Annotated in this window: 52 protein-coding genes and 2 riboswitches (2 of these 54 cut by a window edge); of the genes, 28 read left to right on the forward strand and 24 right to left on the reverse strand. The window is 62.0% G+C overall.

Annotated features, from left to right (window positions below; translation table 11 throughout):
• Positions 1-81: the 3' end of a DUF2845 domain-containing protein gene (locus OKC29_RS11835; RefSeq protein WP_162275635.1), read on the forward strand. It extends 246 nt beyond the left edge of the window; only the last 81 of its 327 coding nucleotides appear in the window; its start codon lies beyond the left edge, outside the window; the stop codon is at positions 79-81.
• Between the two features lie 56 nt (positions 82-137).
• On the opposite strand, the gene OKC29_RS11840 is transcribed toward OKC29_RS11835, so the two are convergent.
• Complete coding sequence (locus OKC29_RS11840; RefSeq protein WP_016349931.1) at positions 138-353, reverse strand: DUF1107 domain-containing protein; 216 nt, start codon at positions 351-353, stop codon at positions 138-140.
• Positions 354-541: 188 nt separating this feature from the next.
• Between OKC29_RS11840 and yfcD the strand changes: the two genes are divergently transcribed.
• Complete coding sequence (gene yfcD / locus OKC29_RS11845) at positions 542-1,045, forward strand: NUDIX hydrolase YfcD (RefSeq protein WP_073349306.1); 504 nt, start codon at positions 542-544, stop codon at positions 1,043-1,045.
• A gap of 63 nt (positions 1,046-1,108) precedes the next feature.
• Here yfcD and OKC29_RS11850 read toward each other — a convergent pair whose 3' ends face one another.
• The gene (locus tag OKC29_RS11850) at positions 1,109-2,035 is read right to left on the reverse strand and encodes a phenylacetate--CoA ligase family protein (RefSeq protein ID WP_041218244.1); all 927 of its coding nucleotides are present in this window, start codon (positions 2,033-2,035) and stop codon (positions 1,109-1,111) included.
• 126 nt (positions 2,036-2,161) lie between these two features.
• Here OKC29_RS11850 and OKC29_RS11855 point away from each other — a divergent pair, with 126 nt between their 5' ends.
• Complete coding sequence (locus tag OKC29_RS11855) at positions 2,162-2,635, forward strand: peroxiredoxin (protein ID WP_024944732.1); 474 nt, start codon at positions 2,162-2,164, stop codon at positions 2,633-2,635.
• Between the two features lie 124 nt (positions 2,636-2,759).
• On the forward strand, positions 2,760-3,728 hold the full coding sequence (locus OKC29_RS11860) for a calcium/sodium antiporter (protein WP_073349309.1): 969 nt from the start codon (positions 2,760-2,762) through the stop codon (positions 3,726-3,728).
• A gap of 69 nt (positions 3,729-3,797) precedes the next feature.
• On the opposite strand, the gene OKC29_RS11865 is transcribed toward OKC29_RS11860, so the two are convergent.
• Positions 3,798-4,949: a type III PLP-dependent enzyme gene (locus tag OKC29_RS11865; protein WP_011705184.1), complete on the reverse strand. Its 1,152-nt coding sequence runs from the start codon at positions 4,947-4,949 to the stop codon at positions 3,798-3,800.
• Between the two features lie 497 nt (positions 4,950-5,446).
• Positions 5,447-5,557, forward strand: a riboswitch (glycine riboswitch).
• A 250-nt stretch (positions 5,558-5,807) separates the two neighbouring features.
• On the opposite strand from OKC29_RS11865, the gene OKC29_RS11870 reads away from it, so the two are divergent.
• Positions 5,808-7,184, forward strand: coding sequence for an alanine/glycine:cation symporter family protein (locus OKC29_RS11870; protein WP_073349311.1), 1,377 nt, complete (start codon positions 5,808-5,810; stop codon positions 7,182-7,184).
• Positions 7,185-7,292: 108 nt separating this feature from the next.
• Here the strand turns inward: OKC29_RS11870 and OKC29_RS11875 are convergent, their stop codons facing one another.
• A complete protein-coding gene (locus tag OKC29_RS11875; RefSeq protein ID WP_073349313.1) occupies positions 7,293-7,994 on the reverse strand; it encodes a lipoyl protein ligase domain-containing protein in 702 nt (233 codons plus the stop codon).
• A 99-nt stretch (positions 7,995-8,093) separates the two neighbouring features.
• Positions 8,094-9,491, reverse strand: a complete 1,398-nt coding sequence (locus tag OKC29_RS11880; RefSeq protein ID WP_073349315.1) for a nucleobase:cation symporter-2 family protein — start codon at positions 9,489-9,491, stop codon at positions 8,094-8,096.
• A gap of 246 nt (positions 9,492-9,737) precedes the next feature.
• Here OKC29_RS11880 and OKC29_RS11885 point away from each other — a divergent pair, with 246 nt between their 5' ends.
• On the forward strand, positions 9,738-10,877 hold the full coding sequence (locus OKC29_RS11885; RefSeq protein ID WP_073349317.1) for a GGDEF domain-containing protein: 1,140 nt from the start codon (positions 9,738-9,740) through the stop codon (positions 10,875-10,877).
• 34 nt (positions 10,878-10,911) lie between these two features.
• Here OKC29_RS11885 and OKC29_RS11890 read toward each other — a convergent pair whose 3' ends face one another.
• Both OKC29_RS11890 and OKC29_RS11895 read right to left on the reverse strand, forming a co-directional pair.
• Positions 10,912-11,160, reverse strand: a complete 249-nt coding sequence (locus tag OKC29_RS11890; protein WP_005298586.1) for a YciN family protein — start codon at positions 11,158-11,160, stop codon at positions 10,912-10,914.
• Between the two features lie 150 nt (positions 11,161-11,310).
• A complete protein-coding gene (locus OKC29_RS11895) occupies positions 11,311-12,690 on the reverse strand; it encodes an MATE family efflux transporter (RefSeq protein WP_073349318.1) in 1,380 nt (459 codons plus the stop codon).
• Between the two features lie 120 nt (positions 12,691-12,810).
• Here OKC29_RS11895 and OKC29_RS11900 point away from each other — a divergent pair, with 120 nt between their 5' ends.
• Positions 12,811-13,668, forward strand: coding sequence for a helix-turn-helix transcriptional regulator (locus OKC29_RS11900; protein WP_162275636.1), 858 nt, complete (start codon positions 12,811-12,813; stop codon positions 13,666-13,668).
• Positions 13,669-13,736: 68 nt separating this feature from the next.
• Positions 13,737-15,431: an NAD-dependent malic enzyme gene (locus OKC29_RS11905; RefSeq protein ID WP_011705191.1), complete on the forward strand. Its 1,695-nt coding sequence runs from the start codon at positions 13,737-13,739 to the stop codon at positions 15,429-15,431.
• A 140-nt stretch (positions 15,432-15,571) separates the two neighbouring features.
• Here OKC29_RS11905 and OKC29_RS11910 read toward each other — a convergent pair whose 3' ends face one another.
• The 4 genes from OKC29_RS11910 to OKC29_RS11925 all read right to left on the reverse strand — a co-directional run bounded on the left by OKC29_RS11910 (position 15,572) and on the right by OKC29_RS11925 (position 20,211).
• Positions 15,572-16,627, reverse strand: coding sequence for an OmpA family protein (locus OKC29_RS11910; RefSeq protein WP_073349320.1), 1,056 nt, complete (start codon positions 16,625-16,627; stop codon positions 15,572-15,574).
• Positions 16,628-16,838: 211 nt separating this feature from the next.
• Positions 16,839-17,840 carry a porin OmpA gene (gene ompA / locus OKC29_RS11915; protein WP_016349943.1) on the reverse strand — a complete coding sequence of 334 codons (1,002 nt, stop codon included), beginning with the start codon at positions 17,838-17,840 and terminating at the stop codon, positions 16,839-16,841.
• 431 nt (positions 17,841-18,271) lie between these two features.
• Positions 18,272-19,306 carry an OmpA family protein gene (locus OKC29_RS11920; protein WP_011705194.1) on the reverse strand — a complete coding sequence of 345 codons (1,035 nt, stop codon included), beginning with the start codon at positions 19,304-19,306 and terminating at the stop codon, positions 18,272-18,274.
• A gap of 308 nt (positions 19,307-19,614) precedes the next feature.
• Positions 19,615-20,211, reverse strand: a complete 597-nt coding sequence (locus OKC29_RS11925; RefSeq protein ID WP_073349322.1) for a hypothetical protein — start codon at positions 20,209-20,211, stop codon at positions 19,615-19,617.
• A 258-nt stretch (positions 20,212-20,469) separates the two neighbouring features.
• On the opposite strand from OKC29_RS11925, the gene OKC29_RS11930 reads away from it, so the two are divergent.
• Positions 20,470-20,736 carry a helix-turn-helix domain-containing protein gene (locus OKC29_RS11930; protein ID WP_005298604.1) on the forward strand — a complete coding sequence of 89 codons (267 nt, stop codon included), beginning with the start codon at positions 20,470-20,472 and terminating at the stop codon, positions 20,734-20,736.
• 205 nt (positions 20,737-20,941) lie between these two features.
• Complete coding sequence (locus OKC29_RS11935; RefSeq protein ID WP_011705197.1) at positions 20,942-22,303, forward strand: sodium-dependent transporter; 1,362 nt, start codon at positions 20,942-20,944, stop codon at positions 22,301-22,303.
• Between the two features lie 86 nt (positions 22,304-22,389).
• Here the strand turns inward: OKC29_RS11935 and OKC29_RS11940 are convergent, their stop codons facing one another.
• Complete coding sequence (locus tag OKC29_RS11940; protein WP_011705198.1) at positions 22,390-23,256, reverse strand: patatin-like phospholipase family protein; 867 nt, start codon at positions 23,254-23,256, stop codon at positions 22,390-22,392.
• Between the two features lie 33 nt (positions 23,257-23,289).
• Positions 23,290-24,843 (reverse strand): sensor domain-containing diguanylate cyclase, encoded by a 1,554-nt coding sequence (locus OKC29_RS11945; RefSeq protein ID WP_073349324.1) that lies wholly within the window; start codon positions 24,841-24,843, stop codon positions 23,290-23,292.
• A 208-nt stretch (positions 24,844-25,051) separates the two neighbouring features.
• Between OKC29_RS11945 and OKC29_RS11950 the strand changes: the two genes are divergently transcribed.
• The 4 genes from OKC29_RS11950 (at position 25,052) to OKC29_RS11965 (ending at position 32,141) form a co-directional block, all read left to right on the forward strand.
• Positions 25,052-26,101, forward strand: a complete 1,050-nt coding sequence (locus OKC29_RS11950) for an efflux RND transporter periplasmic adaptor subunit (RefSeq protein ID WP_164470736.1) — start codon at positions 25,052-25,054, stop codon at positions 26,099-26,101.
• On the forward strand, positions 26,101-29,220 hold the full coding sequence (locus OKC29_RS11955; RefSeq protein ID WP_029301518.1) for an efflux RND transporter permease subunit: 3,120 nt from the start codon (positions 26,101-26,103) through the stop codon (positions 29,218-29,220). The genes OKC29_RS11950 and OKC29_RS11955 overlap by 1 nt, the downstream gene beginning before the upstream one ends.
• Before the next feature lie 93 nt (positions 29,221-29,313).
• Entirely contained in the window at positions 29,314-29,682 is a 369-nt protein-coding gene (locus OKC29_RS11960; protein WP_011705202.1) for a hypothetical protein, read from the forward strand.
• Between the two features lie 137 nt (positions 29,683-29,819).
• Positions 29,820-32,141: a YgiQ family radical SAM protein gene (locus OKC29_RS11965; RefSeq protein WP_073349328.1), complete on the forward strand. Its 2,322-nt coding sequence runs from the start codon at positions 29,820-29,822 to the stop codon at positions 32,139-32,141.
• A gap of 194 nt (positions 32,142-32,335) precedes the next feature.
• Here the strand turns inward: OKC29_RS11965 and OKC29_RS11970 are convergent, their stop codons facing one another.
• Complete coding sequence (locus OKC29_RS11970; protein ID WP_073349330.1) at positions 32,336-34,099, reverse strand: hypothetical protein; 1,764 nt, start codon at positions 34,097-34,099, stop codon at positions 32,336-32,338.
• Between the two features lie 503 nt (positions 34,100-34,602).
• Here OKC29_RS11970 and OKC29_RS11975 point away from each other — a divergent pair.
• A complete protein-coding gene (locus OKC29_RS11975; protein ID WP_073349332.1) occupies positions 34,603-34,830 on the forward strand; it encodes a hypothetical protein in 228 nt (75 codons plus the stop codon).
• 1 nt (position 34,831) lies between these two features.
• On the opposite strand, the gene OKC29_RS11980 is transcribed toward OKC29_RS11975, so the two are convergent.
• Positions 34,832-35,872 carry a helix-turn-helix transcriptional regulator gene (locus tag OKC29_RS11980; RefSeq protein ID WP_073349334.1) on the reverse strand — a complete coding sequence of 347 codons (1,041 nt, stop codon included), beginning with the start codon at positions 35,870-35,872 and terminating at the stop codon, positions 34,832-34,834.
• 192 nt (positions 35,873-36,064) lie between these two features.
• Here OKC29_RS11980 and OKC29_RS11985 point away from each other — a divergent pair, with 192 nt between their 5' ends.
• Both OKC29_RS11985 and OKC29_RS11990 read left to right on the forward strand, forming a co-directional pair.
• Entirely contained in the window at positions 36,065-36,406 is a 342-nt protein-coding gene (locus OKC29_RS11985; RefSeq protein ID WP_073349336.1) for a DUF805 domain-containing protein, read from the forward strand.
• Positions 36,403-36,885 carry a hypothetical protein gene (locus OKC29_RS11990; RefSeq protein WP_073349338.1) on the forward strand — a complete coding sequence of 161 codons (483 nt, stop codon included), beginning with the start codon at positions 36,403-36,405 and terminating at the stop codon, positions 36,883-36,885. The genes OKC29_RS11985 and OKC29_RS11990 overlap by 4 nt, the downstream gene beginning before the upstream one ends.
• A gap of 60 nt (positions 36,886-36,945) precedes the next feature.
• Here OKC29_RS11990 and OKC29_RS11995 read toward each other — a convergent pair whose 3' ends face one another.
• Together OKC29_RS11995 and OKC29_RS12000 are read right to left on the reverse strand one after the other, a co-directional pair.
• Positions 36,946-37,377, reverse strand: coding sequence for a hypothetical protein (locus OKC29_RS11995; RefSeq protein ID WP_073349340.1), 432 nt, complete (start codon positions 37,375-37,377; stop codon positions 36,946-36,948).
• Positions 37,374-37,907, reverse strand: coding sequence for a DinB family protein (locus tag OKC29_RS12000; RefSeq protein WP_073349342.1), 534 nt, complete (start codon positions 37,905-37,907; stop codon positions 37,374-37,376). Before OKC29_RS12000 ends, OKC29_RS11995 begins: the two co-directional genes overlap by 4 nt.
• Before the next feature lie 186 nt (positions 37,908-38,093).
• Here OKC29_RS12000 and OKC29_RS12005 point away from each other — a divergent pair, with 186 nt between their 5' ends.
• The 3 genes from OKC29_RS12005 to aqpZ all read left to right on the forward strand — a co-directional run bounded on the left by OKC29_RS12005 (position 38,094) and on the right by aqpZ (position 40,827).
• Positions 38,094-39,020 carry a Gfo/Idh/MocA family protein gene (locus tag OKC29_RS12005; protein WP_073349344.1) on the forward strand — a complete coding sequence of 309 codons (927 nt, stop codon included), beginning with the start codon at positions 38,094-38,096 and terminating at the stop codon, positions 39,018-39,020.
• A 273-nt stretch (positions 39,021-39,293) separates the two neighbouring features.
• On the forward strand, positions 39,294-39,815 hold the full coding sequence (gene ruvC, locus OKC29_RS12010) for a crossover junction endodeoxyribonuclease RuvC (protein ID WP_005298649.1): 522 nt from the start codon (positions 39,294-39,296) through the stop codon (positions 39,813-39,815).
• 325 nt (positions 39,816-40,140) lie between these two features.
• Positions 40,141-40,827 (forward strand): aquaporin Z, encoded by a 687-nt coding sequence (aqpZ, locus tag OKC29_RS12015; protein WP_073349347.1) that lies wholly within the window; start codon positions 40,141-40,143, stop codon positions 40,825-40,827.
• A gap of 118 nt (positions 40,828-40,945) precedes the next feature.
• On the opposite strand, the gene OKC29_RS12020 is transcribed toward aqpZ, so the two are convergent.
• The 3 genes from OKC29_RS12020 to OKC29_RS12030 form a co-directional block, all read right to left on the reverse strand.
• Positions 40,946-41,695, reverse strand: a complete 750-nt coding sequence (locus OKC29_RS12020; RefSeq protein WP_162275815.1) for a lytic transglycosylase domain-containing protein — start codon at positions 41,693-41,695, stop codon at positions 40,946-40,948.
• A 172-nt stretch (positions 41,696-41,867) separates the two neighbouring features.
• A complete protein-coding gene (locus tag OKC29_RS12025) occupies positions 41,868-43,265 on the reverse strand; it encodes an alpha-amylase family protein (protein ID WP_162275637.1) in 1,398 nt (465 codons plus the stop codon).
• Between the two features lie 194 nt (positions 43,266-43,459).
• Positions 43,460-44,623 carry a M23 family metallopeptidase gene (locus OKC29_RS12030; protein ID WP_073349351.1) on the reverse strand — a complete coding sequence of 388 codons (1,164 nt, stop codon included), beginning with the start codon at positions 44,621-44,623 and terminating at the stop codon, positions 43,460-43,462.
• Between the two features lie 428 nt (positions 44,624-45,051).
• On the opposite strand from OKC29_RS12030, the gene OKC29_RS12035 reads away from it, so the two are divergent.
• Positions 45,052-45,531, forward strand: coding sequence for a GNAT family N-acetyltransferase (locus OKC29_RS12035; RefSeq protein WP_017408522.1), 480 nt, complete (start codon positions 45,052-45,054; stop codon positions 45,529-45,531).
• Positions 45,532-45,535: 4 nt separating this feature from the next.
• Here OKC29_RS12035 and OKC29_RS12040 read toward each other — a convergent pair whose 3' ends face one another.
• Positions 45,536-46,078: a DUF1439 domain-containing protein gene (locus OKC29_RS12040; RefSeq protein WP_026080151.1), complete on the reverse strand. Its 543-nt coding sequence runs from the start codon at positions 46,076-46,078 to the stop codon at positions 45,536-45,538.
• 97 nt (positions 46,079-46,175) lie between these two features.
• On the opposite strand from OKC29_RS12040, the gene cls reads away from it, so the two are divergent.
• Positions 46,176-47,657 carry a cardiolipin synthase gene (cls, locus tag OKC29_RS12045; RefSeq protein WP_011705220.1) on the forward strand — a complete coding sequence of 494 codons (1,482 nt, stop codon included), beginning with the start codon at positions 46,176-46,178 and terminating at the stop codon, positions 47,655-47,657.
• A 95-nt stretch (positions 47,658-47,752) separates the two neighbouring features.
• Complete coding sequence (locus OKC29_RS12050; protein WP_073349353.1) at positions 47,753-49,015, forward strand: DUF945 family protein; 1,263 nt, start codon at positions 47,753-47,755, stop codon at positions 49,013-49,015.
• Positions 49,016-49,084: 69 nt separating this feature from the next.
• Here the strand turns inward: OKC29_RS12050 and purU are convergent, their stop codons facing one another.
• Positions 49,085-49,921 (reverse strand): formyltetrahydrofolate deformylase, encoded by an 837-nt coding sequence (gene purU, locus OKC29_RS12055; RefSeq protein WP_011705222.1) that lies wholly within the window; start codon positions 49,919-49,921, stop codon positions 49,085-49,087.
• Between the two features lie 198 nt (positions 49,922-50,119).
• Positions 50,120-50,277, forward strand: a riboswitch (FMN riboswitch).
• Positions 50,278-50,379: 102 nt separating this feature from the next.
• Between purU and ribB the strand changes: the two genes are divergently transcribed.
• Positions 50,380-51,033 (forward strand): 3,4-dihydroxy-2-butanone-4-phosphate synthase, encoded by a 654-nt coding sequence (ribB, locus tag OKC29_RS12060; RefSeq protein ID WP_073349357.1) that lies wholly within the window; start codon positions 50,380-50,382, stop codon positions 51,031-51,033.
• 224 nt (positions 51,034-51,257) lie between these two features.
• A complete protein-coding gene (locus OKC29_RS12065) occupies positions 51,258-51,500 on the forward strand; it encodes an Lpp/OprI family alanine-zipper lipoprotein (protein ID WP_010634682.1) in 243 nt (80 codons plus the stop codon).
• A gap of 142 nt (positions 51,501-51,642) precedes the next feature.
• Here OKC29_RS12065 and OKC29_RS12070 read toward each other — a convergent pair whose 3' ends face one another.
• Both OKC29_RS12070 and OKC29_RS12075 read right to left on the reverse strand, forming a co-directional pair.
• Complete coding sequence (locus tag OKC29_RS12070) at positions 51,643-52,491, reverse strand: tetratricopeptide repeat protein (protein WP_073349359.1); 849 nt, start codon at positions 52,489-52,491, stop codon at positions 51,643-51,645.
• Positions 52,488-53,210 (reverse strand): 4'-phosphopantetheinyl transferase family protein, encoded by a 723-nt coding sequence (locus tag OKC29_RS12075; protein ID WP_073349361.1) that lies wholly within the window; start codon positions 53,208-53,210, stop codon positions 52,488-52,490. Before OKC29_RS12075 ends, OKC29_RS12070 begins: the two co-directional genes overlap by 4 nt.
• A gap of 275 nt (positions 53,211-53,485) precedes the next feature.
• Here OKC29_RS12075 and OKC29_RS12080 point away from each other — a divergent pair, with 275 nt between their 5' ends.
• From OKC29_RS12080 to OKC29_RS12090, 3 genes are all read left to right on the forward strand, one after another.
• Complete coding sequence (locus OKC29_RS12080; RefSeq protein ID WP_005298673.1) at positions 53,486-53,974, forward strand: C40 family peptidase; 489 nt, start codon at positions 53,486-53,488, stop codon at positions 53,972-53,974.
• A 149-nt stretch (positions 53,975-54,123) separates the two neighbouring features.
• Positions 54,124-55,080, forward strand: coding sequence for a 23S rRNA (adenine(1618)-N(6))-methyltransferase RlmF (gene rlmF, locus OKC29_RS12085; RefSeq protein ID WP_073349410.1), 957 nt, complete (start codon positions 54,124-54,126; stop codon positions 55,078-55,080).
• 270 nt (positions 55,081-55,350) lie between these two features.
• A protein-coding gene (locus OKC29_RS12090; protein WP_073349412.1) for a MaoC family dehydratase crosses the window boundary here: on the forward strand, positions 55,351-55,617 show its beginning. It continues 453 nt past the right edge of the window; only the first 267 of its 720 coding nucleotides appear in the window; it begins with the start codon at positions 55,351-55,353; its stop codon lies beyond the right edge, outside the window.

The raw sequence follows: 55,617 nt of genomic DNA on the forward strand, positions 1-55,617 counted from the left end.
GGCAAGAACGAGTTCATGCGCTTCGTCACCGTGCGCAACGGGGTGATCACCGACATCGAAAACGGCCCGCGCGGCGAGTAGCCGGCGGGCAAAGACGTGCATGGACGCAGACTACAAAACAGAAAGGACTATGGAAGTTACCCCAACAGCAGGGTGGTGTGACGCAGGCCGCGAACCTCCAGATTGATCTGCCGGGCCAGACTCAGGGTCTGACGGCAGGTCAGGCTCTCCAGATTGATCTCGCCACCGCTGAACTCGAACCGCCCGTGGGCCTCCACCATGAAGCTGCCGTGATGGAAGCTCTTGATGTAGCGGGCAATCTGGCGGGGAGACAAGTTCTTGAACACCTTCATCACAAAACACCTGTTGCGTGGACAGGGCACACTATGGCGTTGCCAGGTGACACGGATGTGACAGTTTGTGGAGGTTTGTATGAATCCAGTTTGTCCTCCGCCCACATTGGCTGTCCATGTGGGGCGGGAGTGAAAAAAGGCTGCCATGACAAGCCGTTGCCCCGATATACTGCGGGCAGTTTAACGCCATGAACAAGAAGGGTCTGCGTGTGGAATGGGTGGATGTGGTGGATGGAAACAATCGGGTGGTCGGGGTTGCCGAGCGTGCCAAGGTGCGGCGGGAGAACCTCTGCCACCGCGCCAGCTATATCCTGGTGCTCGACGAGGCTGACCGCATCCTGGTGCAGCGCCGCACCCTCAGCAAGGATTTCTGCCCCGGCATGCTGGATGCGTGCGCCGGTGGCGTGGTCACCACGGGCGAGCTGATGGAGCCCTCCGCCCGCCGCGAACTGGCCGAGGAGCTGGGGATCCGCGATGTGCCGCTGCAGGCATTCGGTGACTTCTATGCCGAAGGGGAGGGGTATCGGGTCTGGGGCGGTCTCTTCAGCTGCCGCTATCAGGGGCCGCTGCAACTGCAGGTCGAAGAGGTGAGCGAGGTGTGCTGGATGAGCCAGGCGGAGATCGCCGCGCGGGCCGCCGAATTTACCCCCGACTCTCTGCTCGCCATCGCCACCTGGCAGGCGCGGCGCTGACGCGCACCCAGCATGCAAAACGGGCAGCCACTGGCTGCCCGTTTTGTTTCGGGGCGGGGGATGTTAGACCAGCCTGAGCCGGCGGTTGGTGCGCCCGCACGGACTGGCACCGGCGAGCCAGTGGCCCTGCCACTCGGTGACCAGACGCAGCAGCGGGTATTCCAGATCGAGCCGGGTCACCACCAGCTGACCGACGCCATCGCCGATGACCGGCTCGCCGCTGGCCAGATCGATGATCTCGATGAGGCAGCTTTCGTTGACGATGAAGCCTTGGCCAGGCTGGCTCTCATAGGCGATCACCCCCGCATCCTGCAGCAACAGGCAGTTGAGCGCCCGGATGCCGTGCACCGCCTGCAACGGCCGGGTATCGGGGTGGGAGGATTCGCACAGCAGGGCGCAGCGCAGGCTGTCGCTCGGCACGTCGGCTCGCTCTGCCGCCTCCAGCAGATCCAGCAGCACCGCCAGCGGCCCGACGAACCCGGTCGGCTCATAGCGCTGCAGCGCCTCCAGCTGGCGCCCGGTATCGTGGGGGCCGCAGGGCACCACGGGCGCACCCAGCTGGCGGGCGCCGTTGTCGAAGATGAAGGCGGTGGGGCTGATGTGGTAGTCGTGGCCGTTGAGCAATACCTCCCCGGCCTTGAAACCGGCTGCGAACAGGGCGCGCGCCGCCCCCCACCAGTCGGCACCGGCGTACTCGGGAATGGCCAGCTGGCCTGGGCAGGCGAAGACCCGCAGCGCCTGGCTGGCGGGGCGGCCGGTGAGGCCGGCAAAGGGCGGGTGAGCCTGCTGGGCGGCGAACAGTTCGCTGGCATTGAGCAGGGGCAGGCTGGTCAGCTCGCCCAGATCCTGCAGGCGACGCTGGCGGTAGGCACTGGAATAACCGGCGCAATACTGGCCGACATGGGTAAGCAGGTGATTGAGTTGATCCAGTTGTTGCTGCTCTCGCAAGGCGGAGGGGCGAATTTCCAGTCCATCGTAATAGTGCTGCATGAGGCCTCCTTGGTCGGCTGATCCTGCTCAAGGTTAGTCCAAAAGGCGGACGGGATCGGGGTCTGTGTCACATGACGGGAGTGGGGTAGACTGGAGCCCCTGCCATCCAGTTGAGGACGAGAGATCATGATAGCGATTGGCCAAGCCCTGCCTGCGGGCGAATTCACCTTCATCACCGCCGAGGGCAAGCAGCAGCGGGATAGCCAAAGTCTGTTTGGCGGCAAGCGGGTGGTGCTGTTTGCGGTGCCCGGTGCCTTTACCCCCACCTGTTCCAACGCCCACCTGCCGGGTTACGTGGTGCTGGCCGACCAGTTGATGGCCAAAGGCGTCGATGCCATCTGCTGTCTGTCGGTCAACGACGCCTTCGTGATGAAGGCGTGGCAGGATGCCCAGAACGCCGAGGCCATCACCATGCTGGCCGACGGCGACGGCAGCTGGACCCGGGCACTGGGTCTGGCCAAGGAGACCGGGGCCTTTGGTGGCGTGCGTGCCCAGCGCTTTGCCCTCATCGCCAACGATGGCGTGGTCGAGCAGCTGTTTGTGGAGGCGCCCGGCAAGTTCGAGGTGTCGGATGCCCAGAGCCTGCTGGCGGCGCTGTAAAATATCAATCGTCGTTTGATTTCTTCTTGAAATGGAAAGTCGGCTCGCTACACTGGGCCCACTTCTGCAAAGAGCCGGGCCATCGCCTGGCTCTTGCGTTTGCTGGCGATGGAATGGAGATGTTATGACCCTGGCTTTTGTTGCCCTGATTGCCGGACTGGCGCTGCTGGTCTGGAGTGCGGACAAGTTTGTCGATGGCGCCGCCGCCACCGCCCGTTACGCCGGCATGCCGCCGCTGCTGATCGGTATGGTGATCATCGGCTTTGGCACCTCGGCCCCCGAGATGGTGGTCTCCGCACTGGCGGCCTCCCAGGGCAATCCCGGCCTCGCGCTTGGCAACGCCTATGGTTCCAACATCACCAATATCGCCCTGATCCTGGGGCTGACCGCCCTGATCAGCCCCATCGCGGTGGCCTCCCAGGTGGTGCGCAAGGAGATCCCCATCCTGCTCGGCATCACCCTGCTCTCCGGCGCCCTGCTGCTGGACGGTCATCTGGACCGCACGGATGCCGTCATCCTCGGCGTGGTGTTCGTCGGCCTGATGGGCTGGTCGATCCGGGCCGGCATGCGTGGCAAGGGGGATGCGCTGGATGCGGAAACCGAGGAGAGCATCGACAGCGAGGGGATGTCCCTCAAGGCGGCCATCGGCTGGCTTATCGTCGGGCTGGTGCTGCTGATTGCGGCCTCCCGCCTGCTGGTATGGGGGGCGGTGACCATCGCCCAGGCGCTTGGCATCAGCGATCTGGTGATTGGCCTCACCATCGTCGCCGTCGGCACCTCGCTGCCGGAGCTCGCCTCTTCGCTTATCGCCATTCGTAAGAACGAGCACGATCTGGCCCTTGGCAACGTGCTCGGCTCCAACCTGTTCAACACCCTGGCGGTGGTGGGGATCGCGGCGGGGATCCACCCGCTCGACGTGGCACCGGAAGTGCTCTCTCGCGACTGGAGCGTGATGATGGGGCTGACCCTGTTGCTGCTGGTGATGTGCCTGGGCCGCAAGGGGCTGGGGCGGATCAACCGGCTGGAGGGGGGCCTGCTGCTCGCCTGCTTCGTCGGCTACACCGGCTGGCTGCTGGCCAGCCAGTTCATCTAGCAGTTTGGGCTGGATGAAACGAAAAAGGGGAAGCCGCGGCTTCCCCTCTTTGCATTCTGTTGATGGCGCTTAAGCGACTGCCACCAGCTTCTGCCCTTTCTGGCTGCTGTCCAGAATCAGGATGCTCGCCTTGGGGAAGAAGTTGAAGGTGGAGGCCGAGGCCCAGGTGTAGGCCCCCATCACCCGGCCCACCACCAGCTCGCCGATGGCCAGATCCGGCAGCATGATGCCGTCACGGATCACGTCCACGCTGTCGCAGGTGGGGCCGGAGAGCACCGAGTTGTGCAGCTCGCCGCGCGCGAGCGGGGTACTCACCGGGTAGGTGACGTGGTCATAGAGCTGACCGTTGTAGCTGCCGTAGAGACCGTCATCCAGGTAGTACCAGATCTTGTCGCCGCGATGGGCCTTGCCCATCACGCTGGAGACCGAGGTCATGGCCGGCGCGCTGATGAAGCGGCCCGGCTCGGCAATCTTCTGCACGGTGGCCGGCAGCTTGGCCAGCGCCTCGCGGATCGGCGCGCAGAAGCCGTCGATGTCGAACTCGCCGCCCTCATAATCCACCGGGAAGCCGCCGCCGATATCCAGTACCCAGGGCTTGAGACCGAGTTCCCAGGCCTGCTCCATGATCTCGCGGCAGGCATCGATGGCCTGCACGTGGCGACGGGCGTGGGGCACCTGGGAGCCGACGTGGAACGACAGCCCCATCACCTTGATCCCCTTGGCGTGGGCCAGCTGCAGCAGCGGCAGCGCCTGCTCCGGGGTGCAGCCGAACTTCTTGGAAAGGTCGACCTTGGTCTCGGGGTTGGGGAAACTGACTCGCAGCAGCAGTTTCACTTCGTCCTTGTAGGGAATGAACTTCTCCAGCTCCAGCGGGTTGTCGTAGACAAACACGGTGCAGCCGTACTCCAGCGCATAGCGGATGTCGCTGTCGCGCTTGATGGGATGGGTATGAATGCAGCGTCCCGGGCGGACACCCTGACTGCGCACCAGATCCACTTCGCCATTGGTGGCCAGATCGAAACAGGCCCCCTCTTCCTTCAAGACAGAGACCACTGCCTCGTGGGGCAGGGGCTTGAGTGCATAGTGCAATCGTACATCGGGCAGGGCGGCCGCCAGGGCCCGATACTGTTTGCGGACGGCTGCCTTGTCGAGCAGCAGCAGGGGGGAGCCGAACTGTTCAACCAGCTGACGGTAATCTTGTGCTACCAGGGTCTCGTTCATTCTCTTTTGGTCATCCTTAGGGGGCGTGATATGCCCAAGCCATATGGGGTTGAACCGGCGACGGCCGGCTCAGGCGAGCGGTCCGGAGGGACCAACCAGGCACATTGCATAACTCCATTGCAAAGTGCTTAGTTATGCGCGGGATTATCGGCTTATTGCGTTTGTGTGCAACCCTTTTGATTGGATATGTCGGCAAGTTTTTCTGGTCGAGACGAAATATCATCTTGATATGGCGGCTGTATCGGCTAGTGAAGCTGGGGCATCTGTGGCAAGTGGGAATAACTTATTGATAGTTAACGAACAAATAACAGATGGTTCGGTGCGAAAAAAAACGGCGGCCAGGGTGGCCGAGTGGGAGACAGCTCACACTTTTTGGATTACCATGCCCGCTTCCTAATCCAAACTAGTTCGGATGAAGGTAGCAGGAGAGCGATGGGCAACCATCCACCGAAGAAGTGAATCTTTCAGGTACCGGGCAACCGGTGTGGACTGCTACTGGACGATACTCTGGAGAGACCCGTTGAATCGGGCGCCGAAGGAGCAAGGCACCGTGATTGCATCGCAATCTGGCGCCGGAAACTCTCAGGCAAAAGGACAGAGGGGATGGGATGGTTGTACCTGAGCTTGGAACTGTTCACGATCGGTAACGAGAGGTCGTCAGCAAGGTAAAGAGCAGCGCAGGAACCGGAGCGTATAGACATACGTGAGGATTCCGAGCCGCGCATGAGCCTTGATCACGGCCTCGCAGTAAGAGTGTGAACACGTTCTTGGCCTGCATCCGATCGCCTCTGGCCGATCGCGACACCTATGGGAAGATCATCCTTCTCCTCCTTAATTTCTGTTTCTTAAGGAGGATGCATGTCATCAATTCAATCGGCGCTCGCCGCCATCGATAGCTTTATCTGGGGCCCACCCCTGCTGATCCTGCTGGTCGGGACCGGTATCTACCTTACCCTGCGTCTGGGTCTGCTTCAGGTGGTGCGCTTGCCGCTCGCCCTGCGTCTGGTCTTTGGTCGCGATCAGGGCCATGGCAAGCAGGGGGATGTCTCCAGCTTCGGCGCCCTCTGTACTGCGCTTTCTGCCACCATAGGCACCGGCAACATCGTCGGGGTGGCCACCGCCATCAAGCTGGGGGGCCCGGGTGCCCTGTTCTGGATGTGGATGGCGGCGCTGTTCGGCATGGCCACCAAGTACGCCGAGTGCCTGCTGGCGGTGAAATATCGCCAGCAGGACGCCAACGGTCAGATGGCCGGAGGCCCCATGTACTATCTGGAGAAGGGGCTCGGTTCCAGGCCGCTGGCCAAGCTGTTTGCCCTGTTTGGCATCGGCGTCGCCTTCTTCGGCATCGGTACCTTCCCGCAGGTCAACGCCATCAGTGACGCCATGAGCCTCTCCTTCTCGGTACCCCGTGAAGTGACCGCCGTGGTGCTGACCCTGATCGTGGCGCTGGTGACCCTGGGGGGTATTCAGTCCATCTCCAGCGTGTCGAGCAAGGTGGTGCCCTTCATGGCCATCTTCTACATCGTCGCCTGTCTGGGCGTGCTGGTGAACAATGCCGCCGCCCTGCCGGAGGCGATCGCCCTGGTGATCGGGAGTGCCTTCACCGGCCATGCGGCCACCGGCGGCTTCGTCGGTGCCGGCATCATGCTGGCGATCCAGTCCGGGGTGGCGCGCGGGGTCTTCTCCAACGAGTCGGGGCTGGGGTCGGCGCCCATCGCGGCGGCGGCGGCCAAGACCGATTCGTGCGTGGAGCAGGGGCTGGTCTCCATGACTGGCACCTTCATCGACACCATCATCATCTGCACCATGACCGGCCTGACTCTGGTGGTGACCGGGGTGTGGAGCGGCGATGTGAGCGGCGCGGCCATGACCAGTCTGGCTTTTGCCCAGGGGCTCGATGCCCATGTCGGCCAGTATCTGGTGAGCATTGGTCTCCTGTTCTTCGCCTTTACCACCATCCTTGGCTGGAACTACTACGGCGAGCGCTGCACCGAGTACCTGTTCGGGGTGAAGGCGATCAAACCCTACCGCCTCATCTATCTGGTGCTGGTGGCGAGCGGTGCCTTCCTGCATCTGGACCTGATCTGGCTGCTGGCCGACATCGTCAACGGCCTGATGGCGGTGCCCAACCTCATCGGCCTTATCGGCCTGCGCCACGTGGTGATTGCCGAGACCCGCGCCTACTTCAGCGGGGATCGGGATACGGAGTCCGAGCCCGAGCCGCAGACGGCCTGATGCCAAGACCATCCATTCAAACGAAAAGCCACGACCCGGGTCGTGGCTTTTTTTATGGGCGTTTTTGATGAGGGGCAGGTTGTGGTGCCCGGCAGCAGGGCGTTGGGCTCACTCCTGGGTCAGCAGCGCGGTGAGCCGGGTTCGCACCCTCTGCACCAGTTCGTCCTCGCTCCCTTGCCAGTTTATGGCTTGCGCCAGGGTGGTGGAGGTACCCGGGAGAAAGCGCAGCTCGCCGCCCGCCAGCTCGTAGAAGCGGCTCGCCATCCGGGTGCCTTGGTTCACGTTGCCGGCCACCAGCAGCATGGCCTGAGCCAGCACGGCCCCTTGGTGATCCTGACCCGGTGCCAGCCAGCGCTGGGCGGTGCCGGTCACCTTGCGACCCCCGATCACCAGATTGTACTGGCCATCGCAAAACGAGCCGGGCACGAAGTCATAGGTGCCCGCGAGACCGTACTCCCCGAGCAGGCTCAGCAGCGGCGCCCCCAGCAGCCGGTAGTAGTGAGCCAGATCCGTGGTGGTGCGAGGCAGCATGAGCGACAGATTGAGGATGCCAGCGCCGTGGGGCACGGCAGTGCCGCCGCTATCGCGCACATGCACGGGCCAGCCCTCGGCGGCAAGCTGCTCGCAGGCGGCCTGGTAGCGGGGCAAACGGGTGTCCTTGCGGGTGACGATGAGGCATTGGGGCGCCTGCCAGAGGTGGGCGCGGGGCTGGCGGTCATGGGCGCATTCTCGCAGCCAGCGCTGCTCCTCGGCCAGGATCTGGTCCGGGGTATGGCTGCTGGGCAGGGAGGGAAGCAGGGTATAGGGCATGAAAGGCATCCTGAGCAGAGGCTGCCCAGCACACTACCCGTGGCAGCGAAGGAGGTAAAGCCCCGCATGGCGGGGCTTTGGTGCAAGGATGGCGGAGTGTCAGGCCTGTGCGGCGGTGCGCTTGGGCAGCAGCAGGTTCATGATGATGGCGGTGAGGCCGCCGGTGGCGACGCCGTAGGAGAGCACGCTCCTGGCCAGATCCGGCAGGTGCTGCAGCACTTCCGGCACCTGTGCCACCCCGAGGCCCATGGCCAGCGACACCGCGAGGATCATCAGGGCGCGTCTGTCCAGCTCCTCGCGGGAGATGATGCGCACGCCGGCGGCGGCGATGGTGCCGAACATGACGATGGTGGCGCCCCCCAGCACGGGCTCGGGGATCTGCTGCACCAGGCTGGCCACCGCCGGGAACAGGCCGAGCAGCGCCAGCATGGCGGCGATGAACAGGCCGACGTGACGGCTGGCCACCCCGGTCAGCTGGATGACGCCGTTGTTCTGGGCGAAGGTGGACATGGGGAAGGTGGAGAAGACCGCCGCCAGCATGGAGTTGGCGCCATCGGCCAGCACGCCGCCCTTGATCCGCGCCATGTAGACTGGCCCTTCCAGCGGCTCGCCGGAGATGTCGGAGGTGGCTGTCATGTCGCCGATGGCCTCGAGCGCCGTCACCACGAAGATGATGGCGAGTGGCACGAACAGCTGCCAGTCAAAGCCGAGCCCGTAGTGGAGCGGGATCGGCACCATCAGCAGCGGGCCGTCGAAGGTGGGGGCGTTGACCTTGCCCAGCAGCAGCGCCACCGCATAGCCCACCAGCATGGCGATCATGATGGCGGAGAGGCGCAACCAGGGGTTGCGGCTGCGCTGCAGCAACACGATGAGGCCGAGCACCAGCAGGGAGAGGAAGAGGTTGCTGTGGCTGGCGAAGCTGCCGTCTGACAGGGCGCCGTAGCCGCCCCCCATGCTGATGAGGCCCACCTTGATGAGGGTCAGGCCGATCAGCAGCACGACGATGCCGGTCACCAGCGGGGTGATGATCCGTTTGACCAGGTGCAGGAAGCGGCTCATCACCACAATGGTGAGGGCGGCCGCCAGCATGGTGCCGAACAGGGTGCCCAGCAGATCCTCGGTGGGCATGGCGGCCTGTTTGAGGGCGAGGCCGGAGGCGATGATGGGGCCGAGGAAGTTGAAGCTGGTGCCCTGTACCGAGAGCAGGCCGGAACCGATGTGGCCGAAGCGGCGGGTCTGGATGAAGGAGGCGATACCGGACATGACCAGCGACATGGAGACGATATAGCGGGTATCGGCGGCAGGGAGGCCGAGGGCGTTGGCGATGATGAGGGGCGGGGTGATGATGGCGACAAACATGGCGAGCATATGCTGCAGGGCGGCGAACAGGGTCTGGGGCAGGGGCGGGACATCCTCTATGCCATAGACCAGTTCGCTGTGAGCTCGCCTGGGTGGATGGGCCTCTCGGGTTGCGCGTACGGCGGCAGCCTGTTCCATAAATACCTCGAATGTGTGGGGGAGGGGGCAGAAAATTGGGCGCTATTTTAGTGATTGAGAACGGGCTGACCAGCGCTAATTCGGGTTGCAACGGGTTTATTTTTTGATGGGTTGAAACGTTTGCGCGTGGCGATTATGATCCGCCGGTTTGTGTGACGACGCTCGCCCGGAAATGGGACCGGTTGCATAGGATTTTGCCGCCGTACGGCGTAGAATGAGCCCTCTGTTGCGATTTGGAGGCTCTGGATGCTGAAGCTGTCGGAGTTCTGGAGTGCCCGTGCCCACTCCGAAGATTTTACCCTGACCCGCATGGGCTTTATGACGGTGCGTCTTCGGCTGCTCACCTGTCTGTTGATGGTGGGCCTGCCCGCCTGGGCGGTGGTGGACTGGCTGACCTTGCCCTCCGCCCAGTTCGATGAACTGTTTCAGGCCCGGATCTTCTGCCTGCTCGCCCTCTCCCCGCTCATCCCCTTCTCCTACCTCATCCATTTCAGACGCGAACGCATGAAGCTGGCGCTCGGCTACCTGATGGCGGTGATGATGCTCTTCTCCCTCATCTGCCTGCACAGCTTCGGCGCGGATCAGGAGCTGCAGGCGGGCTACATGGCGTTCCCCTACCTGCTCATCAGCCTGTTCGCCATCTTCCCCATTCCGCTCTCCCTCGGCCTGCAGCTGGCGGGGGGCATTCTGGTCACCATGCTGGCCGGCAACTGGCTGCTGGTGGGGCAGCCGCTCTGGAGCGTGCAGACCCTCAACCAGAGCTGGCTGCTGGGGCTGTTTGCCCTGGCCAGCAGCTGGGTGCAGTGCGGCCAGCTCAACATGCTGCTGCAGCTCTACCGAGAGTCCACCACCGACGAGCTGACCGGCATGATGAACCGCCGCCTGCTGATGAAACAGCTGGAGAAGGCGAGGATGAGCATGATCCGCAAGCAGGCGCCGTTCGCTGTGCTGCTGCTGGATCTGGACCGCTTCAAGCGCATCAACGACACCTTCGGCCATCTGGCGGGGGATGCGGTGCTCAAGGAGGTGGCGGCGACCCTGGCGGAGCAGCTGGAGCCCGGCATGGTGCTGGGCCGCTATGGCGGCGAGGAGTTTGCCATCCTGCTGCCCAACTGCGCCGAGCTGGCCCAGGCCAAGCGGGTGGCCGAGCGGCTGCGGGTGGCGGTGGAAGCGCGGCTGGTGAAAAGCCCCACCTCCGACGAACTGCTGGAGGTGACGGTGAGTATCGGCCTGACCCTGGCCCTGCGCGGCGAGGGGGTGGAGGATCTGCTCAACCGGGCCGACGAGTGCCTCTACATGGCCAAGATGGCCGGGCGCAACTGCGTGGTGGGGGAGCTGGGTGGCAAGCCGGCAGAGCCTGCCGCCATACAGACAGATGCCGCCTGAGGGCGGCATCTTGCTTGCACTGGGTTGAGCGGGCTCAGCCCAGCTGGTACTTGCCGGAGAGCTGCTGGGCCAGCAGCTTGAACATGTTGAATACCGCCATGGTCTTGCCGGTCGGGGTGCCATCTTCGGCCAGGAAGAACTCCCCCTTGAACACCAGGATCTCCCCCTTCTGCTCCACCGAATCGGCACGCATGCCGTGGATGAAGTCTTCGTGTTCCTTGATGATCTTGTTGGCCATCTCCAGCAGGGCAGTCTCGGTGATCAGCTCTTTTTGTGGTTGCATGCTCGTCTCCTTAAACGACTACTGGGCAGGGGCATAATGTTGGTGCACGCGGTGCGCCCTGCCTCTGATTGAAGAGGGGGCCAGCATACTGCAAACGGGGATTTTCTGTCATTGATATGACCCCGCATTTTCCCGCTTTGCTCTCTTCCCTTATCCCAGCACCAGATTTCTGAGCCAGCGGCGCTGGCGAATGCGGCGCTGCACCAGCAACACCTTGCTGAGCTCTTCCAGTAACACCACCGCCACCACCCAGGAGAGGGGCCAGCCGAGCAGGTTGACGGCGCCCCAGGCGAGCGGCAGGCCGATGCACCACATGCCGACGATGTCGATGAAGATGCTGTAGTTCACATCCCCGCCCGAGCGCAGCACCCCTATGATGCCCACCATGTTGAACACCTTGAGCAGCATGCCCAGACACATGATGGCGAGCACCTGGCCGGCCTCCGTCATCAGCTCGCCCGGCAGGTTGCCGACCCACTGCAGCAGGTGGGTCTGCAGCAGCCAGACCGCGATCCCCACCAGCAGGGCTCCGATGGGGGCGAGCAGCAGGAACAGCTGGGAGTGCTGCCAGGCAACCTCGTACTCTTCCGCCCCGAGCCGGTGGCCGAGCAGGGTGGAGCAGGCCACCGCCAGCCCGAAGAAGAGGGAGATGAGGATGCTCTCCAGCGTGCCGAGGGTGGTCATGATGGCCAGCGAGTCGGTGCCAAGGTGAGCGTAAAGAAAGCCGTAGAGCAGCATGCCAAAGGCCCAGAGCCCGTCGTGGAACAAGAGCGGCAGGGCGATCAGGGTGAAGCGCACCACCTCCTTGCGCTTGAAGGCGGCCAGCCAGTCATCTCTTCGCGGGATCAGGCGCGCCTCGTAGCGTCTTACGTAGAGCAGCAGCAGGGTCGTTTGCAGCAGCCGTGAAAGGGTGGTGCCCCAGGCCGAGCCGGCTACCCCCATCGCCTCGAAGCCGAAATGGCCGAAGATGAGGGCGTAGTTGAGGATGACGTTGGCGATGATGGCGATGATGCCGATGCGGGTGGGGGCGGCGGCATTGCCGACCGAGCGCAGCGCCGACTCCAGCGGTACCACCACGGCGGTGCAGAGGATGGTGGCGCCGGTGATCATCAGAAACTGATCGGCCAGCTCGCGCAGCGCGGGCTCCTGGCTGGCAAAGCTGAGCACGCTGCCCGGTGAGAGCACGTAGACGAGGGCAAACGGCAGGCTCACCAGCAGGGCTCCCACCAGCGCCAGCGCCAGCGAGCGGCGCACCCCGGCCATCTCGCCGCGACCGTAATACTGTGCCGCCAACACCGAGACCCCGCCCGAGAGTCCCGCTATCACCAGCAGATTGAAGAAGAAGACCCGGTTACCCAAGCCGACCGCCGCCACAGCCGTGGTGCCAAGCTGGCTCACCATCATGATGTCGATGAGGCCGAGCAGGGAGAACATCATGGATTGCAGCGAGACCGGCAGGGCCAGCCGCCACAATCGGGTCATGAACTCACGATCGGTGGTTTGTTTTAAAATCGCTTGCCAATAATTCATTTATGTTAACCGGGTAGATAAAAAGCAAGGTTCGTCATGGGTATGATAGGGGGAGTGGCGGGCGGCTTCACTGTGAGCCTCTCTCGGCTTTCTTGTGTAAAACTATCCTGTTGAGGTGTTATGCCGTTTGTCAGCGAGTGTCTGGAAATTGCCCCGGCCTGCGAGGAGCGGATGCTGGGACGCGAAGGGCTGCCGCTGCTCGGCGAGGCGGGCATCTTCCTGACCGGGCTCTCGAACATTCGCGATCACTACCTGATCCGTCGCAACCGGCCGGAGTTTCACATCCTGATGGTGAGCCACGACGAAGGGGGCGCCCTGCTCACCGATGGCGGCGAGCAGCCCATCCCGGCCGGTTCGCTCATCTTCTTGCCGGCGGCAGTGCCCGGTGGTCTCAAGCTGGTGGGGGGGCAGTGGCGCACCAGCTGGATCCTGCTGGATGACGTGCCGCGCTGGCAGCACCTGCACCGGCTCGGCCACCGTATCTGGCAGGGGGAGGAGGGGGAGCAGATCTACCACCTGCTCAGCCTGATGCAGGGGGAGGGCACTCGTTCACCGCTGCAGCCCCAGCTGCTGAGCCTGCTGCTGGCACTCCTGGAGCGCACCCTGCAGGGGGAGGTGCGCGGCACGCCTGAGCTCAGACTGCAGGCGTTGTTTCGCCGGGTGGAGGCGCGCCTCGACGAGCCATGGAGCGTGGCGTTGCTGGCCGACCAGATGGCCTGCTCGGTGCCCCATCTGCATCGGCTCTGCCAGCAGGCGTTCGGCATGGGGCCCATGGCGAAGGTGACCGAACTCAGAATGAACAAGGCGCGCCAGCTGCTGCTCTACACCAACTGGCCCCTCGGCGAGCTGGCCGGCCGGGTCGGTTACAGCGACGGCGCCAACTTTGCCAACCGCTTTCGCCGGCTCACTGGTCTGACCCCCGGCGCCTTTCGTCGCCTGGGTCGCAAACCTTTTGCAACGGATGTGCAAACTCTTTGAAATTAATGGCGCAAGCCCATAGGATCGGCGGACTCCTTCGTCCAGGTCATCGTTTAGGTACCCGATCCATGTTTGAAGATAATAACCAGAAACGTCCCCTCTACATCCCCTATGCCGGTCCGGCCCTGCTGGAGACCCCGCTGCTCAACAAGGGCAGCGCCTTCACCAGCGAAGAGCGCAGCAACTTCAACCTCGAAGGCCTGCTGCCCCAGAATATCGAGACCATCGAAGAGCAGGCCGAGCGGGCCTACCGTCAGTTCATGGCGTTCGGCAACGACATGGACAAGCACATCTACCTGCGCAACATCCAGGACACCAACGAGACGCTGTTCTACCGGCTGCTGACCAACCACCTGACCGAGATGCTGCCGGTCATCTACACCCCGACCGTCGGCAAGGCGTGCGAGGAGTTCTCCAACATCTATCGCCGCGCCCGCGGCCTCTTCATCTCCTATCCGGACAAGGACAGGATCGATGACATGCTGCAGAACGCCACCAAGCAGAACGTCAAGGTGATCGTGGTCACCGACGGTGAGCGGATCCTGGGCCTCGGCGATCAGGGCATCGGCGGCATGGGCATTCCCATCGGCAAGCTGTCGCTCTACACCGCTTGCGGCGGCATCTCGCCGGCCTACTGCCTGCCGGTGGTGCTGGACGTGGGTACCAACAACCAGCAGCTGCTGAATGACCCCTTCTACATGGGCTGGCGCAATCCGCGCATCTCGGGTGAAGAGTATGCCGAGTTCGTCGACGCCTTCATTCAGGCGGTCAAACGCCGCTGGCCCGACATCCTGCTGCAGTTCGAGGACTTCGCCCAGAACAACGCCATGCCGCTGCTCAACCGCTACAAGAACGAGCTCTGCTGCTTCAACGACGACATTCAGGGCACCGCCGCCGTGACCCTAGGCAGCCTCATCGCCGCCTGCAAGGCCTCCGGCGCCAAGCTCTCCGAGAAGCGGGTCGCCTTCCTCGGTGCTGGCAGCGCCGGTTGTGGCATTGCCGAACAGATCGTGGCGCAGATGAAAGCCGAGGGGCTGACCGATGCCCAGGCCCGCAGCCGGGTCTTCATGGTGGACAGATTCGGCCTCATCACCGACAAGATCCCCAACCAGCTCGACTTCCAGCGCCGCCTCTCCCAGCCGGTGGAGCGCATCGCCGACTGGCCGGTGGGGGACAACATCTCCCTGCTGGAGGTGATGGAGCACGGTCGCCCGGACATCCTGATCGGGGTTTCCGGCCAGCCGGGGCTGTTCACCGAAGAGGTGGTCAAGACCATGCACAAGCACTGTGCCCGTCCCATCATCTTCCCGCTCTCCAACCCCACCTCCCGGGTCGAGGCAACCCCGGCAGATCTCATCCGCTGGACCGACGGCCAGGCGCTGGTGGCCACCGGCAGTCCGTTTGCACCGGTGGAGTACAAGGGCAAGCGCTACGTCATCGCCCAGTGCAACAACTCCTTCATCTTCCCGGGGATCGGCCTTGGCGTCATCGCCGCCGGTGCCACCCGGGTGACAGATGCGATGCTGATGTCGGCCAGCCGCGCACTGGCGGAGTGCTCGCCGCTGGTGAAGGGGGAGGAGGGCTCCTTGCTGCCGGATCTGGCGGATATTCACCAGGTCTCCCGCTACATCGCCAAGATGGTGGCCAAGACCGCCATGCTGCAGGGCAAGGCGGTACAGACTCCTGACGAGGTGATCGATCAATCCATCGAGGCCAATTTCTGGCGCCCCGAGTATCGTCGCTATCGCCGCACCTCCTTCTGATTTCGGCGGGAAGACGCAAAGCAAAAGGGATGCCTCGGCATCCCTTTTTTGTGCATCGCGTTGTGGGTGGGCTTGCTCACCACCTGTTGTTATCTGCACCTCTTCACACGTCTGGCGCTGTGCTCTCTTCGTGGCTGGAATTACTGCTCGGCCGGGGCGGCGGCTGCCTCAGGGGCACCCTGAGTGCCGGTGACCCTGATTTCTACCCGGCGATCCGGTGCCAGGCAGTCGATGAGGGCGGCCCTGGCCTTGATGGCATCACACTGGCTGCCGGTGACCGGGTTGCTCTCGCCATTGCCCTGGATGCTCACCTTGTCGGCGGGCAGCCCCTTGCCGATCAGGAAATTGGCGACCGTGCTGGCGCGGGCCTCCGACAGCGCCTGGTTGTTGGCATCCGACCCGATGCGGTCGGTATAGCCCATCACCACGGCATTGCCATCCTTGGGCTTGACGTCGGCTATCTGCTGATAGAGCGACTCCAGCGCCTGCATCCCCTCCGGTTTCAGCTCTGCCTTGCCAAACGCAAACAGCACGTCCGAACTCAGGTTGAAGGTCTGATCCACCGGCTCGGGAGCGGGCGGTGGCGGGGGAACGACCATGGGGGCTGGGGCTGGCTCGACCGGTTTGCTGCGGTTGGGGTGGATCACCAGCTCCAGGGTGGCGGTGCTGATGTCGCTGACCCAGCGCTGGGTGCCGCTGCCCACCTTGTCATTGTCGGGATCGTCACCGACCCGGACCATGTAGCGGTAGCGGGCCTGGATGTCGACCCAGTCGTGCAGCTTGGCGGTGAGGCCGAGACCGGCCAGCGGAGCCAGGTTGTTGTCGCCGCCGTTGATGGACTTGACGTGGTAGACATAACCGCCGCCCTCGGCGAACACCGAGAAGATATCCCCCAGTGGCAACCGACCAATCACCGACAGGGTGGCGCCCTGGCTGCTGAAGTCGTTGCCCTGCACGTCCCAGTCACCGGTGGACAGGTAGCCGAGCTCGGCCCCCAGATTCTCGGTAAAGTTGTAGCCGCCGAACAGGGAGAGCGCGGTGGTGTCCTTGCTCGCATCCTTGCCAAAGTCACCCAGATCGTGAGCGATGGCCCAGCCACCTCCCACCCCGGCATACCAGTCGTTGTCCGGCGCCGCCTGTGCGCCCGTGGCTGCCAGTGCCAATGCAATCCAAACAGGTTTTACTCTTATGTTCATCGCGTATCCTCGTCGATGTCTGGTGTAGTAGGGCGCAAGCCCTGTTGTGTACAACCACCACTATTTATAGGCGATGCAGGGTTTTTAACCACTTAGGTGGTAGCGAGGATGGCAATGAGCGGGGATCTGCGGGTCAGCCGAGGGGCTCAGGGTGAGCGCCAGGCAATAAAAAAGGAGGCCTGATGGCCTCCTTTTTGGTCACCAAGATGACTTACTGGGTGACTTGCTGTACGCCGGTGACGCGCACTTCTACGCGGCGATCCGGGGCCAGGCAGGCGATCAGCTGGGCCTTGGCCTTGATGCCGTTGCACTGGGTGCCGGTGACCGGGTTGGCTTCGCCACGACCTTCGATGGCTACCTTGCCGGCGGGCAGACCCTTGCCGACCAGGAAGTCGGCCACGGTGCGGGCACGGGCTTCAGACAGCTTCAGGTTGTAGGCGTCGGAGCCGATGCGGTCGGTGTAGCCAACGACCACGGCGCTGCCATCTTTCGGCTGTACGTCGACGATCTGCTGATACAGGGTGTTCAGGGCGGCAACGCCTTCCGGTTTCAGAGTGGATTTGCCGAAGGCAAACAGCACGTCTGAACTCAGGGCGAAGTTCTTGTCGACCACGACCGGCTCAGGAACCGGCTCGGGAGCCGGGGCCGCTACCGGTGCCACGTAAGTGGAGCGGTTCGGGTGCATCACCAGTTCCAGGGTGGCCACGCTCATGTTGGTTTCCCAGGTCTTCTGCTCGTCACCCAGGTTCCACATGTAGCGATAACGGGCCTGCAGATCGATCAGGTCAGAGAGCTTGGCGGTCACGCCCAGACCGGCCAGCGGCGCGGTGCCGTTGTCGCTGCTGCCGTTGCCGTTGACGTGGTTGAAGTAGGCGCCGCCTTCTGCAAACACGGAGAAGATGTCGCCGAGCGGCAGACGAGCCAGACCGGACAGGGTTGCGCCCTGGGTCTTGAAGTCAACGCCATCGACGCCACCCTTGCCGGCGTAGAGATAACCCAGCTCGGCGCCGAAGTTATCGTTGAAGTTGTAGCCGCCAAACAGGGAGAGCGCGGTGGCATCCTTGTCGGCATCTTTGCCAAAGTCGTTCAGGTCGTGGCCATAAGCCCAACCAGCACCGATACCTGTGTACCAGTCGTTGGCAGCCTGAGCGGTGGAAGTCCCCATGGCCGCGATGGCCAGAGCAATCAGGGCGGGTGCCATTTTCATTTTCATCGTTTTATCCTCGTTGAGTTTGCCGTGCTAGGGCGTACTGCGCACTCTTCAGTTATACCGGTCACAAGTGACAATTCAGCTGCGACCGCCATGGTGAACCACGGTTGGCCTGAATGAAAAAAGAGATGGTTCCTGGATACTCACGAAGCCTTGGCTCCATGGACAACTAACCGGGCCGGAAGCACTTTTAATAGTTCATCCAATGCCTTACAAGCGGAGTTACTGTATTCTTTTGACTCGCGTTGATCAAGTTTCTGTACAGATATCCAGCGTTGGCGCGGCTCTGCACGAAGTGGCAGAAAACCCAAAGAGGGAAACGATTTGACAGAAAGTGACGCGCCTTGCTGTGTTTTTGGTCAGTTGGCGGCGGGGAGACAAACAAAAGGGGATGCCGTGGCATCCCCTTTTCGCATCATCTGAACGGAGTCAGATTACTTCTGAACTTCTTGTACGCCGGATACGCGCACTTCAACGCGACGGTCCGGAGCCAGGCAGGAGATCAGCTGAGCTTTGGCTTTCACGCCGTTGCACTTGGTGCCGGTGACCGGGTTGGCTTCGCCACGACCTTCAACAGCAACCTTGCTGGCGGCCATGCCTTTGCTGACCAGGAAGTTGGCAACAGTGCGAGCGCGGGCTTCGGACAGCTTCTGGTTGTAAGCGTCGGAACCGATGCGGTCGGTGTAACCAACGACAACAGCGTTGCCATCTTTCGGCTGGAATTCAACGATTTGCTGGTACAGACCGTTCAGGGCAGCAACGCCTTCCGGCTTCAGGCTGTCTTTGCCAAAGGCAAACAGCACGTCGGAGTTCAGGGCGAAGTTTTTCTCGACAACCTGCGGAGCCGGGGCCGGAGCTTCTTCAACAACCGGGGCCGGAGCCGGGGCTACGTAGGAAGTGCGGAACGGGTGGTATACGGCTTCCAGGGTCGCAACGCTCTGGTTGGACTTGTAACGTACGTCGTCCGGGGCATCGCCTGCGTGCAGGTCAGCCACGTCCCACATGTAGCGGTAACGAGCTTGCAGATCCAGCGCGTCGTTAACCTTGTAGGTCACGCCCAGGCCGGCCAGCGGGGATACTTTGGTGTCGCTGGTGCCCAGACCGTCGGTGTGAGCCCAGTAGGCGCCGCCTTCAGCGAAAGCAGAGAAGTCGCCGCCCAGCGGCAGACGAGCGATACCGGACAGGGTGGCGCCCTGGTTCTCGTAACGCAGACCGTCGGTGTTGCCGCGGCCAGCGTACTGGTAGCCGAACTCGGTACCGAAGTTTTCGGTGAAGTTGTAACCGACGAAGGCGTTGGCAGCAGCAGCGTCTTCAGTACCAGCGTAACCGCCACCACCGATCTTGTTCAGACCGTTGAAGTGGGCAGCACCGGCACCGGCACCGAAGTAGATGTCGTCAGCGGCGTGAGCTGCAGTTGCACCCATGGCAGCCATGGCGATGGCGATCAGGGAAGGAGCCATTTTCATCATAAAAAAATCCTCGTTGAGATGGCACGTTGTTCACGTGCTTCGCACTTTTTAATTTATGTAAGCTGCAGGCTCTGCCGAACAACAGCGTTGAGTCTGGCAGGGATCCCGGATCCATCCGGGAGGCACACATTCCTGGTGCACAAGCGAGCGGGTGGCAGCGTAAGCAATGCCTTCAACCCTTCACGAACAGCCGATGTCATTCCGATGACGTGGCGCACTCTATGCCGATTTCAAAACATGATCAAGCTCACACATAATCCATATGGCAAATTGTGTCGTGTGGATAACTGGCTGTTTATCCAAATTAATTAGTGATCCAAATAGGCTCGGTGCAGTCTCTTCTCGAGTTTCATATAGGCCTGAACCCAGTCAGATTGCGCCATGGCGGGAAATTCCCTCGCCTGGAACACGGCCAGGTAATCGGCCTCGGTTGCTTCGCACAGTAAGGGTGTAAAACTGCACAAAAAATGACGGGCCAGGTAGGGATCGAGCGGCCAGATGTTGAGGATGGCCCGCGCCACAGGCTGTACTGCAGCTGAACAGCAGAAATGCAGGTGGCCTGCTTCGAGCCAGTTGGCCATCTCGGCCAGCCCGTTGACGGGGACCAGGCCGCCATCGCCCGGCTCTTTGGCCAGTGCCAGGTGCAGACCATTACCAAGCAGCAGGGTTCCATTTTCCTGCATGACGCCATCGTGACTGCGCATTGGCAGCCCGGTTGCGGGCCGCTCAAGAAACAGGCTGCTCTTGTCATCGAGCGCAGCCAAAACTGCTGCCGCCTGATCGTGCAGCGCGGCGGGCAACCAGAAGGCCTCGGTACGAGTCTGCTGGCCTTGCTGCAGTTGACGAGCGAGTTCTGCGGAGGTGGTGACAGGGTGTAAACAGGAGATTATGCCGGGAAGCGCCATGAGTTCTTACTCTTAAGGGATAGCCGGCGAATTATACGAGTTATTCCTGTGGCAACAATAAAGGTTTCTTTTCGAGACTGTTTACCTGAGGCGGTTGAGCGATTACCATCCCCGATGTTTGCAAGGGTTGTCGTCGAAAGACGCTGATTAAAGATAGAGGCTCGACCATAACGAGTCCGTTCAAAACTGATACACTTGACTACGAGTCGTCGCGAAAAATAAAGGTGGAGTCAATCCGCCGTACGGAGTATGGAACACATGAATTCAAATATCGTAACTGTTGGCAAGAAGATCCGTCAGATCCGTGAAGCGGTCGGCCTGAGCCGTCCCAAGTTTGCAGATCTGCTGGGCGTTCCCCCGACCACCCTGAAGAACTACGAACTGGGTTATCGTGAAGTTGGTGGCGCCTTCCTGGTGGCACTGGCTCATCACCCGGAACTGCACAAGTTCACCCTCTGGCTGCTGGCTGACAAAAAAGTCGCCGAAATCGGTCAGATCGGCCCGGACGATATTGCCAAGGCTTGATTTGATTGAGCTTTGACAAAAATGCCGCCATCGAGGCGGCATTTTTTTATCCATCAAATAACCCACGAAATTAATTAAATTTGGCTAATTGTGCTCTCACCAAGGCTTTTCACGAAAATACCTTGGCAAGCCGGATTAATCCTCAGAAAATTCTGACCGCTAAAATTAGCGGTATCCCTCGCATGATGCGCACAGTGAGACAAGCATGAGTCAAATCACCCCCAAGGCCAGAGATGGCTTTACCAGCAAATTCGGCGTCCTTGCCGCCACCCTGGGCTCAGCCGTCGGGCTGGGAAATATCTGGAAGTTTCCCTACCTGACGGGCGAAAACGGCGGCGCCGGTTTCCTGCTGGTCTATGTCATCGCGACGCTGCTGGTCGGTCTGCCGGTGATGATCTCCGAGATCATGCTGGGGCGCAAAGGCAAGTCCGATGCCGTCACCACCCTCAGCAAGCTGGCTCCCAAGGGGCAGCCCTGGTGGTTGATCGCGGCCATGGGGGTGCTGGCCGCCTTCCTTATCATGTCCTTCTATTCCGAGGTGGCGGCCTGGGTCTTTGCCTACATCTTCAAGGCCGTTGACGGCTCCATCCTGTCGACCGATCCCAAGGTGACCGGGGCGGCCTTCGGGGCGCTGATAAGCGACCCGCTGCAGAGCCTGCTCTGGCAGTGGCTGGTGCTGGCCCTGATGGGCGGCATCTTGCTGATGGGGGTCTCCAAGGGGATCGAGGCGGTGACCAAGAAGCTGATGCCGGTGCTCTTCATTCTGCTGCTCGTTATCGGCATCCGCAGTCTGACTCTGCCGGGTGCGAGCCAGGGGCTGCATTTTCTGTTCTCACCGGATTTTTCCAAGATAACGGCCGGGGTGGTGCTGACCGCCATGGGGCTGGCCTTCTTCAAGCTCTCCATCGGTATGGGTTGCATGATGACCTATGGCAGCTACTTTCGGGATGATCAGAACATCCCGCTGACCACCTTCCGGGTGATGTGCGCCGACCTGTTCGTCTCCATGCTGGCCGGCATCGCCATCTTCCCGGCGGTATTCGCCTTCGGTTTTGAGCCCACCGCCGGTCCCTCCCTGCTGTTCATCACCATTCCGGCGGTCTTCGCCAGCATTCCGTTTGGCCACCTGTTCATGGTGCTGTTCTTCGTGCTCTCTGCCATCGCCGCCACCGGCGCCATGCTCTCGATTCTGGAAGTGCCGGTCTCGGTGGTGTCAGAACGATTTGGAATGAGCCGCCCCAAGGCGACCCTGCTCAACCTTCTGGTACTGGGAGCGGTGGGGTCGACCTGCGCGCTCTCCAACAGCTCGCTGGCGGACGTTCATATCGCCGGCAAGACCTTCTTCGACCTGTTCGATTTCGTCTCTTCCAACGTATTGATGCCTCTTGGCGGTATCTTCCTCTGCCTGTTCGTGGGCTGGGTGTGGGGCTTTGAGCGAATGAAGGAGGCGCTGACCAACGGCGGCGAGCTGGAGCTGGCGATCCTCAAGCCGCTGTTCTTCATCATCCGTTACGTGTCGCCGCTGTTGATCCTGATCGTGATGCTCAAAGGGTTGGGGCTGTTCTAGCCAGCAGGGTTGGGCCCACAGTTCCCACAGCAAAAGAGCGCCACAAGGCGCTCTTTTTGTTGGTGATGACGATCCGGTGAACCGCGCTAGAGCACACCGAGGCGGCCGAGCTCATCCTTGAGCTGGTCGAGGTTGCGCTCGACGCAGGCTTCGCCCTCGTTGATGGCGTCGCTGGCGCGGTGGAAATCCATGATAGAGAAGCTGCCAAGGCGCGGGCAGAGCTGGATCTCGGGCGGGTCACCGGCCATCCGGGCGCGGGTGATGCGCTCCTGCATGATGTTGATGGAGCCGGTCATCACGCTCCACATGCCCGGCGTGTTGGGGCTGTCGCCCCGGTTGAACCACTGGCTGAAGCGGTTGCCGCCGCTCGGCTCATCCGGCTCGTCGGTCCAGGGCTGGTGCATGTCGGCGTTGAGGTTGACGGCGATCACCACCTCGGCCCCCATGGCGCGGGCCAGCGAGATGGGCACCGGGTTGACCACGGCGCCGTCCACCAGCCAGCGATCCTCGACCCGGGTCGGGGTCAGGATGCCGGGCATGCCGCAGGAGGCGCGCACGCACTGGCGCAGCGGCCCCTGCTGCAGCCAGATCTCGCGGCCGGTGTCGAGCTCGGTGGCGACGCAGGCAAAGGGCAGCGGCAGCGTTTCGATGGCGGGATCGCCTAGGTGGTTGGCGGCGATGCCGAACACCTTCTCGCCACGAAACAGGCCGCCGGAGAGGGCCGGATCGAGCAGGCTGACCACCTGCAAGCGGCTGAAGCCGCGTACCCAGCTCTCCAGCTTGTCCAGTTCACCGGCGGCATAGGCGGCGCCGACAAAGCTGCCGATGGAGCATCCCGCCACCAGATCCGGTTTGACGCCGAGCCGCTCCAGCGCCCGTATGATGCCGATGTGCGCCCATCCACGGGCCGCGCCGCTGCCAAGAGCCAGTCCCACACGGGGTTTTCGTGCCACTTTGTCTCTCCAGGAGTGAGTGAGAAAGCCAGCTTACCCGCAGTTGCCGGCGCCGTCATCCTGCCAGCGTTCGCTGCGATTGCGGCCGTTGGCCTTGGCCTGATAAAGCGCCACGTCGGCCCGCCGAATGGCCTCCTGCAACTGGGTATCGGTGGTGCTGTGGTGGTAACCCAGGCTGACGGTCACCGCCAGGGCTGGCGCCAGCTCCTGCCAGGGGTGGCGGGCGATGTGAAGACGCAGCTGCTCGGCCAGCTGGTCGAGTGGTTCGCCCCCTTTGGCTGCCAGCAGCAGAAACTCCTCGCCGCCCCAGCGGATCAGGGCGTCTTCCCGCCGCAGGTGCTGCTGGCACAGGCGCACCAGCTGGATCAGCACCTGATCGCCCACCTCATGGCCAAAACGGTCGTTGACCTGCTTGAAGTGATCGCAGTCGAACATGATCACCCCGACGCTGCCCCCGCGCTGCTGATGGCGGCGCTCGAACTCGTCGAAGTAGTGGCGGTTGAAGGCGCCGGTCAGGGCATCGTGGCGAGAGAGATAGTCCAGCTGTCGGTTCAGGCAGCGGGACTTGAGATTGGCAAGCACGGCCCAGGCCATGAAGAACAGGGCGATCAGGGTCGGGGCGGACTGGCAGAGCAGGGCCCACAGCAGGGAGGGCAGAGGGATGCGGTGGAGCAGGGTGAGCTCGGTGTCAGGAATGGCGTACTGGAACTGAAACGCCCCCTGCTGCCAGTGGTAGCCATCCCGAGCCTTTGACGGCTTTGGGACGAAGTCGACCTCCTGATTGCTGCTGGCGAGGATCTGCTGATGCTGGTTGACCAGAAACAGGGTGCCTATGCCGGGGGTGGATTCGCGCAGCAGTTGCTCCAGCCGGGAGAGCAGCACATCGATGCTGATGACGCCCACCAGCACCTGATCCTTCACGATGGGCTGTGACAGGGTGATCATCTGGCCCGCGCCGGCAAAGTCCTCGTAGGGGCGCGAGACGGTGGCGTGCAGGCTCTTCTCCTTCTGTTTCAGGGCATCCTGCCAGTAGGACTTGAGATAGATGTTGCGCTGAAAGTGAAACTGGCTGGCGGGCACCCAGGGGTAGAGATAGACGAAGTCATCGACCCCGGTGAAGTAGAGCCAGCCGACCTTGTCCCCCAGCAGCTTGCTGGCAGTGGAGAGCAGGGGGGAGAGGCTCAGCGCCAGGTGCAGCCTGGCGGCGCGTGGGCTGCCGGGGGCCGGCAGCGGCCCCAGTCCGGTCAGGTTGCCGCTCAGCCCCTTGGGCAGGTTGGCGGGCACCCGATCCAGCGCAAAGCCCTGGTCGCCATTCTCCCGCAGAGCGCCGTAGAGCTGCTGGGTGAGGGCGGATTGCGGGTTGCTGCGCAGCCGCTCTTCTGCCTGACCGCGCATGGCCTCGAGAAAGGTTTCCATCTGCTGAAACTGGGATTTCAAGCGGGAGGCGGTGCTGAGGGTATCGCTCTGATAATGGTCGGTGACCTGGGTCAGGGTCAGCTTGAGCGTGATGGCCAGCAGCAGGGCGACGAAGGCGCAGAGCAGCCATTGCAGACGACAGGTAACAAAGTGAGATCTGGGTTCAGGCATAGGCGTTAGGCGGGATCCGGACAGGTTCGGAGCATCAGTTTAGGGCACAATCGTGAAGCCCGTCTTCTGCTACTGCTATTTCAATCAAATATCGCCGTTTCTGTTACGTTTTGTCACATTTATACATAGTCACGGCATAGTCAGGGGGTAACATGGTGACCATCATTGATGAAGTGCCCTCTTTTCTCTTAATTTCATGGATTGCTTGATGAAAATGCGTATATGGCTGGTGCTTGCCTGCCTCTCTCTGCTGATTTCCGCCGGTTGGTATTACCGCCACTCCGCCCCTGCCGGCAAACCCCAGCCACGTCAGGTCAACATCAGGGCGCAGACGGTCAGCCAGAGCCTGGCCGAACCCTCCATCAAGCTGGTGAGCAAGCTGGCCGCCAACCGCTCCGTGGTGATAAGCCCGGAGGTGACCGGCCGCATCGTCAAGATTGCGGTGCGATCCGGCCAGCAGGTCAAGCAGGGGGATGTGCTGATCGCCCTCGATGCCGGCAAGCAGCAGGCGGAGCTGGCCGAGCAGAGCGCCAGCGTGCGCGACGAGAGCCGCAAGCTGCGGGACATGCGCCGGCTGGTGGCGCGCGGTGCCATCACCACCTCGGAGCTGGAGGGGCAGGAGGCCACGGTCGCCCAGGCTCAGGCCCGCGCCGATGCCGCCAAGTACGAGCTCTCCCTGCGCACCCTGCTGGCGCCGTTCGACGGTTCGGTTAGCCTCATCGATCTGAGCGAAGGGGCGCTGGTCAACAGCGGCGATACCCTGCTCCACCTGGACGAGCTGGCCAGGCTGCGGCTCGATCTGGCGGTGCCTGAGCGCTATCTCTCGCTGCTGCGCCCCGGCATGGCGGTGACGGCGACCAGTTCGGCCTGGCCGGATCAATCTTTCCGCGGCGTGCTGGAGACGCTGGACAGCCGCGTCTCCAACGATACCCAGAACATCAAGGCGCGGGTGATCATCCCCAATCCTGACGGCCAGCTGCGCCCCGGCATGTTGCTCAACGTCGAGCTCTCCCTGCCGCCACAGAAGATGACCCTGATCCCCGCCCAGTCGGTGGAATATGCCGGCGAGCAGCGCTTCGTCTATCGTCTCGAACCCAATGGCAAGGTCAAGCGGGTGCCGGTGGTGCTGGGGGATACCCATGGCGAAGAGGTGTGGGTGACCGAAGGGCTCAAGGTGGGCGATCGCATCGTGGTCGAGGGGCTGGTCAACCTGCGTGACGGCGTCAGCGTGCACGATCTGGCGGAGGTCAAAGGCTGATGTGGCTCTCCGATATCTCTGTCCGCCGCCCACTGGTGGCGGTGGTGCTGAGCGCGCTGCTCACCGTGTTCGGTCTGGTGGCGTTTTCCAAGCTGACGGTGCGGGAGATGCCGGACGTGCAGACGCCGTCCGTCTCCATCACCACCATGTACGAGGGGGCAGCCCCCGCTGTCATGGAGAGCCAGGTCACCAAGCCCATCGAGGATCAGCTCTCCGGCATCAGCGGCATCAAGAACATCAACTCGGTGACCCGCAAGGGGCGCTCGGTCATCACGGTGGAGTTCAAGCTCGGCTGGAACATGGTGGAGGGGATCTCCGATGTGCGCGACGCCATCTCCCGCGCCCGTCCCAAGCTGCCGGACGAGGTGGATGAACCCCTGGTCACCAAGGACAACGGCAACGGCGACGTGGCGGTCTGGCTCAACTTCAGCAGCACCCAGATGGACCGCACCGCCATGACCGACTACGCCAACCGGGTACTGGTGGACCCCTTGAGCCTGGTGGACGGGGTGAGCGAAGTGTCGCTCTCCGGCGATCTGACCCAGGTGATGTACGTGCGACTGCGCCCATCCGACATGGCGGCGCGCGGCGTCACGGTGGCGGATGTGCAGGACGCCCTCAAGCGCGAGAACATCGAGCTGCCGGGCGGCGAGATCCGCAACAACAGCATGACCATGGCGGTGCAGATCGCCCGGCTCTATCACACCGCCGCCGATTTCCAGGCGCTGCAGGTGCGCACCGCCGCCAATGGCCAGAGCATCTATCTGGCCGACATCGCCGATGTGGAGGTGGGGGCCAAGAACGAAGACAGCGCCTACCAGCGCAACGGCCGCGAGAGCTTGGGGATAGGCATCGTCGCCCAGTCCACCGCCAACCCGCTGGCAGTGGCGCAGGGGGTCGAGAAGAAGATGGCCGAGATGCAGCGCTTCCTGCCGGAGGGGGCAACGCTGGAGGTCGACTACGACTCCACCATCTTCATCAAGCAGGCCATCGACGAGGTGTACGAGACCCTCGCCATCTGCGCCGTGCTGGTGGTGGCCGTGCTCTACCTGTTCCTGGGGCAGGGGCGTACTACTCTCATTCCGGCCATCACGGTGCCGGTCTCCCTCATCTCCGCCTTTATCGGCGCCTGGTATCTCGGCTTTTCCATCAACCTTATTACCCTGTTGGCGCTCATTCTTGCCATCGGTCTGGTGGTGGATGACGCCATCGTGGTGGTGGAGAACATTCACCATCATCTGCAGCGCGGCGAGCCGCCCCTGCTGGCGGCCTGGCACGGCACCCGCGAGGTGGGCTTTGCGGTGATCGCCACCACCGCCGTGCTGGTGATGGTGTTCGTGCCCATTGCCTTCATGGATGGCATGGTGGGCCGGCTCTTTACCGAATTTGCCATCCTGCTGTCGCTGGCGGTGCTCTTCTCGTCGCTGATCGCGCTCACCCTGACCCCGGCCATGGGCTCCTGGCTGATGCGCTCGGTGGATCGGCCCAACCGGTTGACGGCGGCGCTCGATCGCGGCCTCGGCTGGGTAGAGACCCACTACCGCCGGCTGCTCGGCTGGATGCTGCACCATTCGCGCTGGACCCCGCTGGTGCTGGTGCTCTGCCTAGGCGGCATCGGCGCCCTGTTTGCCCAGTTGCCTACCAGCCTGACCCCGACCGAGGATCGGGGCGTGCTCTACGTCTTCGTCAAGGGGGCCGAAGGCACCAGCATCGAGCGGATGAAGCGCAACATGCAGCAGGTGGAGGCGGCCATCATGCCGCTGCTCGGCAAGGGGGTGGTGCAGGCCATGAGCTTCAGCACCCCGGCCTTCGGCCGCGGCGGCGATCAGACCGGCATGGCGATCATCCAGCTCACCGACTGGGCCGAGCGGGATGAGACCGCCACCGAGTTCGCCAAATCCCTGAGCGGGCGGCTGGCCGGCATTCCGGACGTGATGATCCGCACCTTCCAGCCGGGCTTTCGCGGCGGCTCCACCGCGTCGGTGCAGTTCGTGCTGCAGGGCTCCGATTACGCCGAGCTCTATCAGCAAGGGCTGGCCCTGAAAGAGGCGGCAGCCCAGAGTGGCCTGATGGAGACGCCGGATCTCGACTATGCCGAGAAGACCCCAGAGCTGCAGGTGACCATAGAGCGGGATCGGGCCAACCAGCTCGGCATCCCGGTCTCCACCGTCGCGAGCTCCCTGCAGGCCCTGCTCGGCGGCATCAGCCAGACCACCTATGTCGACAGAGGGGAGGAGTACGACGTCTACCTGCGCGCCAACCAGCGCGACTTCAACGGCGTCTCCGACTTGAGCCGCATCTACCTCAAGGCGGCCAACGGCGAGATGGTGACCCTCTCGACCCTGGCCACCGTCAAGCAGGTGGCGAGCCCGCAGCGGCTCAACCACTACCAGCGCCAGAAGGCGGTGACCCTGACCGCAGATCTGGCGCCGGGTCACACCTTGGGCGAGGCGCTGGATTACCTCGACGGCTGGGCCAGCGCCAACCTGCCAAGCGGCATGACGGTGGATTATGCCGGCGAGTCCAAGGATTATCGCGACAACCAGGGCGAGATGGTGATGGTGTTCGGTCTGGCCCTGCTGGTGGTCTATCTGGTGCTGGTGGCCCAGTTCGAGAGCATGCTGACCCCGGCGGTGGTGATGGTGACGGTGCCGCTCGGCATCTTCGGCGGCCTGCTTGGCCTCTGGCTGACGGGGCAGGAGATGAGCATCTATAGCCAGATCGGCATGATCATGCTGATCGGCATGGTGACCAAGAACGGCATCCTGATCGTCGAGTTCATCAACCAGCTGCGCCAGCGCGGCGAAGGGTTCGACGAGGCGATCATCGCAGGCTCGGTGCGCCGCTTGCGCCCGATCCTGATGACCTCGCTCACCGCCATCATAGGGGCCGTGCCGCTGATGCTCTCCATGGGGGCGGGTTACGAGAGCCGGATGTCGGTGGGAACCGTGGTTTTCTTCGGCCTTTCTCTGGCGACCCTGGTGACCCTGCTGCTGGTGCCCGCCATCTATCATCTGCTGGCCAAGCGGGCCGGCATGACCGGAGCGCGGGATCAGCTGGTGGACGAGGCGCTGGCGGCCAGCGAGGCCGCCTCGCAGCAGGACAAACCGGCGGCCTGATGCCTACACCCATATAGGTGAAAAGCACTGCAAGCTGATGGCATCCTCGGGTAAGCGGGTTAATATATAGCCAGTTTAATGTTGAGGTGAGCTATGTTGCCATCAGCCATTTATGAACCGCTGCCCTTTGCCTATATGGGCAGCGGTTTGCTGTTGTTGGGGATTGCCGATCAGCCGGGGTTGTTGCTGGCCGGGTTGGCATTCTATCTGGCCGGTTCGCTGGCCTGGTTTCGACGCGGCGCCTATCGCCGGCCCGACAAGCAGCAGCTGCGAAAGCAGGGCTGGCCGCTGTGGCTCTACGAGAGCCGGCCGTTCGCGCTGATCCTGCTGGGCCTGCTGATGCTGCGCCTGGCCACCCACCCGGTGTTCCTGGCGCCCGCCTTGGTCTGGTGCCTGCTTGGCGGCTATCAGTTGCTGCAGCGCCACTACAACCGCATCGTGCTGGCCCGGGTCCTGGCCTGAGCCGACAATCAACCCGCACTTTTCAGGCGAGCCCCGCTGGCTCGCCTTTTCCGCATCTATCGTAGGGGCAAAAAGCCGTCGCCCCCGCCTTGCTCTGCCGGTATAATGCGCGACCCGAATTGTTCCAGGTGGTCAAAATGCAGCCGGTTACCAACCTCTTCTCCTATCCCCGTTACTGGGCCGAGTGCTACGGCACGGCGCCCTTCCTGCCCATGTCCCGCGCGGAGATGGACAAGCTCGGCTGGGACAGCTGCGACATCGTGCTGGTGACAGGCGACGCCTACGTGGATCACCCGAGCTTCGGCATGGCGGTGATCGGCCGCATGCTCGAATCCCAGGGTTTTCGGGTCGGCATCATCGCCCAGCCGGACTGGTCATCGAAGGATGACTTCATGCGCCTGGGCAAGCCGAACCTCTTCTACGGGGTGACGGCGGGCAACATGGACTCCATGATCAACCGCTACACCGCCGACAAGAAGCTGCGCCACGACGACGCCTACACCCCGGGGGACGTGGGCGGCAAGCGGCCGGACCGCGCCACCCTGGTCTATACCCAGCGCTGCAAAGAAGCCTATAAAGAGGTCCCGGTGGTCATCGGCGGCATCGAGGCATCCCTGCGCCGCATCGCCCACTACGACTACTGGTCCGAGACCATCCGTCGCTCCATCCTGATCGATGCCAAGGCCGACATCCTCATCTACGGCAACGCCGAGCGGCCGTTGATCGAGGTGGCGCACCGCATCGCAGGCGGCGAGACCATCGACACCATGCAGGACATTCGCGGCACCGCCGTCATCCGCAAGGAGCCGCTGCCGGGCTGGCGCGGGGTGGATTCGAGCAAGCTCGACCAGATTGGCCGCATCGATCCCATCCCCAACCCCTATATGGAAGGGGCCCCCTGCTCCGATGACGAGGGCACCGCGCCGGTGGAGCAGGAGGCCAAGCCCATCCTGGTGCAGCCCCCTAAGCAAAAGCCGTGGGAGCTGACCTACGTCAAGCTGCCGGCGTTCGAGCGGGTGAAGGAAGACAAGGTGCTCTACGCCCATGCGTCCCGCATTCTGCACCACGAGACCAACCCCGGCTGCGCCCGCGCGCTCTCGCAGGCCCACGGCGATCGCATCATCTGGGTCAACCCGCCTGCCTTCCCGCTCGAAACCGACGAGATGGACGGGGTGTTCGGCCTGCCTTACCAGCGGGTGCCGCACCCGGCCTATGGCAACGAGAAGATCCCGGCCTACGACATGATCAAGACCTCGGTTAACATCATGCGCGGCTGCTTCGGCGGCTGCTCCTTCTGCTCCATCACCGAGCACGAGGGGCGCATCATCCAGAGCCGCTCGGAAGAGTCGATTCTCAAAGAAATCGAAGAGATCCGCGACAAGGTACCGGGCTTTACCGGCGTCATCTCGGATCTGGGCGGCCCCACCGCCAACATGTACAAGTTGCGCTGCAAGAGCCCCAAGGCCGAGCAGACCTGCCGGCGCGCCTCCTGCGTCTGGCCGACCATCTGCCCGCACATGGACACCGACCACAGCCCGACCATCAACCTCTATCGCAAGGCGCGCGACCTCAAGGGCATCAAGAAGATCCTCATCGCCTCCGGCGTGCGCTACGACATCGCGGTGGAAGATCCGCGCTACATCAAGGAGCTGGCCAAGTACCACGTCGGCGGCTACCTCAAGATCGCGCCGGAACACACCGAAGAGGGCCCGCTCTCCAAGATGATGAAGCCGGGCATGGGCAGCTACTACAGCTTCAAGGAGCTGTTTGACAAGTATTCCAAAGAGGCGGGCAAGCAGCAGTACCTGATCCCCTACTTCATCTCCGCCCACCCGGGCACCACGGATGAAGACATGGTGAACATGGCGCTCTGGATCAAGTCCAACCGCTTCAAGCTCGATCAGGTGCAGAACTTCTACCCGTCGCCGCTCGCCAACGCGACCACCATGTATTACACCGAGAAAAACCCGCTCAACAAGGTGAGCCGCCAGGGCGGGGACGTGTTCGTGGTGAAAGGGGAGCGTCGCCGTCGCCTGCACAAGGCACTGCTGCGCTATCACGATCCGGCCGGCTGGCCGATGATCCGCGAAGCCCTGCTGGAGATGGGCAAGGGCCACCTGATCGGCAACGGCCCCGACTGCCTGGTGCCGCCGGAAGGCCGTGGCGAAGCCAAGGCCGAGCGCAGCCGCAACAAGGGCCTCAAGCCTGCGTTGACTCGCCACAGCGCCATCACTCATCAGCGCAGCAACGGGGTGGGCAACAAGGCCGCTCGCAGCGAGGCTGGTGCAGCCAATACCGCGGCGGCCAGCAGAAATGGCGGCAAGGCTGGCAATGGCAAACCCACCCACAAGGGCAAGACCCCAACCCGCGCAGGCTCTGCCAAGCCGGGGGCCAAACCCGCTGCTCAGGGCGGCAAGCCTGTGGCCAAAGGGAATGGCGCTAAGCGACCGGCTCGTTGATATTTCCGTGCTTGGGAAGGGCCAGAAATAACAAGGGCGACCATCTGGTCGCCTTTGTTTTATTTGTATCTCGTATGTTGGCAGGAGGAAACAGTCGCTCCAGATAGCAGTTGGTATCGATAACTATATGTTTTTATTTATATTTAATATTTTTAACTATAGGCGGGCGGTATATGTACCATTGATACGGCTGACTACACCGGGCAAGTGGCCACGATCTGCTCATTCTCGATCTTCACCAACATAGTCACAGGTTGGAGTTGCTTGGCAATGACTGTTTCCACAGCCCGTAGATCCCTGGCGATCTGTTCTTTGCATTGTGAGACTTCAGCCGCCAGCCGGTCGTTCCATTCCAAGAGCGAGAGCTTACGCTCGTTCACGGTGAGGTTCTTGTTCCAGAGCGCCGACATAGACTTCACCTTCCGTCGCATGAATGCATCGGTGCTGGAAAGCAGATCGCCGCCTTCCACCAGCTCCTCTATGGCCTCCTCGATGCTCCGCTTCCTGGTCTCCTTCAGGCGGTCCTCACCTGGATAGGCGGCCAGGAGCTGCAAACCGCAAGCTCTTGCTCGGATGCAGAGCAGTAACTGCTGGTACAGGTCATTCAGGAGATTCTGGTGCCCGCGGATAGCATCTTCCATGCCCTTCGACCCGAACGTAGTCTCGTCTTTCACGTTCAGGATTGCCTGGTTCTCGTGTCGGATGTCGGCCATAAGGTGCTCTTGGACCTGGATCAGTTGGGCTTCATGGTGCTCAATCTGGCTCCGAACGCTTTCTGATAGCTCACCAGAGAGGACTGCCTGTGCCACCTGCTCGAAGTAGCGAGTAGCGCCCTTTATAACAGAGCAGCGCTCGTTCTTCTGAAAATCAAGGATCCTGTCGACGCTCATTTTTATCTCGGAGAGCTTCCTGCTGATGTCCGCCAAGTGTTTCTGTGCAACTACCACCGATGCCATCTGGAGCAAGGCCGATGCGTTTACGATTGTGGAAAGTTTGTTGGGATCCATCAGGGTGCCGTGACTGGGCTTACCATCGATCATTGTTATGAGCCGGTAGCCATCCCGCCCCTTGGCCTTCAGTAGCGGCCCGTTGATCACGACCTCCATATATTTACCTGTCGCGACCTCGCCAGCCGTCGCTAGACTTGGTACTCCCTGGAGGAGAGAATTGAGCCTGCTAATGCCATCGTCACCGTCAACAGGGTTCCATTCAACCACCTTCGGCTTCGGGATGCGCGCTAGCGACAGCACCGGGGCTTCTTCAGACGTCCCGATGACGAGCGCGTCCGAACGAACCAGAGACCGGACTGCAGATGCCGTATTAGCAATAGTCTGATGCACCCGAGCCGAGCTTGTGACCTCCAGGTGCTTCTTGCGCAGGTACGCGATGTGCAGGACGCAAGGAACCGTCACTGAGAAGGCGGGATCTGCGATGCTGAAGACCGCTGCCCCCCACCCGATTGGGCCGAGAGCCAACCGTGCCATCAGCAGAGTGCCACCTTCCCGGATGACGTTTTTCGCAGTGATATTGGTTCCTTTGGCTGCATCGGCACGAGCCTCCGCGATGAGTATCTCTCGCTCCTCCTCACTAAGCGCTTTCCACTGTCGGTCTAGGAAGATGGTCAGCAGGTTACTCTCGTTCCTGACTGTCTCGCCATCGCGGCACGGAACGTCGAGTTTCTTGCAGACGTCGAGGACCACCTCGTCATAAGAGGGCCCTTCTCCGCCGCGCATCAGGTTCCGGAACGTGTTCCCGCCGAACAGTCGAATTTCGTCTGCGATGAACCGGTGGTACTTGGTGTGGTCGGGACTGTGTCGCTTGTAGTCTTCGTTGATGTCCAGTAGGTTTGAGAGCTTTTCGGTGATGCAGATCACCAGAGGATCCAAGTCTTCCTTGGTGCAGGCGGACAGAAGGGCGTACAGGTCCCCCTTGGCGATGTCCTTGATCTTTGTTCTCATTCAATCTCCTCATGGCCCGATCTCGTATGTTGGGCTTTACAGGCTTAGCGCCAACCTCCATTTGTGGAGGTTGTGACTGGGCAGAGCGAAGCTCAACGTTTAGCGCGACGCCAATGTTACCGAACCATCCAAGATGGAATCTGGGACGCCCACCTTTCTGTGTGAGGCGTAACCTTACTAAATTTCACGCTACCGCCCGTGGATGACAGCTTCCAATATGCTCGCTTGACCCGCGCTAGCAGCAACCCATCGCAGCTCAACAGGTTCTGGATGGCTATGGTAAGCCAAACGAAACTGGCTAGGCGAGCCATGGAATGATGTAACCATCAGAATCTCATCGTTTTTTGAACTGGATCAGCAAATGGATTTGAAAGGGGAATATGTGGCTATTTTCATCCCCTAAAAAGATGGCTGTCCTCATCAGGGGAGGCTTTGTTATCTTGCCGGGGATATCGGCAGGGGTGAGCGGTGCCCCTTTATCTCACTCCAACCGGAGCAATCAGATGGCGTTAAAGATGCGATCCCGCAGGGAGAAGGTGGGCAGCGGCCTTGGGCTGCTGCTCGGGATCATCGGCTTCAATCTGCTGGTGCCTTTTTTCTTTGAAAAGCAGGCTGGCTTTGATGGCAACCAGATGCTCTGGGCCGCCGTGACGGCGCTGGTCTGCTCCGAGCTGGGGGCCAGAGTGGGCAAGTGGCTGGATCGCCGGGAGCAAACGAGAGCTGGCGACTGATTCAGGAGGCAACCGACAGGTCGCGGGTTGCTCTGAACTGGCTGGGAGTCAGGCCGGTGATGCGCTGAAACTCGCGATTGAAGTTGGATTTGGTCTGAAAACCGGCGTTCAGCAAGATCTGGGTGATGCTCTCATCCGTGTTAAGCAGAGCCTGCCTAGCATGGGCAATCCGATATTCGTTGATGACCCTGGGGATGCTCTGCTGGCGCACCAGATTGACGGCACTGGAGATCTGCTTGGCGGGAATGCCCAGTTTGCGTGAGAGGCGGGCCAGGGTCAGCTCAGGATCCAGATAGCAGGCTTTCTCTTTCATCAGGTTATCCAGCAGGGCCACTATCTCCCGGGCGCGATCTTCGTTCAGCAGCTGCGCTTTCTCCGCAGGCTCGGGAACGGAGGCTGGCATCTCCTCCTCTTCTGCGTCAGGGGTATTGACCCCTACCATCACCACGGCCGCCGCCAGCATGGGCACCAGCATCAGGTGGCCCAGCGACAGGATATAGGGCGCCAGCTGGCCTTGGTTGAAGGCGAAGTCGAGGGAGACGGCGGCATCGATGGCCGCCGAAAACAGCAGCATCCAGCCCGCGATATGTTCCGCCCGTCTGACCCCCTCCCACTCATTGAACGAGACATACAGCAGCAGCTGCGTCTTATCGGAAAAGCGCACCAACGCGATGCCGTAGCAGAGATAGATGGCGGTCAGCAGGCCATCCAATGGCAGTGGCAACCAGTTGTGGGTCAGCATGCCGAGGGCAACCAGCGCAGGGCCGACGCCGTGTAGCCAGGAGAAGCGAGCTCCTGGCGTTTTGGCCCGGCTGAAGATATGCCAGGCGGCCACCGGGATAAGCGAGGCGAGGATCGGCTGCGCGAGAGTGAGCAGCGCCAGATCGAAGGTCCAGCGCAGCCCCACCACGGCGGTGGTGATGGCGCACAGCAGCAGAAAGAGGGCGGTCGTTCTGGCGGCTCGGCCAAGGCGCGCCAGCAGCACGGCGGCCAGCAGTGCCAGCAGCAAGGAGACGATAAAGGGTATGGGTATGGCCAGCATCATGTATCCCGTGTGCAAAGAGAGGCCGTTGACCGGCGGCGGCATGCCAGCATAACGGCTTGGGTCAGGCGAATGAAGCCCATGATGGCGCGGGCCGCGGTTCGAGGACGACCTGAAACCGGTTTTAGGACGCCAGGGGGCGCTTTGCTCCCCATGATAAGGGCTCCCAATCACCATAAAAGGCAGGTATCCATGTTCTCTTTCTACTGGCTGGGGTGGCAACGCGCCCTGGATTTTTCGGGGCGCGCCACCCGGGCTGAATGTGGGTGGTTCATGTTGGGCCATCTGCTGGTCACCCTGGTCTGCATCTGGCTGGACGTGTTGCTTGCCAACCTGGGCTGGCTGGATCTGAGCTACGGCCTGGTGAGCAGCGTGCCCCTGATTGCGCTGATCGTGCGTCGCTTGCACGACACCGGCCGCTCCGGTTGGTGGGGCTGGGTGTTTCTGATGCCGGCCGTGGGGCCCTTGCTGCTTATCTATTTGCTGGCGCAGCAAAGCGGGGAAACCCATGTTGGCAAGGAGGCATCGGCATGAGACACGCACTCTGGTTGTTTATGCTGTGCTGCTCGCTGACGGTGGCTGCCGTCGACAATCCCCACGATTTTCCCAAGGGGACGCTGGGCCTGCTGCAGGTCGACAGCCTGACCCGTGGCGAGCTGCTGTGGATGCAAGGGCGGGTGGGGGAGGGAACCTATACCACCACTGATGCCGAGGGGCGTCACTGCGCCATCCGGGTGCCGGTTGCGGTCGGCAAGGTGGCGAGCAGCGGCCTTGGCATCGACTCTGCCGCAGGGCTGGCCATCGTCGTCATGACGCCGCGGCTCGATGCGGCGCTCAGCAAGGGGGAGCGGGTGAACAGCAGCGACTTTACCTTCTCCCGCGAGGCCGCTGACCCTGCTGTCGACGGCTATATCGTCAGCGGGATCGCGGCCGACGAAGGGTTTGTGCTGAACTCGCGGCGGCGCTGGATAGCCTGGCTGCTGGAAGACAAACCGGCGCTGCGCTGTCAATGAGGTCTCCTCGTCGGGAGGATGCGCCGGCCAAGGAAGGCCCACTGGCCGGTGCTGATTGTTTTACTGCCAGATCTCCTGCCCCTTGGCATTGAGCAGGGTGTGAAATAGATAGTGATCGTCCCGGTCGTAATAGACGGTGAGGGTGTGCTGCTCGGTGTAGTCCGCCGCCACGCTGGCCACCGTCATGGGTATCAGGATCAGCTCCCCCAGCCCCATTGTCACGGCGCTCGCCGTGGCCTGGCCATTGCCGTCAGTGCGCTTGTGGATCTTGCCTAGCACGGTAAAGCGATCGCAGCCCTGCACCTTGTCCTCGGTCAGAAAGGCGGCCTGCTGACAACCCTGGGGCTCGCCCAGTTCGGCGCGAATGGTCGTGCGGGTCTCCCCCGACACCAAGGTATTGCGAAAGCGCCCCGAGTAGTGATCGAGGGCGGCGGCGCAGCCGCCCAGCAGCAATGGCAGCAGCGGCGTGAGCCGCAGACAGGCGCGTTTCATGGGCGGGCCTTGTCATCTGCCAGGGCTGCATCACCCCGCCGCCCGGGTTCGCTGCGATGCAGGAAGGTGGTCAGGGTATCGCGCGGCGGCGTGATGCCGCACTGCACCAGAACGCGCCCGATCGCCCCCCTGTGATAACCGCCGTGGGTCACCAGGTGCAGCAGCATCTCGGCGCGGCTCATCTGCCCCTTGTCACCATCCACAAAGTTGAACGAGAGCATGGCCTCGCCATCTGCCTGGCTCAGGCCGGCAACGTAATCCAGATACCAGGCATCCAGCTGGCTGATGGCGCTGCGCAGCATCGCCAGGGTCGGTGTTTCCGGGGTATTGGTGGCGGTAAAGCCGTGCCGTTCCCCCAGCAGATTGGCCTTGAAGATGGCATCGACCACATGGATATGGTTGAAGATGCGCAGGGCCGTGTGGTGAGCCTCGCCATCTTGCGCGGCATCCAGGGTGGCGAGGGCGTCGAGCAGTTCGCCATCGGCCCAGGCCTTGTAGCGAAACAGCGAGAGCAGGGTTGAGCTTGGCATGGCACTCCTTGGCGCGTCTTATGTCCAAAAGCGCGCATCTTAGCCAGATGGAGCCAAAAATGACACTCCCCGAGCAGAGGGTGGGGTTGGGTCAGCCATCGGCTGTGTCCGGGTCGGCGGGATGCTACCCTGTCAGCCGTTGCCGGATAAAACGGCGCCCATAACCCGCCGCCACAAGGAGTCCCCATGCGCATTGCCCTCGTAGGTCTTGGTGATATCGCCCAGAAAGCCTATCTGCCGCTGCTTGCCAGTGACGAGCGAGTCACCCCGCTGCTCTGTACCCGTAATCCAGCGGTATTGGACAAGCTAGCCCGTCAGTACCGGATCGCCGAGTGCTTCACCGAGCTGGGCGACTTGCTGGCAAGCCGCCCCGACGGGGTGATGATCCACGCCGCCACCGCGGTGCACCTTGAGCTGGCTGCCCAGTGCCTGCGCGCCGGCATCCCCACCTTTGTCGACAAGCCGCTCTGCGACACTCTTGCCGGGGTAGAGGAGCTCGCCAACCTGGCGCTGGCGCAGAACCGCCCGCTGTTTGTGGGCTTCAACCGCCGCTATCTGCCCGCCATGAGCGCGGCCCGGGCGCTGCCGCTTGCAGATAATCAGCCGCTCACCGAGCTCAACTGGCAAAAGCACCGCCACGCCCTGCCGGGGGCGCCGCGCTCGTTTCTGTTCGACGACTTTATCCATGTGCTCGACAGCCTCTGCTACTACGGCGGTGCGCCTGATGGGGATCTGCATGCGGTACTGCGGCGCTGTGCCCGCCAACCCGAGCTGCTGGCCGGGGTGAGCGTCGCCTGGCAGAGCGGCCAGACGGCGGTGAGCGGCAGCATGAACCGCAGCGCCGGCCTCACCGAGGAGCGCATCGATGCCTATGGCGACAACCTCTCCCTGCATATCGAGAACTGCACTCGGGGCACTCTGGCCCGCGATAAAACCGTGCAGACCCTGGCCCCCGACGACTGGCAGTCGGTGCTTACCCAACGGGGCTTTGCCGCCATGCTGGCCCACTGGTATCAGCAGATTGAGGCGGGGCGGGCCGACGGTGCGCTGATTGAGAGCTACCTGCACGGCCACCGGCTGGCAGAGCAACTGGTGGCTCTGGCGGGGGAGTGAGGGTAAGCGCCGCGCCGGTTTGCCCGGGCCATCGGCGGGGCGGTGGGCGAAAAAATCGCCGGACCACTGTATGAGATGGCGCATCCCTGCGCAGTTGATTGGCGGGGGCGCTGCCGCGCAAGCCAAGCGGGCGCTTGTTTGCTATCTTGGCGGCCATGAACTGCCAGCAGAGCGACAGAGTGTGATGAACCAGCTATTGAAACGGGGTGGCCGGCTGGCCGCCCTTGCCAAACGGCAGCAGATCCCCGCCATGATGGCCAGGGTGGCCCGTCCATGAGCATCATTTTGGGGATAGACCCGGGTTCGCGCATCACAGGTTACGGGGTCATTCGCATCGTGGCGGGCAAGGCGGAGTACCTGGGCTCGGGCTGCATCCGCACCGATCTGGGCGAGCTGCCGTCGCGCCTCAAGCAGGTCTATGACGGGGTGAGCGAGATCATCACCCAGTTCAAGCCGGACGAGTTCGCCATCGAGCGGGTCTTTATGGCGCGCAACGCGGATTCGGCTTTGAAGCTGGGTCAGGCTCGCGGCAGCGCCATCGTGGCGGCGGTTAATGCTCTGCTGCCGGTGAGCGAATACTCGGCCACCCAAATCAAGCAGGCGGTGGTGGGCACCGGCGGCGCCGCCAAGGAGCAGGTGCAGCATATGGTGACTCACCTGCTCAAGCTCTCGGCCACTCCCCAGGCGGATGCGGCGGATGCCCTCGGGGTGGCGCTCTGCCACTTCCATACCCGCCAGATCCTGATCAAGATGGCTGGGCGCAGCACGGGATCGGTGCGCGGTCGTTACCGCTGAGCCACAAATGCCGCTGTGATAGTGGCAATATCGGGCAAGCGGCCATGTGCCGGCTGGTTGCCCCTCTGGTTGCGGCGGTTGTCGGCAAAAGCCTCAACAGAGTCACAAGCTGTCGCACTGCCTTTCCGCCTCATGCTGCTGCCTACTCGGGCGCTAACGACAATCTTCTCAGTTAATCAATAACTTGTGACGCAAGTCACGTTTTGGGCCCTTCATCGCTTCCCTTCGCTTGCCCGATCGGGGCTCCCATAATGTGCGCCGGCCGCGTGGTGCGGCCCGGTGAGCCGCGTGCTCCCGCTTCATCCATCATTGGGAGAGTTGAGAAGTGAAACCTTTTGCAGCTGAATTCATGGGCACCTTCTGGCTGGTGCTGGGGGGCTGCGGCAGCGCCGTGCTGGCCGCCGCCTTTCCGAACGTCGGCATCGGCCTGCTTGGCGTGGCGCTGGCGTTCGGCCTGACCGTGCTGACCATGGCTTACGCCATCGGCCATATCTCTGGCTGTCACCTGAACCCGGCCGTGACCATCGGGCTCTGGGCCGGCGGTCGTTTCCCGGCCTCCGGCGTGCTGCCCTACATGGTCGCTCAGGTACTGGGCGGGATTGCGGCAGCGGCAGTGCTCTATGTGATTGCCAGCGGTCAGGCCGGTTTCGATCTGGCGGCGGGCTTTGCCTCCAACGGCTATGGCGAGCACTCCCCGGGCGGCTACAGCATGCTGGCGGGGCTGGTGTGTGAAGTGGTGATGACCGGCTTCTTCCTGTTCGTCATCATGGGCGCTACCGACAGCCGGGCCCCGGCCGGTTTTGCTCCCATCGCCATCGGCCTGTGCCTGACCCTCATTCACCTCATCAGCATTCCAGTGACCAACACCTCGGTCAACCCGGCGCGCAGCACAGGCGTGGCCTTCTTCGTAGGGGACTGGGCACTGGGCCAGCTGTGGCTGTTCTGGGTTGCGCCCATCGTCGGTGCCATTCTGGGTGCATTGGCCTATCGCGCGATCGCGACCAAAGCCTGATCCGTCAGGGCAACAAAGTGTGGTATCGACACGCCCCCGGGCGTGTTTTTTCGTTTCTGGCGGGTACGAAAACGGGCCGCAAGGGCCCGCAGGGTTGTTTGGTCGTTGGCAAGAGGGGCTACAACCCCTTGGCGCTCAGCATGTCTTTGTAGCGCTGGCGCAGCAGTTGCACCCGCTCTACGTAGGCGCGAGTTTCAGCATAAGGAGGGATACCCCCATGTTTTTGCACCGCGCCGGCGCCGGCGTTGTAGGCCGCGGTGGCCAGTGCCACGTTGCCGCCATACTGCTTGAGCAGCCCCGCCAGGTATTTCACTCCGCCAAAGATGTTCTGCTCCGCCAGCAGGGCGTTGCCCACCCCCAGCTCCCGCGCCGTGGCCGGCATCAGCTGGGTCAACCCCATGGCCCCCTTGCGAGATACAGCGAGGGGGTTGAAGGCAGACTCGGCGTGGATCAGTGCCCGGATGAGGGCAGGCTCCACCTGATAGGCCTTGGCCGCCGCCTGGATGGTGCTGGCGTAGTCATAGAGAAACAGGCCGGTAGTGTGCCAGTTGACCTTGGAGTCGGGGTCGCAGGCGTAGCAGTCGTTGAACAGCAGCAGCTCGTAGTGACCCTGCTCCGGCATCATGTCGGAGTAGCGTACCACGCCGTTTTTCTGCACCGACTTGTAGACCTGGATCTGGCGAGTACCGGGCGGCAGCGGGGGGCTGGCCGGCTCGGGTGGCGGCAGCACGCCCGGGGTGTGCATGGTGACGGGGGGCGCCGCAGGGGGCGGTGCCGGCGGCTCGGCGGTGAGGATCACCACCTCGGCCGGGGCGGGTGTCTGGCTCCAGCCGGGTGAGGAAAACAGCGGGATCAATCCCATCAACATCCATGCTTTCAACGGCTTGCTCCTTCAGCCTCGTTAGCCTTGTTGAGTAAAGCATCACGGCGCGGGCAGAACAAGCCCGCCCTGACCGACCCGTGCACTCGGCCGAGAAAATAGCGGCGGCAGAGCAAATAAAGAGGCCGCCGGTTGGCGGCCTCGCGCGGCAACTGCCGGTTTACTCCTGCAGCCAGAGGCGAGCGCTGCGGGCGGGAATGGCGACCCGGACCCACTGGCTCTGCACGTTGACCACGGCGTTTTGGTCGAGCACATCCCGGTAGTTGCGATACCAGTTCATCTCGAACTTGGCGGTATCGAGCCAGTACTCCTGCTCGTAGTCGCACTTGTTGATGCCGACCAGCCCCTGTTTGCCGCGCTTGAACAGCACGAAGCAGTCGCCGCTGCCGACCAGCTGCATGGGCTGGCCCTGCACCGCGTTGTGGAAGCGGATCATCCCCTTGAGGTCGCTGCGCAGGTAGTAATCTTGCCAGCGCAGCCCGTCCTTGGCCTGAGTCTCGCCGTGATCCGAATAGACCAGCGGCGAGCCGCCGTCGCGGCCGAGCAGGTAGGCATAGGCCAGCTTCTCGTCGGTCGGGTTCAGGATCTGGTAGCGAAAGCCGTCGTTGGTGGGGATGTCGTGGGTGATGGCGAAGGTGACCGCCCGGCTGCCCGGCAGCGCCTGACCGTAGGCCCCCGGATCCGCCAGCTGGTTCATGCTGCCGCCATAGCCGAGCGCTCCGCGCAGGGAGGCAAACAGCGGGAAGTCATAGGCGCCCTGACCGCTGCTGTCGAGATAGGGCTTGAGGAAGCGCTCGTAATCGTTGCTGCCGGCGCCGCCGGTGGTGATCACCTCGCCGAACACGTGCATCCCCTGCTTTATCTCGGGGGTGAACACGGCGTTGATCTGGTAATCGCTCATGTGCTTGACCGCATCGACCCGAAAGCCCTTGATCCCCATCCCCTTGAGCGCCTTGAGGTAGGCCTGCTGCTGGCTCACCACCCAGTTGTTGGGGTCAAGATCCGGCAGTCCCTTGTCGCCCGCGCCGCCGCACAGCCGCCAGTACTGTACGTTGCCCGGATCGTTCCAGTCGCTGATGCAGCCTTCCGGGTGGAAGTCCTGGCCGGCGAGCCAGTTCTGGCCCAGATCGCCAAACAGCTTCTGCCGCTCGAAGTAGCCGGGGTTGGCGGCATAGCTTTGCAGCAGCTCGCTGCCGGGATAGTTGAGATCGCTGCGCTTCCAGCTCTCGTTGGCCATGTGGTTGAGCACCACGTCCGCATAGACGGCGATGCCCCGCGCCTGCATGGCGGCGATCAGCTGTTCGAGATCCTGCTTGTTGCCAAGGGGGGTGTCGATGAGGCGCAGATCCTGCGGTTGATAGCGTGCCCACCACTCGTTGCCCGATGACTTGAGGGGCGGCGAGATGAGCACCTGTTTGTAGCCGGCGGTCTTGATGAGATCGGCCTTGGCGGTGACTTCACTGTATTTCCAGTTGAAGGCGTGCAGTATGACGTCGGCATGTGCCAAAGGAGCGATCAGCATGCCTGCTATCGCCCAGATTCCCGCTGTGTGTTTCATTATTGTCAGTCCTTGTTTTGGGTGCCCAGATGGGCACCCAGAGCCTCACACCGGCCTGTCTTGCCAGCAATCGCCGGGCGGCGATTTTGTGAGCACTTTCAAAGCGGACTGTGCGGATCTGTGACGGCTTGCAAAAAACCGCGCAGGCCACGTCATTACTGACTTTTCAATCACTTCACCGGGCTTTTTTCGGCTCAGTCAACCCCGTTGTTGTAGAGCGGCTGCCAAGCGCAGTAGCGCTGGCCATTGCGCTGGTTGTAGAGCCAGAAGCGGTTGCAGTTGTCGTCGTAGTTGCTGGCACCGACGTTGACGGCATAGCTGCTCAGCCGCTGCCCCTGCAGGGACTGGAACACCCCGTTGTAGAGCAGGGAGAAGTGCAGGTGCGGGCCGGTGGAGGAGCCGCCCTCGCACAGCGCCTCGTTGCGGTTGCTGGCATAGGTGCCGATGGGGGTGTCGGCGGCTACGTAGTCGCCGCTGCGCACCGAGATCCCGCTCATGTGGTAGTAGTTGGTGGCCCAGCCGTTGGGGGCGGTGACGCGCACCTGGCAGCGGGAGAAGACGGTGACGGTGCCGCTGTTGGCGGCGGTGACCGTGTAGGTGGCGCCGCCCCAGCCCGGCCAGTCGTAGGAGACATCGATGGAGGAGTAGGGGTAGCCGGAGCCGGTATGGGAGTGGGCGCCATTGGCCTTCCAGCTGTAGCCCTGGCGCCAGGGCAGCTGGAACTGGCCGCCGGCCAGCGGTGCGGCGGGGGCGGCCGCGCCGCCCCTGGGGGAGGTCATGGCGTCCTGACCGAACAGGGTCTGCCACTGCTCACCGAGCTGGCGCTGCACTGACGTGTTCAGCAGACTGGCAATAGCGGCCTGGTGCGCAGCCTGTGGCGCCAGGGCGGGGGCGCTGCGTTGCATAAACCTTTGCTGGGCACGGGCCTGATAGAAGCGCTCGGAGAGCTGGCGCGCCATCAGCTCCAGCTGGTTGTCAAAGCCCCTGGCCTTGACCAGCTTGGCGAACGGCGCCGCCATGGCCTGCTCGGAGGGAGCCGAAATGAGCTGGCTGCTCGCCTCCATCAGGGCCAGCAGCAACTGGGGGTTGAGGCTGGTGATGCCGCTCCAGTGCAGGATCACCTCCTCCTTGGGCAGCAGGTGGGGCGCCTGTTGCAGCAAAAAGTCGTGCAGATCGAAGGCCATGGCCGCCTCGCCGAACACGAAGTGGGCCTCATCCAGGGGGAGGACAGGGGTCTGACTGGCGGCAAGCTGCTGCGCCGTGAAGTGATAGGGGGCAAGCGGGGCATGGATGTCGCCAGCCCAGCCGGTGGCGGGAAGCAGGGCCAACATCAGCAGGGAGGGGATCGGTCTGGACATGATAACTCCTTGGCAAAGTGGTGAGGTGTCGGTGTGGGGATGGACCCACGCGGGCAACAACAGCGCGAGGCTATGCCAAGGCTTCACCATAGGGGCAAATGCCAAAATTGCTATTCAAATGGAGCTTTTTATGCGGAGGGATTACGGTATTTGTTTGTTAACAAATGTTTACGAAAAGGGTTTGTAGAGCCAAATCAGTGAGTTGCGGGCCAAGAAATGGCGGACTGCCGTAAAGGGCGGGGAAGAGGCGCAAACAGTGTCTGCCACTGGCTTGCCGTGATAGGATCGCCACTGGCCAGACCGGCTGACGGCATGTTAAAAATTATGCAACTCGGTGTGGTTATTGGCTTTTTTGTTATTAAAAGCCGTGATATCGTCAATCTGGTCGGATCTCTGCGACCGACTTCAATGTAAGAGGACCGGGCCGAATGGCCATGGATGGAACGGGTGTGATAGGCAAGCGGGCGATGGAACTCACGTTCGAAGAGTACTGTGATGCAGACCTTTCCCTGATCAGGGATTACTACGAAACCACTTTCTCCCACTATGTGCCGGATCTGGCCGAGCGGATCTTCGTGGTGCGCGACGCTCACTGGCTGGTGGGTGCCGTGCGTCTGCGCGACGAACAGGATTACTACCACCTGTGCGGTTTTCGTCTGCTGCCCCACTACCAGTCGCTGGGACTGGGCTCGCGCCTGTTGCAGCACGCCTGCAGCGATCTACAGGACAAACCTGTGGTGTGTCAGGCCTTGCCGTTTGAAAAGCCGTTCTACCTCAAGGCCGGCTTTGCCGACCTGCCCCTGCATGAACTGGAGGGGCCGCTCTTCTCGCTGTATGACCAGCAGCGCGAACAGGGTTACCAGATCGAGCTGCTGGTGCGCCAGGCCAAGGCCCCGGTCTACAACTGACGACTCACTGGGGCTTGGTCAACAGATGGATCTTGCCCGGTGACAGCTCCAGCCCCAACAGATTCTCCTTCAGCCAGGCCTGGTTCGGATCCTTGTCGTTGAGCCGATAGACCGGCTGGGTCTCCAGCCGCTTCTCCATGCTCTGCAGCAGCATGCCGAGCATGAAGCCGAACTTCTGCTGCGCCGCCTCCGGCTCCAGCTTGTATTCAATCAACTTCATGTTGTCGAGGAACAGCGCGCTCTGCGCCTTGTCGTAGCGCGGTCTCGCCTCATAGGTCATGTTCAGCCGCGCGTCGTACTCGGTCTGATCCGGCAGGGCGATCTTGAGCTTGCCCTTGCCATAAACCCGGGCGGTGTCCGGGCTCTGGCGCCCGATCTGGACATCGCTCTGCTCGAGCTGCACATGGGCCTTGATGATGCCGGGCAGCTCTAACTGTTTGTTCACTTGCACCTGGGATTGCAGGTACTGGTTTATCTGTTGCTCATTGATGTCATATGAGCCTTGACCTAGCATGGCCAGACTGAGCAGCATAGATTGCAGGATCATGCTAACGACCTGATAGAATGGGTGTGTTTTACAGCATACCATCCTGGCTTCGCGGGATCTGCCCACCGCATTTCACTCGTCTGTAAAAGGAGTTCTCGTGATCAACGGTCTGGAGCACGACATCCAACTGCTGTTTTCCCAGTTTCTCGGCTGGTTGCTGCTGCTGTTTCACACCGTGATCGTGGCGGGGGTCTCATTTCGGGTGGTGATGAAGCGGCGCCCCATCGGGGTCTCGCTGGCCTGGCTCGCCCTCATCTATGCCATCCCGTTTGCCGGGGTCGGTTTTTACGTGCTGTTCGGCGAGATCCGCCTCGGCCGGCGCCGCGCCGAGCGGGCGCAGGCCATGTACCGCCCTTACGCCATCTGGATCCGCCAACTGGCCCGGCTCTTTCCCCAGCACTGCTGCGAGGTGGGGGAGAAGGCCCAGCCGCTGCACGATCTGATCCAGGGCCGGCTGGCCATGCCCATGCTCTCCGGCAACCGGATGACGCTGCTGAGCAAGCCGGAAGCCATCCTGCGCGAGATAGTGCGCGACATCCGCCAATCCTCCCAGTCCTGCTACCTGGAGTTCTACATCTGGCACCCGGGCGGCGACACCGACGAGGTGTGTGAAGCCTTGATGGAAGTGGCGGCGCGCGGCGTGGATTGTCGCTTGCTGCTCGACTCCATGGGCAGCAAGACCTTCTTCCGCTCGTCCTGGCCGAAAAAGCTGCGCAAGGCTGGGGTCAAGCTGGTGGAGGTGTTGCCGGTCGGGGCCTGGCGCATTCCGTTCCAGCGTCAGGACCTGCGCATGCACCGCAAGCTGGTGGTGATCGACGACCGGGTTGGTTACACCGGCTCCATGAACATGGTGGATCCCCGTTTCTTCAAGCAGAACGCCGGGGTCGGCCAGTGGGTCGACATCATGATCCGGGTGCAGGGACCCATGGTGCCGCTGATGTGGTCCATCTTCGTCTGGGACTGGGAGATGGAGACCGGCGAGCGGCTGCTCGACAGCCTGCAGCACGAGCCGGAGGCCTGGCCCCAGAGCAACTACCGGGCCCAGCTCATTCCATCCGGCCCCTTCGTCGGCGGCGACTGCATCCAGCAAAGCCTGCTGCTGGCCATCTACCAGGCCCGCCACCATCTGGTGCTGACCACCCCCTACTTCGTGCCGGACGATCCGCTGGCGGCGGCGCTCTCCTCGGCGGCGGCCCGCGGCGTGCAGGTGCAGCTGGTGCTGCCGGCGCGCAACGACTCTCTGATGGCCAATTATGCCTGCAACGCCTTCATGGAGGAGCTGCTGGAGGCGGGGGTGGAGGTCTATCGCTACGACGCCGGCCTGCTGCACACCAAGAGCGTGCTGGTGGATGACGACTTCGCCCTGGTGGGCACGGTCAATCTGGACCGGCGTAGCCTCTGGCTCAACTTCGAGGTGACCCTGCTCATCGACAACCCGGTGTTCGTCGCCGAGATGACCCAGCTGGTGCAGGGCTACATGATAGAGGCGACCCCCATGTCGCTGGCCAAGTGGCGGGCACGCCCCTGGTACAAGAAGGTGATGGAGAACATGTTCTACCTGTTCAGCCCCTTGTTGTGACATCACTTAATTGCGGCAGGCGCCGAATTGCGCTTGCCTAGCCCCAAGCTGGCCCCGTAGAGTGCGGCAATCACTCCCTGGAGAAACAGAAGAAGATGAAGAAGCGAGTAGCGCTGGCCGTCACGGCGGCCTTGGTGGTGGGTGGGCTGGGTGCCTGCTGGTACACGGGCAACACGTTCGATCGCATCATGGCCGAGCAGATCGCCAAGGTGAAGCAGGAGAGCGGTGTCGAACTGAGCTGGCAGCCGAGCTCGAGCAACCTGTTCGCCCGCGATGGCGTGCTGAAGGTGGTGGTCACCCCGCAGACACTGGCCAGCCTGGATGGTCAGCTGGAGGGGAGCGAGCCGGTCGAGGCGCAGTTCATCGTCAACAGCCGTATCCTGCCGCTCTACATCAAGAGCCACATGCTGCTCGACACCAAGCAGGGTTCGCTGGCGCCGGTGTTCAACGCCTTCAAGATGGAGCAGTGGCAGTTCGGCATCGAGTCGGTCAGCAGCCTGTGGACCGCCAGCAACAGCAGCCGCTTCTGGGCCAACGAGTTCAAGATCAAGCAGGGGCTCGACGAGTTCAACTTCCTGCCGATGAAGGGCGACTATCACGGCGATCTGGAAGGCAATGGTCACGTCACCTTCCACTGGCAGGGCATGACGGTGCATGAAGAGCAGAACAAGATGGACATGGTGCTGGCCGAGCTCAAGGGCAGTGCCGACATGGCCGAGATCAGCGGCATCTGGCTCTCTCCCCGCAGCGACATGACTCTCTCCGCGCTGTCGGTACAGCTGCCGGACAGCGTCAAGGTCTCCCTGCAGGGGCTGACCACCGAAACCCAGCTGGCGGGGGATGATGCCCAGACCCTCTCCAGCAGCTACCAGATGAAGGTGGACACCCTCAATCTGGAGAACGAGACCGACAACCTGGCGCTGACCCAGAGCAAGCTGGCCCTCAATCTGAAGGGGCTGGATCTGGAAGGCTATCAGGCGCTGCAGGCCTCCAGCGGCCAGGGCGTGGAAGAGGAAGCGATCCAGCAGGCGCTGGACAAGATGCTCAAGCGTGGCGCCACGCTGGAGCTGGTGGACTTGAGCTCTCACCTCAATGGCGAGCCGGTGGCCATGAAGGGCGACATCAAGCTGGCGGCGACCTCGCTCGAGCAGCTGTTCAACAGCGAAGAGGGGATGCACGCGCTCTCCGGCCTGCTGCACGCCAACCTGAGCGGCAAGCTGGGCAAGGCGGTGCCGCAGCTGGCGCCCATGCTGGATCAGTTCGCCGCCATGGGTTACCTCAAGGTGGACAAGGAGCAGCTGACGGCCGAGCTCAAGCTCGACAAGGGTGCCATGACCGTCAACGGTCTGCCGCTCTGATCGACGTTGCTTTCGTGCACATAAAACAAAGGCTCCCGCGGGAGCCTTTGTTGTTTTCAGTGGCCGGGATTACTTGAATACCACCGTCTTGTTGCCGTAGACGAACACCCGCTCGTTCAGCACCAGCTCCAGTGCCCGGCTCAGCACCGATTTCTCCACGTCGCGGCCGGCCTTGGCCATGTCGTCGGCGCTGAAGGTGTGATCGACGTGGATCACGTCCTGCTCGACGATGGGGCCCTCATCCAGATCGTCGGTGACGAAGTGGGCGGTGGCGCCGATCAGCTTGACCCCGCGATCGAAGGCCTGGCGATAGGGGCGGGCACCGATGAAGGCGGGCAGGAAGGAGTGGTGGATGTTGATGATCTTGCGCGGATAGGCCTCGACGAAACTCGGGGTCAGCACCCGCATGTACTTGGCCAGCACCACGTAGTCGGGCTGGTAGCCGTCGATGATGGCGCGCACCTGCTCTTCGTGCTCGGTACGGCTCAGATCCTCGTGGCTGACGGTGTGGAACGGAATGTCGAACTTGCCGGTCAGCTCGGCGAGGGTGTCGTAGTTGCCGATCACCGCGACTATGTCCATGTCCAGCGCACCGGCGTAGTTCTTCATCAGGATGTCGCCGAGGCAGTGGGTCTCCTTGGTCACCAGGATGACGATGCGCTTCTTGCCGGCCTTGACCAGGCGGCGCTGGGCACCGGCGGGGAGGGCATCATCGAGGTCGGCCAGCAGGGTCTCGTCGTTGAAGCGTCCTTCCAGCTCGGTGCGCATGAAGAAGCGGCCGTTTTCGTGATCCACGAACTCGTCGTTCTTGTTGATGTTGAGCTGGTGCTTGTAGCAGATGTTGGTGATCTTGGCGATGAGGCCCTTGGCGTCCGGACAGTCCGTCAGCAGTATTTTCTTTTCCATCTCTGTCATGATTCCGTTTGTGTTGTTGGCGCCTGAGTCTGCGCAGGCTGCGCGTTTTTTCAGGCACTATGCCACAAACAAAATCAGAAAAGACAGTGCGCCGTGCGCCCTGATGCAATGCGGCCACAAGCGGTACGCTATTCATCTTTGATGGGTTTTGGGCTGGTATCCGGCGTTTTTTTTCTTTACGCTGTCTGCGCTTATTCTCAGGGCGGGGTGAAATTCCCCACCGGCGGTATCCCGATGTGACTCGGGGAGCCCGCGAGCGCCCGACCCGGTATTGCACCGGGACGGGGTCAGCAGATCCGGTGAGATGCCGGAGCCGACGGTCATAGTCCGGATGAAAGAGGATAAGACAGATATTGCAGGCAAGCCCCATGGGCCGGCCGCTGCATACCTATCTCTGTCTGCCTTTCCATGCCCTGATTCTGGTCCTTGTCTTGTTTAGGAGTCTTACCATGAATCAGTCTCTTCTCAGTGAATTTGGTGATCCCATTGCCCGTGTCGACGCGGCACTGGCAGCTTTGCGTGCCGGTCGCGGCGTGCTGGTGGCCGACGATGAAGATCGGGAGAACGAAGGGGATCTCATCTTCGCCGCCGAATCCATGACCAACGAACAGATGGCGATGATGATCCGCGAGTGTTCCGGCATCGTCTGTCTCTGCCTGACCGATGAACGGGTACGTCAGCTCGAACTGCCGATGATGGTGGAGGCCAACTCCAGCCATTATCAGACCGCCTTCACCGTGACCATCGAAGCGGCACAGGGGGTGACCACCGGCGTGTCGGCGGCCGATCGCATCACCACCATTCGGGCCGCCATCGCCGATGGCGCCAGACCATCCGATCTGCACCGCCCGGGCCACGTCTTCCCGCTGCGGGCCCGCACCGGCGGGGTGTTGACCCGTCGCGGCCACACTGAAGCCACGGTCGATCTGATGCAGCTGGCCGGACTCAAACCGTTCGGCGTGTTGTGCGAACTGACCAAGGAAGATGGCTCCATGGCGCGGCTGCCGGATCTGGTGGCATTCGGTCGCCAGCATCAAATGCCGGTGCTGACCATCGAGGATCTGGTGCAATATCGTCAATTGCTGTCAGAACGTTCAGCCTGAGCCTCATACGAAATTGTAATAAGCCCAAAATTTGGTTACGCTTTGTGCGAACCTCATCCAGAGACCCTCATTTTTGGCTTAACTTTGCACAAAAAGTGTACGTTTAAAAAAAAATGAGGGTTTTAATGCATTTATCTGTGATGGGGCCTATCCAAACTATGATTTTTTTGTGCCATAATCACGCCGCTTGCTAAACGTCTGGCGAGTTAAAGGGAGCTTTTAAAATGAAAAAAATGTTGTTGGTAGGTGTTGTTGGTCTGTCCGCTCTGCTGGGCGGTTGTGCAAACACCAGCGAACTGGAAACTTCCGTTCAGAATCTGTCTAACAAAGTTGACCAACTGGCTCAAGATGTTAGCGCTGTTCGTGCTGATCAATCCAAGATCGCTGCTGATGTTGCAGAAGCCAAGCAAGAAGCTATGCGTGCTAACCAGCGCATCGACAACATGGCTACTTCCTACAAGAAGTAATCCATGCGAAAAAAATGGCGCAGTTATGCGCCATTTTTTTTTGCCTGAAATTCGTCAAATTCCCGCGTTTTCCCCGCTGATACCCGCCTGACAAGGCAATGCCGAACACTCGGCATCACCCCGTTTTTCATTTCCGCATCGATCAGTAGAGCAGGCTGTAGAGCTTGCGACGGTAGCTCTGCGCCGCCGGGTTGCTGCCCATGGTGGTCAGGATGTCGAGATAGGTCTTCTTGGCATCACCGAAGGCGAGATCCCGTTTGAGGATGGTAAACAGCAGCGTCAGCGCCTCTTCCTGCCGGCCGGCCTGGCTGTATTGCACCGCCAGCTCCTGGGCCAGGGCAAAGTTGTCCGGCTCCTGCTGGTGACGGGCTTCCAGTGCCCGCAGCTCCGGGCTGTCGGCGGCCTGCTGGGCCAGTGCCAGCCGGGATGTCAGGGTCTGGTAGTGATCGTCCTGGGCGATCATCGGGATTTTGCCCAGTCGCTCCTGCGCTTCGTCCAGCAGATTGAGATCGAGCGCCGCCTGAATGAGCCACAGGCTGATGTCGTGGCGCTCCGGTGCCAGCTGATGGGCCTTGCCGAGATGGGCATAGGCAAGGTCCGCCTGACCCTTCGCCAGCGCCTGCTGTCCCTGTTCGAACAGCAACTCCTCCTCCTTGGGAGCGAAGGCGGCAAAGTAGTGGCGCAGGGTGGCTTCGTCCTGCGGGCCTTCCAGAATGGCCTGCTCGTCAGGGCGGCCCTGATGGAACAGCACCAGCGCCGGCAGGGCGCGCAGGCCGAGCTGACCAGCTAGCGGCTGCAGCTGCGGATCGTTCATGTCCACTTTGGCCAGGGTCACCTGGGGATTGACCGGGCCGACCAGCGCTTCCACCAGCGGGGTCATGGCTTGACACTCCGGCATCTGGGGGGCGTGGAAATAGATGACGATCGGCTTTTTCATGGAAGCATCGATCAGGGCGCTTTGGAAATTCTGGGGATGGATGTCGACGATCATGAGGCTGACTCTTGGAAAATGGTGTGAGTTAACATGGGGTTGATGGGCGCAGAATTCAAGCTGCCATCGAGCAGCCAGCCGTTGACGGAGAGGGTCGGTGCGGCCAGGCTGAGCCAGCCCCGGCCGATGGGCCAATCCTGTACCCGGTAATCCTGTTCATCGAGTTGGTTGTCGAGCCGCCACGCCTGCTGCGGCACAAAGCATACCTTGTCGAGGCCGGCGGCAATGCCGGCGCCATAGGCCTTCAATACCGCCTCCTTGCGCGACCAGAACCGATAGAAGGCCGGCTCTTGCTCCGCCTCTGGCAGGGCGAGCAGCCACTCATATTCACTCTGCGCATAAAAACGGCGGGCCAGTGGCAGAATTTGGCGGCGCCGCTGACCCATCTCTATATCCACTCCGAGCGGGCCGGTGGCACAGAGGGCAATCGCCAGCCAGTCACCGCTGTGGCTGAGGTTGAACTGCCAGCGCCCGTCGTTCAGCACCGGCTTGCCGTGCGGGTTGCTGCAAAACTGCAGCGCATCGGGGCGGCACTGTAGGCGCTCGGCCAGCAGCCGTCGCAGCAAGCCACGGCTGAGCAGGTACTCCTGGCGGCGTGCCAGCTGACCGATGGACTGCCATGTCTGCCGTTCTTCGGGGGAGAGCATGGTTTGCAGCAGGCTCAGCTGGTCGGCGTCCGTGTTTGCCGGTTTTAACAAATAGAGATCCACAGAGATCATAATTTTTCACTTAAAAAGCATGCTGAAACAGCGATAAAAGTCAGTTTGATCCGGCCTGGGTGGCCCCTTTCGAGATTGTATATTGTTTGGCCACGATCACATTAATCAGGAAAAATAATGCATTTCCTTGCAAAAATGTGATGTCGATAGGGATTTTCGCTTGCCTCGATAGAATTCTTGGATATAGTCGGGTGCTGTTGCCTTATAAATTGCCCGTTCGGGCCGTATTTTAACAAGTTTTACTATTTTGCGGGGATAAAGGATTGCGCCACCTGATGCTACTGCTGGTCGCGCTCGGAATGGTGGGTTGTGCCTCGGCACCCCAGCCCGAGGTCGCGAGCAAGATCGAAGTTTCCATGATGGAACCCGTTATTGAACCGGAAGCTTCGCAAACCCCAGATGTAAACGAAATCCTGACAGTATACAAAGAGTGGCGCGGTGTTCCTTACCGCATGGGCGGCAGCAGCCAGCGCGGCATCGATTGTTCCGCCTTCGCCCGTGAAGTGTTCCGCAACGCCGTCGGCATCGAACTTCCCCGTGATACCCGCTCCCAAGTCCATGAAGGCACCCGCGTTTCCAAGCAGGATCTGGTCGAAGGTGACCTGGTTTTCTTCAAGATCAATCGCCGTCTCAATCATGTCGGCATCTATGTGGGCAACGGTGAATTCATTCACGCCTCCACCCGCGCCGGGGTGACGCGCTCCAAGCTCGACAGCTCCTACTGGCGCAGCAAATTCTGGCAGGCACGCCGGATCGACATCTGAGTCAGGCTGGACAAACGGCTCGCAGTACGGACTGTTTTTCCAACCTCACTTGAACCGGGCTCGACAGCCCGGTTTTTTTATGGCCGTCATTTAGACTTTCCGGGGCCAAGTCACTATAGTGTGGGCCCGTTTTCCTCGGCAGGCCCAGCATGAAGACCCATTCCGACCGCAAATCCGGATTGCATCCACGCAATCGCCATCAGGCTCCCTATGATTTCGATGCACTCTGCCAGCGTACCCCCGAGCTGCAACCCTTCGTGTTCGTCAATGAACACGGCACCCAGACCCTGGACTTTGCCGATCCGGCCGCCGTCAAGGCGCTGAACAAGGCGTTGTTGGCGCTGCACTATGGCATTGCGCACTGGGATCTGCCGGCCGGTTATCTCTGCCCGCCCATTCCGGGGCGGGTGGATTATCTGCATCGGGTGGCCGATCTGCTGGCCGAGAGTGCCGGCAAGGTGCCGACCGGCAAGGGGGTGCGGGTGCTGGATATCGGGGTCGGTGCTAACTGCATCTATCCGCTGCTGGGGACCCGCGAATATGGCTGGCGCTTCGTCGGCTCCGACATCGATCCGGTGTCGGTCAAGGCCGCTACTCTGCTGGCCAAGAGCAACGGGCTGGGCAGCCAGATCGAATGCCGTCTGCAGGGCAAGGCTGGCGACATCTTTCAGGGGATTGTGGCGCCGCGCGAGCGTTTTGCGCTGACCCTCTGCAATCCTCCCTTTCATGCTTCACTGGCAGAGGCGAGCAAGGGAACGGAGCGCAAGCTGCGCAACCTGGGCAAGGTGGCGACGGCCAAGCCGGTGCTCAATTTCGGCGGTCAGAAGGCCGAGCTCTGGTGCGAAGGGGGGGAGGCCGCCTTTCTGGCCAACATGATTGCCCAGAGCAAGGCATTCGCCAGCCAGTGCCTCTGGTTCAGCTCGCTGGTGTCGAAAAAAGAGAACCTGCCGGCGGCCAAGCAGGGGCTGAGCCGGGTCGGGGCCCGTCAGGTGCGGGTGCTCGAGATGACCCAGGGCAACAAGACCAGCCGGGTTCTGGCCTGGTCTTTCCAAGGCGAGGCGGCCAGCAGGCAGTGGTGGTCGCCGATGGCGCACGATAACGCCTGAGCCGGCTGAAGCGGGACGACGACAAGGGGCATGCCGATGGTATGCCCCTGTTTTTTGGTGGGCTTCAGTGGCCAGTCTGGGTCGATACCCGGCACCCATGACAATCGTTTTTCCCCTTGTGGCATCTGGGCTGGCGCCTGCATGTTAGTGATCACTTTCATCCTCGGTACAGTTGTACGCTGAGATTTTTTTGCACTTGCAGTTGAAACTTTCATAAAATAGGACTGGTTAGACCTCTTTACAGGCTTTGAATCGAATAGGGATCGGTACATGAAAGTTGTCGATTTTCTGAAGCGCAAGCGCGAAATACTGGCGCAGCACCCCTTTGAGCTCAAGGATTGGCTCTCTCCGGCGATCCGCGACTACTGGCGTGAGTTTCAGCAAAAGGCACACCTCCACCCTCTGCTGGGCCGGGTGCTGGATTTGCAGAACGACAGCCAGTCGACGCAGCAACAGCAGGGCGCGGCGCAAGCCGTCAACGGCCAGCCCGTGCCGCTGGATACCCCTGCCGTCGAACTCAGCGGCGAGGCAGCCGCT

The sequence above is a fragment of the Aeromonas sp. QDB34 genome, from assembly GCF_027705405.1.
GTDB lineage: Bacteria > Pseudomonadota > Gammaproteobacteria > Enterobacterales > Aeromonadaceae > Aeromonas > Aeromonas hydrophila.

Coding starts and splice junctions, on each gene's coding strand:
- OKC29_RS11840 (WP_016349931.1), bottom strand. CDS start 353: ATGAAGGTGTTCAAGAACTTGTCTCCCCGCCAGATTGCCCGCTACATC.
- yfcD (WP_073349306.1), top strand. CDS start 542: ATGAACAAGAAGGGTCTGCGTGTGGAATGGGTGGATGTGGTGGATGGA.
- OKC29_RS11850 (WP_041218244.1), bottom strand. CDS start 2,035: ATGCAGCACTATTACGATGGACTGGAAATTCGCCCCTCCGCCTTGCGA.
- OKC29_RS11855 (WP_024944732.1), top strand. CDS start 2,162: ATGATAGCGATTGGCCAAGCCCTGCCTGCGGGCGAATTCACCTTCATC.
- OKC29_RS11860 (WP_073349309.1), top strand. CDS start 2,760: ATGACCCTGGCTTTTGTTGCCCTGATTGCCGGACTGGCGCTGCTGGTC.
- OKC29_RS11865 (WP_011705184.1), bottom strand. CDS start 4,949: ATGAACGAGACCCTGGTAGCACAAGATTACCGTCAGCTGGTTGAACAG.
- OKC29_RS11870 (WP_073349311.1), top strand. CDS start 5,808: ATGTCATCAATTCAATCGGCGCTCGCCGCCATCGATAGCTTTATCTGG.
- OKC29_RS11875 (WP_073349313.1), bottom strand. CDS start 7,994: ATGCCCTATACCCTGCTTCCCTCCCTGCCCAGCAGCCATACCCCGGAC.
- OKC29_RS11880 (WP_073349315.1), bottom strand. CDS start 9,491: ATGGAACAGGCTGCCGCCGTACGCGCAACCCGAGAGGCCCATCCACCC.
- OKC29_RS11885 (WP_073349317.1), top strand. CDS start 9,738: ATGCTGAAGCTGTCGGAGTTCTGGAGTGCCCGTGCCCACTCCGAAGAT.
- OKC29_RS11890 (WP_005298586.1), bottom strand. CDS start 11,160: ATGCAACCACAAAAAGAGCTGATCACCGAGACTGCCCTGCTGGAGATG.
- OKC29_RS11895 (WP_073349318.1), bottom strand. CDS start 12,690: ATGAATTATTGGCAAGCGATTTTAAAACAAACCACCGATCGTGAGTTC.
- OKC29_RS11900 (WP_162275636.1), top strand. CDS start 12,811: ATGCCGTTTGTCAGCGAGTGTCTGGAAATTGCCCCGGCCTGCGAGGAG.
- OKC29_RS11905 (WP_011705191.1), top strand. CDS start 13,737: ATGTTTGAAGATAATAACCAGAAACGTCCCCTCTACATCCCCTATGCC.
- OKC29_RS11910 (WP_073349320.1), bottom strand. CDS start 16,627: ATGAACATAAGAGTAAAACCTGTTTGGATTGCATTGGCACTGGCAGCC.
- ompA (WP_016349943.1), bottom strand. CDS start 17,840: ATGAAAATGAAAATGGCACCCGCCCTGATTGCTCTGGCCATCGCGGCC.
- OKC29_RS11920 (WP_011705194.1), bottom strand. CDS start 19,306: ATGATGAAAATGGCTCCTTCCCTGATCGCCATCGCCATGGCTGCCATG.
- OKC29_RS11925 (WP_073349322.1), bottom strand. CDS start 20,211: ATGGCGCTTCCCGGCATAATCTCCTGTTTACACCCTGTCACCACCTCC.
- OKC29_RS11930 (WP_005298604.1), top strand. CDS start 20,470: ATGAATTCAAATATCGTAACTGTTGGCAAGAAGATCCGTCAGATCCGT.
- OKC29_RS11935 (WP_011705197.1), top strand. CDS start 20,942: ATGAGTCAAATCACCCCCAAGGCCAGAGATGGCTTTACCAGCAAATTC.
- OKC29_RS11945 (WP_073349324.1), bottom strand. CDS start 24,843: ATGCCTGAACCCAGATCTCACTTTGTTACCTGTCGTCTGCAATGGCTG.
- OKC29_RS11950 (WP_164470736.1), top strand. CDS start 25,052: ATGAAAATGCGTATATGGCTGGTGCTTGCCTGCCTCTCTCTGCTGATT.
- OKC29_RS11955 (WP_029301518.1), top strand. CDS start 26,101: ATGTGGCTCTCCGATATCTCTGTCCGCCGCCCACTGGTGGCGGTGGTG.
- OKC29_RS11960 (WP_011705202.1), top strand. CDS start 29,314: ATGTTGCCATCAGCCATTTATGAACCGCTGCCCTTTGCCTATATGGGC.
- OKC29_RS11965 (WP_073349328.1), top strand. CDS start 29,820: ATGCAGCCGGTTACCAACCTCTTCTCCTATCCCCGTTACTGGGCCGAG.
- OKC29_RS11970 (WP_073349330.1), bottom strand. CDS start 34,099: ATGAGAACAAAGATCAAGGACATCGCCAAGGGGGACCTGTACGCCCTT.
- OKC29_RS11975 (WP_073349332.1), top strand. CDS start 34,603: ATGGCGTTAAAGATGCGATCCCGCAGGGAGAAGGTGGGCAGCGGCCTT.
- OKC29_RS11980 (WP_073349334.1), bottom strand. CDS start 35,872: ATGCTGGCCATACCCATACCCTTTATCGTCTCCTTGCTGCTGGCACTG.
- OKC29_RS11985 (WP_073349336.1), top strand. CDS start 36,065: ATGTTCTCTTTCTACTGGCTGGGGTGGCAACGCGCCCTGGATTTTTCG.
- OKC29_RS11990 (WP_073349338.1), top strand. CDS start 36,403: ATGAGACACGCACTCTGGTTGTTTATGCTGTGCTGCTCGCTGACGGTG.
- OKC29_RS11995 (WP_073349340.1), bottom strand. CDS start 37,377: ATGAAACGCGCCTGTCTGCGGCTCACGCCGCTGCTGCCATTGCTGCTG.
- OKC29_RS12000 (WP_073349342.1), bottom strand. CDS start 37,907: ATGCCAAGCTCAACCCTGCTCTCGCTGTTTCGCTACAAGGCCTGGGCC.
- OKC29_RS12005 (WP_073349344.1), top strand. CDS start 38,094: ATGCGCATTGCCCTCGTAGGTCTTGGTGATATCGCCCAGAAAGCCTAT.
- ruvC (WP_005298649.1), top strand. CDS start 39,294: ATGAGCATCATTTTGGGGATAGACCCGGGTTCGCGCATCACAGGTTAC.
- OKC29_RS12020 (WP_162275815.1), bottom strand. CDS start 41,695: ATGTTGATGGGATTGATCCCGCTGTTTTCCTCACCCGGCTGGAGCCAG.
- OKC29_RS12025 (WP_162275637.1), bottom strand. CDS start 43,265: ATGAAACACACAGCGGGAATCTGGGCGATAGCAGGCATGCTGATCGCT.
- OKC29_RS12030 (WP_073349351.1), bottom strand. CDS start 44,623: ATGTCCAGACCGATCCCCTCCCTGCTGATGTTGGCCCTGCTTCCCGCC.
- OKC29_RS12035 (WP_017408522.1), top strand. CDS start 45,052: ATGGCCATGGATGGAACGGGTGTGATAGGCAAGCGGGCGATGGAACTC.
- OKC29_RS12040 (WP_026080151.1), bottom strand. CDS start 46,078: ATGATCCTGCAATCTATGCTGCTCAGTCTGGCCATGCTAGGTCAAGGC.
- OKC29_RS12050 (WP_073349353.1), top strand. CDS start 47,753: ATGAAGAAGCGAGTAGCGCTGGCCGTCACGGCGGCCTTGGTGGTGGGT.
- purU (WP_011705222.1), bottom strand. CDS start 49,921: ATGGAAAAGAAAATACTGCTGACGGACTGTCCGGACGCCAAGGGCCTC.
- ribB (WP_073349357.1), top strand. CDS start 50,380: ATGAATCAGTCTCTTCTCAGTGAATTTGGTGATCCCATTGCCCGTGTC.
- OKC29_RS12065 (WP_010634682.1), top strand. CDS start 51,258: ATGAAAAAAATGTTGTTGGTAGGTGTTGTTGGTCTGTCCGCTCTGCTG.
- OKC29_RS12070 (WP_073349359.1), bottom strand. CDS start 52,491: ATGATCGTCGACATCCATCCCCAGAATTTCCAAAGCGCCCTGATCGAT.
- OKC29_RS12075 (WP_073349361.1), bottom strand. CDS start 53,210: ATGATCTCTGTGGATCTCTATTTGTTAAAACCGGCAAACACGGACGCC.
- OKC29_RS12080 (WP_005298673.1), top strand. CDS start 53,486: ATGCTACTGCTGGTCGCGCTCGGAATGGTGGGTTGTGCCTCGGCACCC.
- rlmF (WP_073349410.1), top strand. CDS start 54,124: ATGAAGACCCATTCCGACCGCAAATCCGGATTGCATCCACGCAATCGC.